The organism is Clostridium sp. ATCC BAA-442, from assembly GCF_964239415.1.
Lineage (GTDB): Bacteria > Bacillota > Clostridia > Oscillospirales > Oscillospiraceae > Flavonifractor > Flavonifractor plautii.
The window spans coordinates 19,554-61,497 of sequence record NZ_CAXSQB010000022.1 but is presented as its reverse complement, the minus strand read 5'-3'; the positions used below and the strand labels follow the sequence as shown (position 1 = coordinate 61,497).

Annotated in this window: 40 protein-coding genes, 1 pseudogene and 1 CRISPR repeat array; of the genes and pseudogenes, 34 read left to right on the top strand and 7 right to left on the bottom strand. The window is 62.4% G+C overall.

The annotated features are described in order from the left end of the window. Positions 1–30: 30 nt before the first annotated feature. The 3 genes from ACESY8_RS11015 to alr all read right to left on the bottom strand — a co-directional run bounded on the left by ACESY8_RS11015 (position 31) and on the right by alr (position 2,348). Entirely contained in the window at positions 31–588 is a 558-nt protein-coding gene (locus ACESY8_RS11015; RefSeq protein WP_044940413.1) for a hypothetical protein, read from the bottom strand. 60 nt (positions 589–648) lie between these two features. Then, positions 649–1,014: a type II toxin-antitoxin system PemK/MazF family toxin gene (locus ACESY8_RS11010; protein ID WP_007489832.1), complete on the bottom strand. Its 366-nt coding sequence runs from the start codon at positions 1,012–1,014 to the stop codon at positions 649–651. A gap of 206 nt (positions 1,015–1,220) precedes the next feature. Continuing rightward, on the bottom strand, positions 1,221–2,348 hold the full coding sequence (alr, locus tag ACESY8_RS11005; protein WP_009256987.1) for an alanine racemase: 1,128 nt from the start codon (positions 2,346–2,348) through the stop codon (positions 1,221–1,223). A gap of 210 nt (positions 2,349–2,558) precedes the next feature. On the opposite strand from alr, the gene ACESY8_RS11000 reads away from it, so the two are divergent. Beyond that, positions 2,559–2,954, top strand: a complete 396-nt coding sequence (locus ACESY8_RS11000) for a hypothetical protein (RefSeq protein WP_007489826.1) — start codon at positions 2,559–2,561, stop codon at positions 2,952–2,954. 41 nt (positions 2,955–2,995) lie between these two features. Here the strand turns inward: ACESY8_RS11000 and ACESY8_RS10995 are convergent, their stop codons facing one another. Together ACESY8_RS10995 and ACESY8_RS10990 are read right to left on the bottom strand one after the other, a co-directional pair. After that, a complete protein-coding gene (locus ACESY8_RS10995) occupies positions 2,996–3,613 on the bottom strand; it encodes a hypothetical protein (RefSeq protein WP_236940246.1) in 618 nt (205 codons plus the stop codon). An 11-nt stretch (positions 3,614–3,624) separates the two neighbouring features. Next, complete coding sequence (locus ACESY8_RS10990) at positions 3,625–5,154, bottom strand: NAD(P)H-hydrate dehydratase (protein ID WP_196058979.1); 1,530 nt, start codon at positions 5,152–5,154, stop codon at positions 3,625–3,627. Positions 5,155–5,528: 374 nt separating this feature from the next. On the opposite strand from ACESY8_RS10990, the gene ACESY8_RS10985 reads away from it, so the two are divergent. The 17 genes from ACESY8_RS10985 to ACESY8_RS10905 all read left to right on the top strand — a co-directional run bounded on the left by ACESY8_RS10985 (position 5,529) and on the right by ACESY8_RS10905 (position 21,829). After that, the gene (locus ACESY8_RS10985; RefSeq protein ID WP_039996669.1) at positions 5,529–5,927 is read left to right on the top strand and encodes a cytidine deaminase family protein; all 399 of its coding nucleotides are present in this window, start codon (positions 5,529–5,531) and stop codon (positions 5,925–5,927) included. A 38-nt stretch (positions 5,928–5,965) separates the two neighbouring features. Beyond that, positions 5,966–6,991: a phenylalanine--tRNA ligase subunit alpha gene (gene pheS / locus ACESY8_RS10980; protein WP_009256991.1), complete on the top strand. Its 1,026-nt coding sequence runs from the start codon at positions 5,966–5,968 to the stop codon at positions 6,989–6,991. A 138-nt stretch (positions 6,992–7,129) separates the two neighbouring features. Further along, on the top strand, positions 7,130–9,847 hold the full coding sequence (pheT, locus tag ACESY8_RS10975) for a phenylalanine--tRNA ligase subunit beta (RefSeq protein ID WP_195494609.1): 2,718 nt from the start codon (positions 7,130–7,132) through the stop codon (positions 9,845–9,847). A gap of 119 nt (positions 9,848–9,966) precedes the next feature. Further along, complete coding sequence (locus ACESY8_RS10970; RefSeq protein ID WP_007489300.1) at positions 9,967–10,215, top strand: IreB family regulatory phosphoprotein; 249 nt, start codon at positions 9,967–9,969, stop codon at positions 10,213–10,215. A 128-nt stretch (positions 10,216–10,343) separates the two neighbouring features. After that, positions 10,344–11,045: an ATP-binding protein gene (locus tag ACESY8_RS10965; RefSeq protein ID WP_498794740.1), complete on the top strand. Its 702-nt coding sequence runs from the start codon at positions 10,344–10,346 to the stop codon at positions 11,043–11,045. Positions 11,046–11,337: 292 nt separating this feature from the next. Next, the gene (gene purE, locus ACESY8_RS10960) at positions 11,338–11,832 is read left to right on the top strand and encodes a 5-(carboxyamino)imidazole ribonucleotide mutase (RefSeq protein WP_021631513.1); all 495 of its coding nucleotides are present in this window, start codon (positions 11,338–11,340) and stop codon (positions 11,830–11,832) included. A 1-nt stretch (position 11,833) separates the two neighbouring features. Continuing rightward, complete coding sequence (purC, locus tag ACESY8_RS10955; RefSeq protein WP_009256995.1) at positions 11,834–12,553, top strand: phosphoribosylaminoimidazolesuccinocarboxamide synthase; 720 nt, start codon at positions 11,834–11,836, stop codon at positions 12,551–12,553. 3 nt (positions 12,554–12,556) lie between these two features. Further along, a complete protein-coding gene (locus tag ACESY8_RS10950) occupies positions 12,557–13,978 on the top strand; it encodes an amidophosphoribosyltransferase (RefSeq protein WP_054338289.1) in 1,422 nt (473 codons plus the stop codon). A gap of 228 nt (positions 13,979–14,206) precedes the next feature. Continuing rightward, positions 14,207–15,247, top strand: a complete 1,041-nt coding sequence (purM, locus tag ACESY8_RS10945; protein WP_007489309.1) for a phosphoribosylformylglycinamidine cyclo-ligase — start codon at positions 14,207–14,209, stop codon at positions 15,245–15,247. 11 nt (positions 15,248–15,258) lie between these two features. After that, positions 15,259–15,882, top strand: coding sequence for a phosphoribosylglycinamide formyltransferase (gene purN, locus ACESY8_RS10940; RefSeq protein WP_044940427.1), 624 nt, complete (start codon positions 15,259–15,261; stop codon positions 15,880–15,882). A gap of 21 nt (positions 15,883–15,903) precedes the next feature. Then, entirely contained in the window at positions 15,904–16,095 is a 192-nt protein-coding gene (locus ACESY8_RS10935) for a hypothetical protein (RefSeq protein ID WP_009256998.1), read from the top strand. A gap of 22 nt (positions 16,096–16,117) precedes the next feature. Further along, positions 16,118–16,744: a hypothetical protein gene (locus ACESY8_RS10930; RefSeq protein ID WP_054338288.1), complete on the top strand. Its 627-nt coding sequence runs from the start codon at positions 16,118–16,120 to the stop codon at positions 16,742–16,744. Between the two features lie 154 nt (positions 16,745–16,898). Beyond that, entirely contained in the window at positions 16,899–17,612 is a 714-nt protein-coding gene (locus ACESY8_RS10925) for an IMP cyclohydrolase (RefSeq protein ID WP_288858877.1), read from the top strand. A gap of 81 nt (positions 17,613–17,693) precedes the next feature. Beyond that, positions 17,694–18,866 carry a phosphoribosylaminoimidazolecarboxamide formyltransferase gene (locus tag ACESY8_RS10920; protein WP_498794739.1) on the top strand — a complete coding sequence of 391 codons (1,173 nt, stop codon included), beginning with the start codon at positions 17,694–17,696 and terminating at the stop codon, positions 18,864–18,866. Next, positions 18,866–19,642 carry a TraX family protein gene (locus ACESY8_RS10915; RefSeq protein WP_009257002.1) on the top strand — a complete coding sequence of 259 codons (777 nt, stop codon included), beginning with the start codon at positions 18,866–18,868 and terminating at the stop codon, positions 19,640–19,642. The genes ACESY8_RS10920 and ACESY8_RS10915 overlap by 1 nt, the downstream gene beginning before the upstream one ends. A gap of 10 nt (positions 19,643–19,652) precedes the next feature. Continuing rightward, positions 19,653–20,909, top strand: a complete 1,257-nt coding sequence (purD, locus tag ACESY8_RS10910) for a phosphoribosylamine--glycine ligase (protein ID WP_021631523.1) — start codon at positions 19,653–19,655, stop codon at positions 20,907–20,909. Positions 20,910–21,025: 116 nt separating this feature from the next. After that, positions 21,026–21,829: a helix-turn-helix domain-containing protein gene (locus ACESY8_RS10905; protein ID WP_054338286.1), complete on the top strand. Its 804-nt coding sequence runs from the start codon at positions 21,026–21,028 to the stop codon at positions 21,827–21,829. A 92-nt stretch (positions 21,830–21,921) separates the two neighbouring features. Here the strand turns inward: ACESY8_RS10905 and ACESY8_RS10900 are convergent, their stop codons facing one another. Continuing rightward, positions 21,922–22,356 (bottom strand): GNAT family N-acetyltransferase, encoded by a 435-nt coding sequence (locus tag ACESY8_RS10900; protein ID WP_434307674.1) that lies wholly within the window; start codon positions 22,354–22,356, stop codon positions 21,922–21,924. Positions 22,357–22,446: 90 nt separating this feature from the next. Then, entirely contained in the window at positions 22,447–23,169 is a 723-nt protein-coding gene (locus ACESY8_RS10895; RefSeq protein ID WP_054338284.1) for a hypothetical protein, read from the bottom strand. 230 nt (positions 23,170–23,399) lie between these two features. On the opposite strand from ACESY8_RS10895, the gene ACESY8_RS10890 reads away from it, so the two are divergent. The 16 genes and pseudogenes from ACESY8_RS10890 (at position 23,400) to ACESY8_RS10815 (ending at position 41,917) form a co-directional block, all read left to right on the top strand. Further along, a complete protein-coding gene (locus ACESY8_RS10890; RefSeq protein WP_054338283.1) occupies positions 23,400–25,529 on the top strand; it encodes a CRISPR-associated helicase/endonuclease Cas3 in 2,130 nt (709 codons plus the stop codon). Between the two features lie 21 nt (positions 25,530–25,550). Beyond that, positions 25,551–26,213 (top strand): type I-C CRISPR-associated protein Cas5c, encoded by a 663-nt coding sequence (gene cas5c, locus ACESY8_RS10885; RefSeq protein WP_138306930.1) that lies wholly within the window; start codon positions 25,551–25,553, stop codon positions 26,211–26,213. Next, positions 26,099–27,994, top strand: coding sequence for a type I-C CRISPR-associated protein Cas8c/Csd1 (gene cas8c / locus ACESY8_RS10880; RefSeq protein ID WP_498794738.1), 1,896 nt, complete (start codon positions 26,099–26,101; stop codon positions 27,992–27,994). The genes cas5c and cas8c overlap by 115 nt, the downstream gene beginning before the upstream one ends. A 1-nt stretch (position 27,995) precedes the next feature. After that, entirely contained in the window at positions 27,996–28,892 is an 897-nt protein-coding gene (gene cas7c, locus ACESY8_RS10875; RefSeq protein ID WP_054338280.1) for a type I-C CRISPR-associated protein Cas7/Csd2, read from the top strand. Next, positions 28,889–29,551, top strand: a pseudogene (cas4, locus tag ACESY8_RS10870) (CRISPR-associated protein Cas4). The gene cas7c and the pseudogene cas4 overlap by 4 nt, the downstream one beginning before the upstream one ends. Further along, positions 29,548–30,579 (top strand): type I-C CRISPR-associated endonuclease Cas1c, encoded by a 1,032-nt coding sequence (gene cas1c / locus ACESY8_RS10865; protein ID WP_204681244.1) that lies wholly within the window; start codon positions 29,548–29,550, stop codon positions 30,577–30,579. Before cas4 ends, cas1c begins: the two are co-directional and overlap by 4 nt. A gap of 7 nt (positions 30,580–30,586) precedes the next feature. Next, a complete protein-coding gene (gene cas2, locus ACESY8_RS10860) occupies positions 30,587–30,877 on the top strand; it encodes a CRISPR-associated endonuclease Cas2 (protein WP_054338279.1) in 291 nt (96 codons plus the stop codon). 171 nt (positions 30,878–31,048) lie between these two features. Then, a CRISPR array of direct repeats spans positions 31,049–32,097; the repeat unit is 33 nt; unit sequence GTCGCACCCCTCGCGGGGTGCGTGGATTGAAAT. 238 nt (positions 32,098–32,335) lie between these two features. Beyond that, complete coding sequence (locus ACESY8_RS10855) at positions 32,336–33,199, top strand: class I SAM-dependent methyltransferase (protein ID WP_204681246.1); 864 nt, start codon at positions 32,336–32,338, stop codon at positions 33,197–33,199. Between the two features lie 11 nt (positions 33,200–33,210). Next, positions 33,211–34,065 carry an energy-coupling factor transporter ATPase gene (locus ACESY8_RS10850; RefSeq protein ID WP_054338278.1) on the top strand — a complete coding sequence of 285 codons (855 nt, stop codon included), beginning with the start codon at positions 33,211–33,213 and terminating at the stop codon, positions 34,063–34,065. A gap of 38 nt (positions 34,066–34,103) precedes the next feature. Further along, positions 34,104–35,003, top strand: a complete 900-nt coding sequence (locus tag ACESY8_RS10845) for an energy-coupling factor transporter ATPase (protein WP_080567995.1) — start codon at positions 34,104–34,106, stop codon at positions 35,001–35,003. Further along, entirely contained in the window at positions 35,004–35,816 is an 813-nt protein-coding gene (locus tag ACESY8_RS10840) for an energy-coupling factor transporter transmembrane component T family protein (protein WP_021631007.1), read from the top strand. A gap of 28 nt (positions 35,817–35,844) precedes the next feature. Further along, a complete protein-coding gene (gene truA / locus ACESY8_RS10835; RefSeq protein WP_054338277.1) occupies positions 35,845–36,594 on the top strand; it encodes a tRNA pseudouridine(38-40) synthase TruA in 750 nt (249 codons plus the stop codon). Positions 36,595–36,798: 204 nt separating this feature from the next. Continuing rightward, positions 36,799–37,998: a DUF5711 family protein gene (locus ACESY8_RS10830; protein ID WP_024724186.1), complete on the top strand. Its 1,200-nt coding sequence runs from the start codon at positions 36,799–36,801 to the stop codon at positions 37,996–37,998. A gap of 17 nt (positions 37,999–38,015) precedes the next feature. After that, a complete protein-coding gene (locus ACESY8_RS10825) occupies positions 38,016–38,717 on the top strand; it encodes a CvpA family protein (protein WP_007489339.1) in 702 nt (233 codons plus the stop codon). Between the two features lie 37 nt (positions 38,718–38,754). Beyond that, a complete protein-coding gene (pgsA, locus tag ACESY8_RS10820) occupies positions 38,755–39,294 on the top strand; it encodes a CDP-diacylglycerol--glycerol-3-phosphate 3-phosphatidyltransferase (RefSeq protein WP_007489340.1) in 540 nt (179 codons plus the stop codon). A 79-nt stretch (positions 39,295–39,373) separates the two neighbouring features. After that, positions 39,374–41,917 (top strand): ATP-dependent Clp protease ATP-binding subunit, encoded by a 2,544-nt coding sequence (locus ACESY8_RS10815; RefSeq protein ID WP_054338276.1) that lies wholly within the window; start codon positions 39,374–39,376, stop codon positions 41,915–41,917. Positions 41,918–41,944 lie beyond the last annotated feature (27 nt).

The window sequence follows — 41,944 nt, the reverse complement described above, 5'->3', positions numbered from 1 at the left end:
CGGCACAATCTGTGCCGCCCACTCTTCTGTTTATTGAATGCTGTAGGTCCCCCGGACCAGGAGGGTCACGGCGGTGGAAGCCTTGACGCCCCGGCCCTCAATGGTGGCCAGATACAGATGGTTGGCCGTCAGGGCCCCGCCGCCGGCCAGCGTCGTTCCGGCGGTCATGTCCACCAGGCCGGGGGAGGTGTCCGAAACGCAGGTAGCCGTGCCGCTGCGCAGGAGGAATTCACACGCCGCGCCGCCGGTGATGGTTTGCCCGGCGGAGAGGTTGACTACCTGATAGGATGCGCCGCCGGATGGCTGGACGGAGCTTCCCCCGCCTGAGGCTGCCAGCTTGTCCTCCACCTCCTTGACATAGCCTTCGACCACGGCGGAGAGCTGCTTCTTCAGCTCCGCCTCCCGGGCCGTGAGCTTGCTGTCCACCTGGGACAGAATGGATGGGGTGGCTTTCTGAGTCAGATAGCTCAGCGTCACCAGCGGGTCGCTCTGGCTCCCCTGCTGGCCTGCGGCAAAGGCAACGCCCACCAGGGTCAGGGTCACCAGGCACCCGGCTGCCAGACGGGCGGGCCAATGTGTTTTCTTCATATGTACGTCCTCCGTTTGGGAAGCGGGGCCGCCCGCCGGGGCGGTCCCGTGCTTCCATTTTTAAACCATGGTGTCCGTATGCAGGCCGAAGCTGACCGCGATGGCGTTGTCCACCCGCTGCATCTGCGCTTCGTCCAGCCGGCCCATATGCTCTCTCAGCCGCCTTTTGTCCAGCGTCCGGATCTGTTCCAGCAGCACCACCGACTCCTTGGGCAGTCCGTAGGTGTTGGCTGAGAGCTCAATGTGGGTGGGCAGACGGGCCTTTCCGGTCTGAGAGGTGATGGCGGCGGCGATCACGGTGGGGCTGTGGCGGTTGCCGGTGTCGTTCTGTACGATCAGCACCGGACGCACGCCCCCCTGCTCACTGCCCACCACCGGGCTCAGATCGGCATAAAAGATGTCTCCTCGTTTTACGCTGTTGTCCACAAAAGCTCACACTCCGCCGGAATATAGTCACCAGCGTCACCAAGCACAGGGCTTATGTAACGCGGTCACTATGATTCTCCCACGGGGCGGCGGAATTTATACACAGGGTTTCAAAAAACAGGAAGTCCCCGTCTCTCTCCGCCGCTGCGCCGGCATCCCTCCCCGAACCATTGTATGCCCGGCAGGGCCGCCGTGTGAGCGGACGCTCAATTCAAGTACTCCCGGGGCACCCGGGGGGACACGGCGCAGAGCAATTCGTATTGGATGGTGCCCGCCAGAGCAGCGGCGTCCTCCACCGGCAGGTGTTCGCCGAAGAGCTCCACCTCGTCGCCGGGGGCAGCCCCCAGCCCGGTGGCATCCGCCATGCACATGTCCATGCAGACACGGCCCACAATAGGCGCCCGCTGTCCGCGGATGAGTACCTCCAGCCGGTCGGAGCACAGCCGGGGCAGGCCGTCGGCATAGCCGACGGTCAGGGCGGCCAGCTCGGCGTCCCGCTCCAGCACATGGGTACAGCCATAGCTTACCGGCGTCCCGGCGGGGACGGCCTTGACCGAGGCCACCCGGGTCTTAAGCGCCATTACCGGCCGCAGGCCAACGCCGTCCAACCCCTCGCAGGAGGGGTCGGGATAGTGGCCGTACAGGGCCACCCCGGGGCGCACCATATCCAGATGAGTACAGGGATACTTTAACACAGCAGCGCTGGCGGCGCAATGGCGGATTGGGAACGTGATTCCCCGCCCCTCCAGCTCGGACAGCAGCTCCAGAAAGCGGGTGAACTGGCCCATGGTGTACGCCTCGTCCCCGTCGGCATTGGCGAAGTGGGTATAGATGCCCTCCGCCTCCAGGCCGGGCAGGGCGCACACCGCGGCAATGGCGTCGGCCGCCTCCGTCCGGTGTCCCTCATCACACAGCCAGCCCAGACGGGACATACCGGTGTCCGCCTTCACGTGGATGCGCAGCCGCCTCCCTGCCGCCTGGGCGGCGGCGGAAAAGGCCCTGGCACTCTCCAGATCGTAGACCGTCTGGGTCAACCCATAGCGCAGCAGCTCCTCCGCGCAGTCGGTTGGCGTGTAGCCCAAGAGCAGGATCGGGGTGAGCACCCCGGCCTCCCGCAGCTCCCTGGCCTCCGCCAGGCAGGCCACCGCCAGGTACTCCGCCCCCAGCTCCTCCAGCTTCCGGGCCACGGGGACCGCCCCGTGGCCGTAGGCGTCGGCCTTCACCACGCCCAGAAATCGGCACCCCTCGGGCAGCAGCGCCCGGAGTGCGCGGTAGTTGTGCTCCAAATTGGGCAGGGAGATCTCCGCCCAGGTTCGTCTCTCCTGTTGCTTCATGCTTTCGCCTCTCTGATATGGGATCATCCGCTCCATTATACTACGGGCCGGGCCGCGGCACAAGCCCCGTCCGCCCGGCGTTTTCATCCATTTTTAATGTACTGTTCATAGAAATCAAAAGACAAACAGGGAATTTTGGTCTATACTAAGGGCAGAAACCAGGGCCGGGACCGGCCCGCCTTCCAATTCAAATAAGGAGGATTCCGAATTATGTGGGAAGACTTTGGCAAAGCATTGACAAATGTGGCCTTCGCTGGTGTGGGACTGGCCGCGCTGGCCGCCGAACAGGTGGTCAAGGCCGGAAAGGTACTGGCGGAAAAGGGCGAAATCTACGTGGAGCAGGGCAAACGGTATGGCGAGGAGCTCCAGCAGAAGCTCCAGGAGGACGCCCAGCGCCGCCGGGAGGAGCAGTTGGAGCAGCGCATCTCCGCCATGGACGCTCAGGAGCGCGAGGCCCTGCGCCGCCGGCTGGCGGAGCTGGACGAGCTGGAGCGGCAGGCCCGTGAGGCCGCTGCCCAGGCGGAGGAGGCCGCGCCCGGCGAGGGCGGTGCCGAGATCACCGAGATCCACGGCGGCCCCCAGGAGCACGACAGCGAGGAATCATGAGGCAAACGGCCAGGCGGGGCAGCGCCCCGCCGGGCCGTTTGCTATGTGTTCTCTCCAACCGTGAACTGAAACTCCGTAAAGACACACTGGATCACGGTAAAGCCGTCCTGAGACAGCTCCCCCCGCAGAAGGGCGTGGGTGGACGGGTCAAACCAGAGGGAGCACTCCCGCCCCTCGCCCGCGGCGGACTCCGGCTCCCGGCAGACCACGCGCAGCACCTCGCTCTCCCCCTGGGCCTCCATACCACATTCGGCGATGAAGCCCTCCTGCACATAGTCCATCAGCACCGGAACCGCGTCCACCGGACTCATGCCGCTGTCATCCAGCGGCCCAGTCTCCACCCGCATGCCGTCGTACTCCAGAGCGGTCTCCCCCTCCAGAATACGGGCGGTGACCCCGGCGATATTCTCCGGCGCAGTGATGGTCAGGGTGGTCTCCCCCTCCCTGGCATAGTTCAGGCCGATTCCATAGGTATACACCCGCTGGCCGTAGTCGGCCGTCAGCTCCAGGGAGGCGGTACAGCCCCCCATCTCCAGATACTCTCCCCGTATGTCCAGGGCCAGTTGCTCAGCGCGGTTTCCGCCCTCTGCTCCGCCGCAGGCGGACAGGGACAGGCCGAGTATCATCATTAGTACGCACATCCCGGTCCGATGGCGCACAGCGCTCCCTCCTAGCTCACGTGTTCCTCAATGACGGCCGGCAGGGCGGCAATCACGTCGGTTGGGGTCATTCCATACTCTCCAATGGCGCGGGCACAGACCTCCCCCGCCTCTCCGTGGAGCCACACCGCCATGGGCACCGCCTGCCGGGCAGGCAGGCCCTGGCCCAGCAGAGAGAGGATCAGCCCTGCCAGCACGTCGCCGCTCCCCCCCTTGGCCATGCCCGGATTGCCGTTGGTGTTGATGTAGGCCGAGCCGTCGGGGAAGGCGGTGATGGTGCGGTGTCCCTTGAGCACCAGGCAGCAGGCGTGCTCCACGGCAAAGGCGCGCGCCGCCCCAAGGCGGTCGCCCGACGACAGCTCGCCCCCCAGCCGGACAAACTCCCCGTCGTGGGGAGTGAGCACCGTGTGCAGTCCCCGGCGGCTGTCCAAGACATCTATATGTCCCTCCAGCGCATTTATGCCGTCGGCGTCCAGCACCACGGGCAGGTGGATTTCCCCGAGCAGGTGGCGCACCACTGCGGCCACGCCGTTTCCGCGGCCCAGGCCGGGGCCGATCAGGCAGACGCCGCAGCCGGCCAGCCGGGTCATTGCGGCTTCCCCCGCCTCCAGGGAGAGCTGCCCCTCCTTGCCCGCAGGCAGGGGGTGGGGCATGGCCTCATCCAGCTTGGCCGCCGCGATGGGCCACACCGGGGCCGGCACTCCCACCGTCACCAGGCCCGCGCCGGAGCGCACCGCTGCCTGAGCCGCGAACACCGGCGCGCCGGTATAGCCCACGCTGCCGCCCAGGAGATAGACCTTTCCAAAGTCCCCCTTGTGGGCGTCCCGGGGCCGGACGGGCAGACGGACATCCGCCCCCTCCACCGTCTGTACCGGATAGTCCTCCCCGTCCACCAAGTCCCGGGGTATGCCGATGTCCGCCACGGTCAGCACGCCGGTGCACAGGCCGCCTTTGCCCACATAATGGCCCGCCTTGGGAAGCGTGAATGTGACCGTCCGCGCCGCGTGCACCGCCTCCCCCAGCACCCGGCCGGTGTCGGCCTCTACCCCACTGGGGATGTCGGCGGACACCACCGGGATGTCACAGGTGTTCATCATGTGAACGGCGGTGAGGGTGTCCCCCCGCACCTCGGTGTTCAGGCCGATACCGAAGATGGCGTCCACCATCACGTCCGCCTTCAGGCACCAGGCCGCGAAGTCCGGGTCGTCCGGGGTAAAGGGCTCCAGTACCCCGCCGGCCGCCGCCAGCCGGGCCTCCATGGCCCTGGTGTCGCAGGTCAGCTTCTCCCGCTGCCCCACCAGGATGCAGCGCACCTCGAAGCCCGCCTCCAGCAGCAGGCGGGCGCAGGCCACGCCGTCGCCGCCATTGTTGCCCGGCCCGCAGAAACAAACCGCCCGCCCCGGCGCGTTGGCCGCCGTGTCGATGGCGGCCTCCGCCAGCGCATTTGCCGCCCGCTCCATCAGCTCCAGCGAGGGGACGCCCCGCTCCTCTATGGCCCTCCGGTCCAATGTTCGCATCTGCTCCGCCGTTGCGATTCTCATGTGTTCCACGCTCCCATTTCTCTCTAAGTCGGTCTCATTATATGCCGTGCGGCAGGACTCGTCAATTTCCTTCTTGCGCTTTTCTCGATTTTGTGATATAAATAAGGGCACATGCGATGAAGGGAAAAAGAGCAGCCCCCGGCCCGGCAGAGAGCGTCCGTCACCGGCTGAAAGCGGATGTGGGGCTGGCCTGTTCGGTTCGTCCTGGAGCGGCCCTGGAGACAGGGACGGTTTTGCCCCACGTTACCGGGGCCAAAGTGCCTGCGCCGCCGGCGCGGGAATTGCGGGTGGTACCGCGGAAGGTTTGCCTTTCGTCCCAATTAGTTGGGAGGAAGGGCTTTTTTATTGCCCAAACCGGAAAGAGGAGCTGGACAATGAAGTCGTTGGAAGAGCGAGACCGCGCCTTGATTGAGGCCGCCGGTGCGGCGATTCGCCGGAACTATGACGGCGAAAACTTCCATCACACCGTAGGCGCGGCCGTGCGGTGCGGCAGCGGCGCAGTTTATACCGGCGTGAATGTGTACTCCATTCACGGCGCATGCGCAGAACAGGTGGCCATCGGCTCCGCCATCACCAATGGCGAGCGGGTTTTGGAAGCAATCGCCGCCGTCCGCGGCAAAGACGGCTCGGAACTGCTGCCCCCGTGCGGCAACTGTCGGCAGCTCCTGGCGGACTACGCGCCGGAGTGTGAAGTAATCCTCCCCGTGAACGGGGTTGCACAAAAGGTTCCGGCAAAGGATCTGCTGCCCTTCGCCTACCATGCGGAAGCCTAATCGTATCCACTACCATTCATCAAGAAGGAGTTTTCCATATGAAAGAACAGTTAGCAACCATCCGCTCGGAGGCTCTGGCCGCGTTTGCGCAGGCCGGATCTTCCGCAGAACTGGACGCCCTGCGGGTCAAGTACCTGGGCAAGAAGGGCGAGCTCACTGCCGTACTCAAGCAGATGGGCAAGCTCTCCGCCGAGGAGCGGCCCGCCATGGGCCAGCTGGCCAACGAAGTGCGCGCCGCTCTGGAGGCCGAGCTGGAGGCCAAGGGCAGGGAGCTGGAGGCCAAGGCGCTGGAGGCCCGGCTGGAGGCCGAGGCGCTGGATGTCACTGTCCCCGGCAAGCCCGTGACGATGGGCCACCAGCACCCCATGTATATCGCCCTGGATGAGCTCAAGGACATCTTCATCGGCATGGGCTTCACCGTGCTGGACGGCCCCGAGGTGGAGCTGGCCGAGCTGAACTTCGACCGGCTCAACGCCGGCGAGGGGCACCCCAGCCGCGACTGGTCGGACACCTTCTATTTTGACGAGGACAGCCGGGTGATGCTCCGCAGCCAGACCTCCCCCATGCAGGTGCGGGCCATGGACTCCATGCCCCTGCCCATCCGCATCATCGCCCCCGGCCGGGTCTACCGCAAGGACGAGGTGGACGCCACCCACTCCCCCATGTTCCACCAGGTGGAGGGCATGGTCATCGACAAGGGCGTCACCATGGCCGATCTGAAGGGCACCCTCAACACTGTGGTGGAACAGCTCTACGGCAAGGGCACCAAGACCCGCTTCCGCCCCCACCACTTCCCCTTTACCGAGCCGTCCTGCGAGATGGACGTGCAGTGCCACAAGTGCGGCGGTGTGGGCTGCCCCACCTGCAAGGGTGAGGGCTGGATCGAGCTGCTGGGCGCGGGCATGATCCACCCCCGGGTGCTGGAGATGGCGGGCATCGATCCCAGCGTCTACTCCGGCTGGGCCTTCGGCATCGGCCTGGAGCGCACCGCCATGCGTCGCTTCAAAATCGCCGATCTGCGGCTGATTTTTGAAAACGACGTCCGGTTCCTGGAGCAGTTCTGAGGCGCAGTCTCAGAACCGTAGGGGCGGCTATCAGCCGCCCGCCCGTTTCCAAATTTGAGCCTGGCGGGCGGATAATATCCGCCCCTACACCCGGAATCCGTCCGAGGTAAAACAAGAATAACAAGGGAGTTTTCATATATGAACTTATCTCGCAAATGGCTGGAGGAATTCGTCCATGTGGACGCCTCCGACAAGGAGTTCGCCGAGGCTATGACCCTGTCCGGCTCCAAGGTGGAGCTGACCCACGATCTGGGAGAGGAGATCTCCAACGTGGTGGTGGGCAAGGTGCTGTCTATGGAGCGTCACCCCGATTCCGACCACATGTGGATCTGCCAGGTGGACGCCGGCCGGGAGCAGCCGGTGCAGATCGTCACCGGTGCCTGGAACGTCCATGTGGGCGATCTGGTACCCGTAGCCCTGCACAAGTCCACCCTGCCCGGCGGCAAGAAGATCGAGAAGGGCAAGCTGCGCGGCGTGCTGTCCGACGGCATGCTGTGCGGTCTGGCCGAGCTGGGCCTGGACGAGCGGGACTTCCCCTATGCCGCCATCACCCCCGCCGCCATTCTGGGGGACTACAAGCCCCTGGACAAGGACAAGCCCTCCATCTCCGCCGACATTCAGCCCGGCGACAAGATCTACGGCCCCGTGGTGTGCGCCAAGGTGCTGGAGTGTGAGACCCAGCCGGACGGCTCCTTCCACACCTGCGCGGACATCGGAACCGGCACGGTCTGCCCGGACACCGCCTGCCCCAACCTGCACGCAGGCGACCTTGTGGCCTACAACACCAAGACCGGCAGCTACTGTACCCTGGACGACCTTCACGCCCAGCAGGCGGAATTCCCCCACTGCATCCCAGACGGCATCTTCATCCTCCGCGAGGACTGCAAGCCCGGCGACGATCTCAAGCCCGTCATCAACGCCGACGACCACGTAGTGGAGTTTGAGATCACCCCCAACCGGCCCGACTGCCTGTCCGTCATCGGCCTGGCCCGGGAGGTGGCCGCCACCTACGACGCCCCTCTCACCCTCCACGAGCCGGTGGTGAAGGGCGGCGGCCCCGGCGTGCTCACCGAGCTGCTGGACGTGGAGACCCCGGCGGCCGACCTGGTGCCCCGGTACACCGCCCGGATGGTGCGCAACGTGAAGATCGCCCCCTCCCCCAAGTGGATGCGGGAGCGGCTGCGCTCCATGGGCGTGCGCCCCATCAACAACATCGTGGATATCACCAACTACGTCATGCTGGAGTACGGCCAGCCCATGCACGCCTTCGACTACCGCTATGTGAAGGGCGGCAGGATCATCGTCCGCCGGGCGGAGGAGGGCGAGGAGCTGACCACCCTGGACGGCCAGGTGCGCAAGCTCAACGCCAACCACCTGGTCATCGCCGACGAGACCCGGGCCGTGGGCCTTGCGGGCATCATGGGCGGCGAGAACAGCGAGATCGTCTCCGACACCGCCGACGTGGTGTTCGAGTCCGCCTGCTTCGACGGCACCTGCATCCGCAAGGGCGCCCTGGCCCTGGGCATGCGCACCGAGGCCAGCGCCAAGTTCGAAAAGGGCCTGGATCCCATGAACACCCTTCCCGCCGTCCAGCGGGCCTGCGAGCTGGTGGAGCTGCTGGGGGCCGGCGAGGTGGTGGACGGCGTCATCGACATCCTCAACTATGTGCCCCAGCCCCGCACCATCTGCATGGATCCGGAGCGGGTGAACGCCCTGCTGGGCACCGACATCCCCGCCGCGGAGCAGTACAAATATCTGGAGCGGGTGGAGATCCACACCGAGCAGCATGACTTCCCCGACGGCCCCGCCAACGTGGTCATCCCCTCCTGGCGCGCCGACGTGGAGGGCATCGCCGATCTGGCCGAGGAGGTGGCCCGGTTCTACGGGTACAACAACATCCCCGTCACCCTTATGCGGGGCCAGACCACCCTGGGCGGCTACTCCGCCGAGCAGAAGCTGGAAAACCGGCTGGGCGCGCTCTGCCGCGCCTTCGGGTATGACGAGATCATCACCTACTCCTTCATCTCCCCCGCCTGCTACGACAAGATCCGCTGGCCCCGCGACTACTCCGCCCGCAAGAGCTTCCAGATCCTCAACCCTCTGGGGGAGGACACCTCCATCATGCGCACCACCACCCTACCCTCCATGCTGGATATCCTGACCCGCAACTACAACTACCGCAACAAGTCCGCCAGGCTCTATGAGCTGGCCCGGGTCTATCTGCCCGGCGGGGAGGACGGCCTGGCCAACGAGTCCAAGGTGCTCACCCTGGGCGCCTACGGCGGGGACATGGACTTCTACGCCATGAAGGGGGCCGTCGAGGCCATTCTCAAGGACATCCGGGCCACAGATATCCATTTTGAGGGTCCCACCGGCGCGCCCTCCGACGCCTCCTACCACCCCGGCCGCTGCGCCACCGTGTGGAGTGGCAGCGACTGCATCGGCATCTTCGGCCAGATCCACCCCCTGGCGGCCCAGAACTATGGCGTGGACGCCGAGCTCTACTGCGCCGAGCTCTCCTTTGACGAGCTTCTGAACGCCAAGGGCCCCGATCCTGAGTACGTCCCCCTGCCCAGGTTCCCCGCCGTCACCCGGGATATCGCCGTGGTGTGCGGGGAGAAAGTCACCGTGGGCGCTCTGGAGGACTGCATCCGGCGGGGAGCCAAGGGCCTGCTCAAGGAGGTTGCCCTGTTTGACATCTACCGGGGCAAGGGCGTGGATGAGGGCAAGAAGAGCGTCGCCTTCAACCTCACCCTCCGCGCCGACGACCGCTCCCTCACCAGCGAGGAGGCTGATGCCGACGTGAAGGCAGTTTTGGAGCTGCTGGAGCAGGAGCTGGGTGCTGTTTTGCGGTGAGCCCCTTCCGCGTCCGGTCGAAATCTTAAAGAATCATAAATTTTAAGTCATCCCCTTTACAGCGCGTCCTTTTTCCGCTACAATGGGGAACAGAATGATACACGGGGAGGTGTACCGATATGGAGATGGACTACACCCGCAAATTCAGCATCCAAAACGACAAGGACCCAGAGATCAAGAAGATCCTCTCTTCCGTCTACCAGTCCTTGCAGGAAAAGGGTTACAATCCCATCAACCAGATCGTGGGGTACATCCTCTCGGAGGACCCCACCTATATCACCAACTACAACAACGCCCGCGCCCTGATCCGCAAGCTGGACCGGGACGAGCTGCTACAGGAGCTGGTGAAGCAGTATCTGCGCGATTGATTGTGTTCCATCCAACGTGGGCTGTCGGTGACAGCGCACGTTTTTTCTTTTTTATTGCACCTGCAACATACAACGGCCCGTCCCTTTGTTAGAATAGGCCCAGAAACCGACGAAGGAGGCGTTTTCCCATGAAACGCAGAATCATTCATATCGAGGAATCCAGGTGCAACGGCTGCGGCCTGTGCGCCGCCGCCTGCCACGAGGGCGCCATTGAGATGGTCAACGGCAAGGCCCGTCTCACCCGGGAGGACTACTGCGACGGGCTGGGGGACTGCCTGCCCGCCTGCCCCACCGGGGCCATCACCTTTGAGGAGCGTGAGGCCCCCGCCTACGACCATGCGGCGGTCTTGGCCGCCACGGCGGCCAGGGCCGCGGACACGCCCCTGCCCTGCGGCTGTCCCGGCAGCCAGAGCCGGGCCATCCGCCGGCCGGAAGCCGCCCCCACCGCTGGAGATATCCCCAGTGAACTGCGCCAGTGGCCGGTTCAGATCAAGCTCGCTCCGGTCAACGCGCCCTACTTTGATGGCTGTGATCTTCTCATTGCTGCCGACTGCACCGCCTACGCCTACGGCGCCTTTCACCGGGACTTTATCCGGGGCCGGGTGACCCTTATCGGCTGCCCCAAGCTGGACGAAGGGGACTATAGTGAAAAGCTCACCGCTATTCTGGCTCAAAACGACATCCGCAGCGTCACCGTTGTACGGATGGCGGTCCCCTGCTGTGGGGGCATCCAGCGGGCCGCCGAGCGGGCCGTGTCCGCCAGCGGTAAACCGCTCTCCCTCCATACGGTCATTGTGGGCACCGACGGCACGCTGCTCCGCCAGGCTTGACACACACTTTACAATTGTGTCTTCTGTTTTTCCGGCGAAACTTGTATAAGCATACGAATTTCCGCCCCCTCCCTTGCAAAGCCCCCGGGAATTCGATATATTATACTCATTCTGGGACAGGGAGGTAGAGCCATGACGCCGGTGCACGAACTGCGCTCTGGGGTTTGGATCATCAATGGTTCCCGCCTGTCCAATTTTCGGCGGTAATTAAGTGCAGGGTATCTGTGTAAGCAGATACCCTGATTTATTTTATCGTTGCCTAAAAATTTATTTGGCGCTACAGGAGGGTTTTATGAGCAAAAAAGTTGCCGTCATTATGGGTTCCGACTCAGATCTGGACACCATGCGCCCCTGCATCCAGCGGCTCAAGTCCTTTGGCATCCCCACAGAGGTCCACATCATCTCCGCCCACCGTACCCCCGCCGCCGCCGAGCGCTTCGCCTCTCAGGCAAGGGAGAACGGCTTCGGTGCGATTATCGCCGCAGCGGGCAAAGCCGCCCATCTGGCCGGTGTGCTGGCCGCCTATACCACCCTGCCCGTCATCGGCGTGCCCATCAAGACCTCTATGATGGGCGGGCTGGACTCCCTTCTGTCCATGGTACAGATGCCCAAGGGAATTCCCGTGGCCTGCGTGGCGGTGGACGGCGCGGACAACGCCGCCATTCTGGCCGCCCAGATGCTGGCCCTTTCCGACGAGGCCCTGAGCGACCGGCTGGTGCAGTTCAAGGCCGGCATGGCCGCCGAGGTGGAAGCAAAGGATCATAAAATCCAAATGGAGGAGTTTTAATATGTCTTACGAGAAACTGGAGCAGCTCTACGAGGGCAAGGCCAAGAAGGTCTTCGCCACCAGCGACCCCAATGTTGTGATCGTGTCCTACAAGGACGACGCCACCGCCTTCAACGGCCTGAAGAAGGGCACCATCACCGGCAAGGGGGCCATCAACAACCGCATGACCAACAACCTGATGCGCCGCCTGGAGGAGAAGGGCGTGCCTACCCACTATGTGGAGGAGCTCAGCGACCGGGAGACCGCCGTGAAAAAGGTGTCCATCGTCCCCCTGGAGGTCATCATCCGCAACATCTCCGCCGGCTCCTTCGCCAAGCGCTTCGGCGTGGAGGAGGGCATCGTGTTCGACGCGCCCACCATCGAGTTCTCCTACAAGAATGACGACCTGGGCGATCCCCTCATGAACAGCTATCACGCCCTGGCCCTCAAGCTGGCCACCCAGGAGGAGATCGACCTGATCAAGAAGTACGCCTTTGCGGTCAACGACCTGCTGCGGGGCTTCATGAAGGAGATCGGCATTGATCTGGTGGACTTCAAGCTGGAGTTCGGCAAGACAGCCGACGGCACCATTGTGCTGGCCGACGAGATCTCCCCCGACACCTGCCGCCTGTGGGACGAACAGACCCACGAGAAGCTGGACAAGGACCGTTTCCGCCGGGACATGGGCGGGGCCGAGGAGGCCTACGAGGAGGTCATGCGCCGCCTGATGGGGGATCAGTAATCCATGGGCGGTTTCTTCGGCGCGATTACCAAGCAGGACTGCGTGCTGGACGTGTTCTTCGGTACCGACTACCACTCCCACCTGGGCACCAAGCGGGGCGGCATGGCGGTCTACGACCGGAAGGATGGCTTTCAGCGGCAGATCCACAACATTGAAAACACCCCCTTCCGCACCAAGTTCGACAAGGATCTGGCGGAATTTCACGGCTGCTCCGGCATCGGCTGTATCAGCGACACCGATCCCCAGCCCCTGCTGGTGCGCTCCCACCTGGGCCTGTACGCCATCACCACCGTGGGCATCATCAACAATGCCGACGCGCTGGTGGAGCGTTATTTCTCCGACCACGGCCACCAGTTCATGGCCATGAGCTCGGGTAAAGTCAACGCCACCGAGCTGGTGGCCGCCCTTATCAACCAGAAGGACGATCTGATCTCCGGCATCCGCTACGCCCAGGACGAGATCGACGGTTCAGCCACCATTCTCATTCTGGACGCCGACGGCATCCTCGCCGCCCGTGACAAGCTGGGCCGCCTGCCCGTGCTCATCGGCCAGGGCGAAAACGGCTGCTGCGTCTCCTTCGAGTCCTTCGCCTACCATAAGCTGGGCTACCATGACGCCTACGAGCTGGGCCCCCGGGAGATCGTACGGGTCACGGCCGGCGGCTGGAAGACCCTCTCCCCCGCCGGAGAGCAGATGAAGATCTGCGCCTTCCTTTGGACCTACTACGGTTACCCCAACTCCAACTACGAGGGGATGAATGTGGAGGTCATGCGCTACCGCAACGGGGAGATCATGGCCCGGGACGAGGTGCACCGGGGCCAACTGCCCAAGGTGGACTATGTGGCCGGCGTGCCCGACTCAGGCGTGCCCCATGCCATCGGCTTTGCCAACCGCAGCGGCAAGCCCTTTGCCCGCCCCTTCGTCAAATACACCCCTACCTGGCCCCGCTCCTTCATGCCCACCAGCCAGGAGGCCCGCAACCAGGTGGCCAAGATGAAGCAGATTCCCGTGCCCGAGCTCATTGAGGGCAAGAAGCTGCTCTTTGTGGACGACTCCATCGTCCGGGGCACCCAGCTCCGGGAGACCGTGGAATTCCTCTACGAGTCCGGCGCTGAGGAGGTCCACATGCGCTCGGCCTGTCCGCCCGTCATGTACGGCTGCAAGTACCTGAATTTCTCCCGCAGCAACTCCGACATGGAACTGCTGGCCCGGCGAACCATCCAGGAGCTGGAGGGGGACGAGGGGCAGCAGCATATCGAGGAATACGCCGACGCCTCCACGGAGCGCGGCAGATGCATGCTCCGCGCCATCTGCGAGAAGCTGGGCTTCGACTCTCTGGGCTACCAGTCCCTGGACGGCCTGCTGGAGGCCATCGGCATCGACCGGGACAAGATCTGCACTTACTGCTGGACGGGGAAGGAGTAAAAAAACCTCCAGGAGGGGACGCTGTGCCCCCTGGATACACCCCCTCACCCGCGCACGGCGCAGGTGGTTGCCCGCCGATGGCGGAGCAAGCAGCGGCGTCCCGCGGCGAACTGAATTCACCTGCGGACCTCTTTTGCAATTCTTTTACCCGCAAAGCGGGTAAAACTCTGCAAGGCTTTTTCCTCTATCCCAGTGCCCCATTTCCTCATTTTAAATGGAGGTTTTGACATGAAGAACTCCCATTCCGAATCCTACGCCGCCGCCGGCGTGGACGTTACCGCCGGCTACGAGGCGGTCAACCGCATCAAGCCCCTGGTGGAGTCCACCTACATTCCCGGTGTCATGGGCTCTCTGGGCGGCTTCGGCGGCCTGTTCGCCCCCAATGTGGCGGGCATGAAGAAGCCCGTCCTGGTCTCCGGTACCGACGGCGTGGGCACCAAGCTGAAAATCGCCTTTCTCATGGATAAGCACGACACCGTTGGCATTGACTGCGTGGCCATGTGTGTCAACGACATCATCTGCTCCGGGGCTTCTCCCCTGTTTTTCCTGGACTACGTGGCCGTGGGAAAGAATGTGCCCAGCCGCATCGAGGCCATTGTCTCCGGCGTCACCGAGGGCTGCCGTCAGGCCGGCTGCGCCCTCATCGGCGGGGAGACCGCCGAGATGCCCGGCTTCTATCCCGAGGACGAGTACGATCTGGCCGGCTTCTCCGTGGGTCTGGTGGACGAGTCCGACATGATCGACGGCTCCACCCTCTGCGAAGGGGATCTGCTCATCGGCCTGTGCTCCAACGGCGTCCACTCCAACGGCTTCTCCCTGGTGCGCAAGGTGCTGCTGGACAACCCCAAGGCTCTGGATATCTATGTCTCCGAGCTGGGCCGCACCATCGGCGAGGAGCTGCTGCGCCCCACCCACATCTATGTAAAGTCCATCCAATGCCTGCGCCAGCACGGCGTAACTGTCAAGGCCATCAGCCACATCACCGGCGGCGGCCTGTATGAGAATGTGCCCCGCATGATGAAGGAGGGCCTCACCGCCCGCATCCGCACCGCCTCCTACCCCGTGCCCGCCATCTTCGAGCTCATTCAGAAGTCGGGTGACATCCCCGTGCGGGACATGTATAACACCTTCAACATGGGCATCGGCCTGGTCATCGCCATCCCCAAGGATCAGGTCGGCCACGCGCTGGACGTGCTGGCCCGGGCGGGCGAGCAGTCCTACGTCATCGGCGACGTGATCAAGGGCGACGCCGGCGTGGAGCTGGTCTGAGGGCAGGGCGCATGGTACGAATTGCCGTCTTGGTTTCCGGCGGGGGCACCAACCTCCAGGCACTGATCGACGCCCAGAGCCGGGGTGAGCTGAAAAACGGCCGCATCGCCGCCGTGCTCTCCTCCCGGCCCGACGCCTACGCCCTGGAGCGGGCCGCCCGGGCCGGCATCCCCGGCTATGTGGTGGCCCGGAAAGACTTCGCATCCAACCGGGAGATGACCATAGCCCTGGTGGACAAGCTCCGTGAGCTGAATATCGGGCTGGTGGTACTGGCCGGCTTCCTGCACATCCTTACCGGGGAGATGGTGGCCGCCTTCCCCAACGCCATCCTCAACGTCCACCCCGCCCTGATCCCCTCCTTCTGCGGCGCTGGCTACTACGGCCTCCACGTCCACGAGGCCGCCCTGGCCTACGGCGTGAAGCTCACCGGCGCTACCGTCCACTTCGTCAATGAAGAGCCCGACGGCGGCCCCATCGTCCTTCAGAAGGCGGTGGAGATCCTGGAGGGGGACACCCCCGAGGTACTCCAGCGCCGGGTGATGGAGCAGGCAGAGTGGCATATCCTCCCCCAAGCCGTCTCCCTGTTCTGTGAGGGGCGGCTCCGGGTGGAGGGAAGGATCGTCCATATTTTATAATTTCATAGGAGGTATGGAGACATGAGCGATCTGCGTCTTCTGGCATTTGTCCTCAGCGGCGGTTTTCTGTTCCTAGGCGGGATCTGGCTTGGCGGAGACTACGGTCTTGCTCTGTTGCTGCTTGGCTTGGTCGTTCTGCTGGTTCCTGTTGTTCTGGCGTGTATTTCCCTGATCCGCTGGCTGGTACCTCCTAGCCAAAGCTCTCATGAGTAGTCCAGGTAGGAGATGTCTTCATATGAAACGAACCGCAGTCATTGTAATCCTATCTTTGCTTGCAGCATTCGTATTTTCTGCCTGCGCGCCCGCAGCCCCCAGCGGTCAAACGCCTGAATTTTTGAATGACATCGGGAAAACACTCATCGAATTAAAAAATGAGCATCCAGAAGGCGAAATAATTGAAAGCTTAGATTCATCCCCAGATTGTGCCGCTATATGCTTTGGGGAGCCGGAGGCGGAATATGCTTATTACTTTTTCGGAACGCAGAGCGGCGATTCTGAAAAGGCCATGAGCGAATGTGAGGAACAGCTGAAATGTGCGGGCTTTGTCACCACCGCAAACATACTTTTCCCAGACATGGAAGATGACATGTCCTTTGAAGATTTTTTCTCCTTGATCGGTGTGGACGATTATGAGTATTTCGGGGAAGATACACTTGCAGCAGGTTGGTTAAGATTCACGTATCAAGATATGGAAGTAATGGTGAATACAAACGAAATGACTCCTAGCCGCGGGTTACATTTTAATTTTACAGGAGAAGAAATCGTGAAGCGTGATGCTCCGGTGTCGATTGCAGACCCAGAAATATTAAATAGCAATAGTGACCTAGCGGGTGCAGTTATGTTCGATGAAACTATTTTGTGAGAACATATTGCTGCAACTGGTGTGTGTGCATTTCTTTCTCAAGGGGTTGTCGAAATAATACATCCCCCTGTCTGTACACTTATTTCAAGAATTCCTCACAAATGTTACATTCAACAAGGCAATAACAGTATGATATCGTAGAATGGAGATTATCATGAAAAACCTGGATCTTACCACGCTGCTGCGCGGCAACCCCTATCCCGGACGCGGCATCGTGCTGGGCAGCTCCCCCGATGGGGAGAAGTCCGTCATTGCCTATTTTATCATGGGACGCAGCGAGAACTCCCGCAACCGGGTCTTCGTCGAGACCCCCGACGGTATCCGCACCCAGGCCTTTGACCCCTCCAAAATGACCGACCCCTCCCTCATCATCTACGCCCCCGTGCGGGTGTTCGGCACCTCCACCATTGTCACCAACGGCGACCAGACCGACACCATCCGCGAGGGGCTGGCTGCGGGCAAGACCTTTGCCCAGGCCCTCCACACTCGGACCTTTGAGCCCGACGCCCCCAACTACACCCCCCGTATCTCCGGGCTGGTGAAAAAGAACGGCGACTACACCCTGTCCATCCTCAAGAGCGCGGACGGCGCTCCCGCCTCCTGCCGCCGGTATTTCTTCGCCTATGAGGCCCCCCGTGCCGGGCAGGGCCATTTCATCCACACCTACATGGGCGACGGCACCCCCCTGCCCTCCTTTGTGGGGGAACCGGAGCAGGTGGAAATCCCCTGCGGCACCCCCGCGGAGCTTGCCGACCTGTTGTGGGACAGCCTCAACGCGGAGAACAAGGTCTCTCTCTTTGTGCGCTACATCGACCGGAAAACCGGAGATTGGGAGACTGTGATCAAAAACAAGCATGCATCAGCCTGACGGACGGCCGCAGGCCGCCTCAGATACACACAGTCCGAGGGCGGCCCGCGGCCGCCGCTCACTTGACGGAGGTTTATCGCAATGACAGAACTGGAACTGAAATACGGCTGCAACCCCAACCAGAAGCCGGCCCGCATCTTTATGGAGGAGGGCGAGCTGCCTATCCAGGTGCTCAACGGAAAGCCGGGCTACATCAACTTTCTGGACGCCTTCAACTCCTGGCAGTTGGTGAAGGAGCTGAAGGAGGCCACCGGCCTGCCCGCCGCCGCATCCTTCAAGCACGTCTCCCCCGCTGGCGCCGCCGTGGGTACCCCCCTCACCGACGTGGAGCGGAAAATCTACTTTGCCGAGGATATGGAGCTCTCCCCCATCGCCTGCGCCTATGTCCGCGCCCGGGGTGCCGACCGGCTGTGCTCCTACGGCGACTGGGCCGCCCTCTCCGATGTGTGCGACGCCGACACCGCCCGCTACCTGGCCCTGGAGGTATCCGACGGCGTGATCGCCCCTGGCTACACCGACGAGGCCCTGGCCATCCTCAAAACCAAGCGCAAGGGCGGCTATAATGTGGTGCAGATCGACCCGGACTATGCCCCCAAGGCCGTGGAGCACAAGGACGTCTTCGGTATCACCTTCGAGCAGGGCCGCAACAGCTTCGCCATCAGCGAGGCCCTGCTGGACAACATCGTCACTGACAACAAGGAGCTGCCCGAGTCCGCCAAGCGGGACATGCTCATCGCCCTCATCACCCTGAAGTACACCCAGTCCAACTCCGTCTGCTATGTGAAGGACGGCCAGGCCATCGGCGTGGGCGCGGGCCAGCAGAGCCGCATCCACTGTACCCGTCTGGCGGGGAACAAAGCGGACAACTGGCTCCTGCGGCAGCATCCCAAGGTGCTGGGCCTCTCCTTCGTGGGCGGCATCCGCCGCCCCGACCGGGACAACGCCATCGACGTCTACCTCTCCGACGAGTACGAGGACGTGCTGGCCGACGGCGTGTGGCAGAACACCTTTAAAATCCGGCCCGAGGTGCTCACGGCGGAGGAGAAAAAGGAGTGGATCGCCCGCCAGTCGGGCGTGACCGTGGGCTCCGACGCCTTCTTCCCCTTCGGCGACAATGTGGAGCGTGCCCGCAAGAGCGGCGTACAGTACATCGTCCAGCCCGGCGGCTCCATCCGGGACGACCATGTCATCGCCACCTGCAACAAGTACGGCATCGTCATGGCCTTTACCGGTATGCGGCTGTTCCACCACTAATGGAGGCACACCGCTACGGTCTGAGCGCCGCCGCTCTCAAATATCTGGCCGCGCTGTTTATGCTGGTGGATCATATCGGGATGGTCTTCCCCACCATGCTGACCGAGCTGGGCCTGCCCACCTGGGCGGATGGGCTGCCCCGGCTCATCGGGCGGCTGGCCTTTCCCATTTTCGCCTACTTCGTGGCCGAGGGCTGCCGCCGCACCCGCTTCTTCCACCGCTATCTCATCCGGCTGGGAGCGTGTGCCCTTCTCTCCCAGGCGCCCTTCACCCTGGCCACCGGCGTCTGGGGCGGAAGTGTGCTCCTCACCTTCTTCCTCAGCGCCGGAGCCATCTATGGCTATGAGCGTCTGTCCAAAGCAGAGCACGGCCCAGCCGTGTCGGCCATTCCCCTGTTCGCGGCCTGTGCGCTGGCACTCCTGCTCAACGTGGACTACGGCTTCCCCGCCGTGCTCCTGATCTTCGCCCTTTACCTCTGCGGTGATAATCGCCGCCGAAAGCTGCTCTGTCTGGGAGCCGGTCTGGCTCTCCTCTATCTGCTCTACCAGCCCCTGATAGGGCTGCTCTCCCTCCCACTGTTCCGGCCGGACTGGATGGCGGGCTATCTGCTCCATGCCCTCCCTGTGTTTGCTCTCTACGCATTGTGCGCCGAGGCATCCCTCCTTCTGTTGGCCTGGTACCGTGGGCAATTGGGTGTGCAGAGCAAGTGGTTCTTTTATGTGTTCTATCCCGCGCACCTGCTGGGCCTATGGGCCCTGGGGCTGGCGCTGAATTGAGGTGTAAGCAATGAATGTTTTGATTGTCGGCGGCGGCGGGCGGGAGCACGCCATCGCCTGGGCACTGTCTAAAAGTGAGCAAGTGGAACAACTTTACTGCGCCCCCGGCAACGGCGGTATCGCCGCCCTGGCCCAGTGCGTCCCCCTCTCCGCCACCGACGTGGATGGAGTGGTCGCCTGGGCCCAGACCCATTCCATTGATTTTGTGGTGGTGGCGCCGGACGATCCCCTCGCCCTGGGCATGGTGGATGCCCTGGAGGATGCGGGCATTCCCGCCTTCGGCCCCCGGGCGGACGCCGCCATCATCGAGGCCAGCAAAATCTTTTCCAAGAATCTGATGGCCAAGTACCACATTCCAACCGCAAAGTATCAAACCTTTACAGAGCTCGCCCCTGCTCTGGCCTACATTGAGGCCGAGGGCGCGCCCATCGTGGTGAAGGCTGACGGCCTGGCCCTGGGCAAGGGCGTTATCGTGGCCCAGACGGTAGCCGAAGCCCAGGAGGCCGCCCGTTCCATGATGGACGGCCGCAAGTTCGGCCAGGCCGGCGCCAGGGTAGTCATCGAGGAGTGTATGACCGGCCCGGAGGTCACCGTGCTGGCCTTCTGCGACGGGGAGCATCTGGTTCCCATGCCCTCCTCCCAGGATCACAAGCGGGCCTTTGACGGCAACCAGGGCCCCAACACCGGCGGCATGGGCGCCATCTCCCCCTCTCCCAACTACACGCCTGAGGTGGCCCGCCGCTGTATGGAGGAGATCTTCCTGCCCACGGTGGCCGCCCTCAAGGCGGAGGGCCGCCCCTTCCAGGGAGTGCTCTACTTTGGCCTGATGCTCACCCCCGACGGCCCCAAGGTGGTGGAGTACAATGCCCGCTTCGGCGATCCCGAATGCCAGGCGGTGCTCTCCCTGCTGGAGACCGATCTGCTGGACATCTTCCTGGCCTGCCGTAACGGCACTTTGGACCATCTGAACATCCGGTGGAAGGACGGGGCGGCCTGCTGCCTTGTGCTGGCCTCCGGCGGCTACCCCGGCTCCTACGCCAAGGGTCTGCCCATCACCGGCCTGGAGGATGCCGGACAGCAGGCCGTGGTTTTCCATGCGGGTACCAAACTGGGAGACGACGGCACGGTGTTCACCAACGGCGGCCGGGTGCTGGGCGTCACCGCCACCGGGCCGGATCTGAACGCCGCGATCGACAGCGCCTACGCCGCCGCGGGGCACATCCACTTCCAGGACATGCACTTCCGCACCGACATTGGCCGGGTTTGAAGCCCTTGCGCCCCAAGGGGTGCTACTGCTGGTTGTCAAATTGGATGCTCCGGTTGGTTGCGTCTATCCGGGCCGTTCTGCTAAGATGAGCCCAAGAAAAAAGGAGGTTCATCACCATGGAATTTCGTGAACGGCTCTACCAGCTCCGCAAAGGGCGGGGCATTTCCCAGGAGGAGCTGGCCCACACCGTAGGGGTCTCCCGGCAGGCGGTACAGAAGTGGGAGGCGGGGGCCGCCACCCCGGATCTCAACAACCTGTCCGCCTTGGCCGACTATTTTGCCGTCAGTTTGGACTATCTGGTACGGGGAATCGAGCCCGAAAAGCCCGCAGCCCCTTCCCCTCAGCAGGCTGTCATCCAAAACTACTATACAGGCTGGAGCTATGAGTTCCGCAGCCGCCGCACCCTCCTCGGCCTGCCGCTGGTGCATATCAACCTGCGGGATCGTGGGCTCTGCCGGGCCAAGGGAATTATTGCCATCGGCAACGTGGCCACCGGTTTTCTGGCCATTGGCGGTTTTTCCGCCGGCCTGCTGTCCATCGGCGGCCTGGGTGTCGGACTGCTGACCCTGGGCGGACTGGCCGTGGGGATCGCCGCCGCGGGCGGACTGGCCGCCGGTCTCCTGCTTGCCCTGGGCGGCGGTGCGTTCAGCCTGGGGCTGGCACTGGGCGGCTGCGCCGTCAGCCAGTCTGTCGCCGTCGGCGGGGCGGCGGTGGGGCAGTACGCCGCCGGAGGCGCCGCGCTCGGCTCCACCCTTGCCATCGGCCAGGACGCCCAATCCTCCTCCGGCGGGCTGGCCCTCACCCTGGACCAGCTCCGCGCCTATGGTGGGAATACCGAGGCCCTGTTCCAGATGATCCACGCCCAGCTCCCCGAGGCCCCTGAGTGGGTCGTCCGCCTGCTTCTCTGCGTTTGTCCCTGAAAAAGAGCCCTTGCGCGGCCGCGCAAGGCCTCTTCCCTTATCTGTCTTCTCTGTAAGCTGAACTGTGTCCACCCGTCCCGGTGCCCCTATCATCACCGTTGAGAAATCTCCATGTATAGAAGGGGATACGGCGCTCCCTGTTCATCGCAGTCTGTCCTTTTATATACACAGAATCCCATGTGCTCATAAAAACCCTTTGCCTCTGGGTTCTGTTCATTGACCGTCACGCTCTTAACCCCACAATGCTTCATCCCATATTCAACGAGCAGCCTTCCCAAGCCGTTTCCCCGTTTGTCCGGAACGAGAAACAGCATTTCAAGGCGGCCGCCATCTACTCCCATAAATCCGACCGGAGCTCCGCTTTCCTCTCTGGCGATGACAAGCCTTGGAACCAAATTCAGCGCCCCGGGAACGTATTCCTTGATCTGTTCTATTTCACGGCTGGATAAAAAGTGGTGCGTTGCCCTCACGGACTGCTCCCAAATTTTCAGAAGCTGCTGGAGCAATACAGGCTGCCGTTCCTTCACTTCCGCTATTTCCGTATCCTCACCCCATTTGATTGCATTTCCAACATCAGCCTGCCACACAAATGCTGCGGCTTCGGTCAGCCGGCTTGCTTATTTCTCATCCAGTGGGAGTGGGTCCGGTGCACGGTGGGGCAGCTCGGCACAGCAGGACTTGGTCAGCTTGTCCAGTCCCTCATCCTGGCGGGCCAGCTCCCCGGAGATCTGCTCCAGCGTCTGCCGCACCTGGTCCAGCTCTCCACAGGCCCTGGAAACCGCCGCGTCCATATCAGCGCGCAGGCGGCCGTAATTCCCCTGTACCCGGTTCAGCCACTGCTCCACCTCGGCCCGTGTCTTGCGGATGCGCTCCTCCGCCTCCGCCTGAACCGCCTGGGCGCGGCAGTGGGCCTCCAGCTCGATACCGGCGGTGCGGTCCTTCACCTTCTCATAGGCCGCCGCTGCGGGCCCCGCCTTGGCCAGCTTTTCCTCGCTCTCCTTCAGCTGGGCCTCGGTATCGGCCAACCGCTGCTTCGCCTTCTCCAGCTCTTCCTCCAGCAGGGAGATCTCCAGCTTGCGCTCCTCCGCCTCCTTGTGGGCGGCGGCCAGCTCCTCCCGCAGGGCCTGGAGCTCCTTCTCCTTGGCCTCCGTCTGGGCCTGGGCCGCGGCGGTCTCCTCCGCCTGGGCCGCCTTGGCCGCCTCGGCTTCCGCCAGCTCCCGCCGGACGGCCTCCAGCTTCTCCCGGTGCTCCTGGTTCGACGTCTCAATATAATTCAGCACATCCTGCTTCTGAAACCCGCCAAAGGTGGACGTGCGGAACTGAAGTTCGGTGTCGCTCATACGGCACACCCCTTTTCTACAGAATCAGAGCTATTTTATCACAATTCCCGCTATAACACAAGCGCCACCCAGACCATAGCTATCTGCACAATTCTTTCTTCTCTCTACTTGCGGTTTTGCGCAAAATCAACTATAGTTATAGTTGGCATTACGGCAAAATGTCCGGTCTATCGGGCTTATCCGGCGGTATTCTACGTTCAGAAACATTTGAGAACGGAGGTAGTTTTCCCATGACCTATCTGGCCCACATTGCCGGCGACGGCCGGAAACAGACGGCGGCGGAGCACCTCAACGGGACGGCGGAGCGTTGCGCCCTCTTTGCCGCTCCCTTTGGCGCGGAGGAGCTGGGTCGGCTGGCCGGCCTGAGCCACGACCTCGGAAAATACTCCATGGAATTTCAGCGCCGCCTTGCCGGCGGCCCCAAGGTGGATCACGCCACCGCCGGCGCCTTTGCCTGCTGGCGTATGGGGCAGCCTCTGGCTGCCTTTGCGGCGGCGGGACACCACGGCGGCCTCCCGGACGGAGGCACTCAGGGGGACTCCCCGGATGCCGGAACCTTTTTGGGACGGATGAAGCGCGCGGAACGGGGCATGCTGCCCGACTGCTCCCCCTGGACGGAAGAGATCGCCCTCCCCTCCCCCGCTCCTCCCCCCTGCGGCGCGGAGCCGCTGTCCCTGATGTTCTTTACCCGGATGCTGTTTTCCTGTCTGACGGACGCGGATTTCCTGGACACGGAGGCCTTTATGGACGGCTCCCCCCGGCCGGAGCACCCCGCCCCTCTGGATGACCTTTGGGAGCGGCTCCAGCGCCATATCTCCGGCTGGTTTCCCCCTCAGGGAGAGCTGAACTCCCGCCGCTGCGCCGTTCTGGAGCAGTGTATCCGGATGGGCAAAACCCAGCCCCCCGGCCTGTTTACCCTCACCGTCCCCACCGGGGGCGGAAAGACGGTGGCCTCTCTGGCCTTCGCCCTGGCCCAGGCTAGGGCCAGGGGACTGAGGCGGATCATCTATGTGATCCCCTACACCTCCATCATCGAGCAGACCGCCCAGGAGTTCCGAACCATCCTGGGGGCGGAGAACGTGCTGGAGCACCACTCCAACGCCGCCTATGAAATCGACGCCGAGGCCACTCCAAAAACGGTCCGCCTGGCCCAGGCCGCGGAGAACTGGGACATGCCCGTGGTGGTGACCACGGCGGTGCAGTTCTTCGAATCCCTTTATGCCAACCGCCCCTCCCAGTGCCGCAAGCTTCACAACCTGGCCGGAAGCGTCATTCTCTTCGACGAGGCCCAGCTGCTCCCCCTTCCCTGCCTGCGGCCATGCGTCCACGCCATCGCCCAGCTGGTTCAGCATTATGGCGCATCCGCCGTCCTCTGTACCGCCACCCAGCCCGCACTGGGGCCGCTCTTTGCGGAGTTTCTGCCCGGCCGTCCGGCAGTGGAGCTCTGTCCGCCGGAGCTGTGTCCCCCGGAATCCTTCCGCCGGGTGTGCTTCCGCCAGGCGGGCCGGCTGGACTGGGATACACTGTCCGGACAGCTCCAGCAGCACGAGCAGGTGCTCTGCGTTGTCAACAGCCGCAAGAGCGCCCAGGAGATCTTTACGCGGCTCTCCGGCGAGGGGAACTTTCACCTCTCTACCCTCATGTATCCCGCCCACCGGCGCGCCAAGCTGGAGGAGATCCGCCGCCGGCTCAAGGGGGGCCTCCCCTGCCGGGTGATCTCCACCTCCCTGATCGAGGCCGGGGTGGATGTGGACTTTCCCGCGGTGTTCCGGGAAAAGGCGGGCCTGGACTCCCTCCTCCAGGCCGCCGGCCGGTGCAACCGGGAGGGCAAGCGCCCCGTCTTGGAGAGCATCGTCACCCTTTTCCGGGGGGAGGCCGCCCCGCCGCCTCTGTTTCAGACCGCTATCGGCGCGGGCCGCATGGTGCTGGAGCAGTATGACGACATCGCCTCCCGGGAGGCGATCCAGGCCTACTTCCATATGTTCCTGGAACTGAATGGGGCGGAAGCGCAGGACAAATATGGTATTTTATCTAAAATTGACGAGAATTGGTTCCCCTTCCAGTCCGCGGCGGAGCGCTTCCACATGATCGACAGCCCCACCCGGACGGTCTACATCCCATTGGGCGCAGGCGCGGAGCTGGTCGGACGGCTTCGGGCCGGAGAGCGGAGCCGGACGCTGTTCCGCCAGCTCGGCCAATACGGCGTATCTATCTACGAAGAGCACTTCGCCGCCCTGGATCAGGCCGGGGATCTGGAGCGGCTGGAGGATGGCTCCGCTATCCTTGCCACCCCGTCCCTCTATTCGGAAGAAACCGGGCTGTCCCTGGAGGCGGACTGTGGAAAGGGACTGTTTATCTGAGAAGAAAAGGAGTGAACGCCTATGTCCATTCAGCTGGAGGTTCGGGGGGATTATGCCCTCTTTACCCGCCCGGAGATGAAAGTAGAACGGGTGAGCTACGATGTCATGACCCCCTCCGCCGCCAGGGGGTTGGTGGAGGCTATCTACTGGCATCCTGGGCTGAGGTGGATCATCGACCGCATCCATGTGTGCGCTCCCATCCGCTTCACCAACCTGCGGCGCAACGAGGTCAAGTCCACTCTCTCCGCCCGCTCGGCCCGGACGGTGATGGAGCGGGGCAAGGGGGAGCTGTATCTGTGCACATCCGACGACATACAGCAGCGGGCCGCCCTGCTGCTGCGGGATGTGCGGTATGTCATTGAGGCCCATTTCGACATAACCAGTCAGGCCTCCCCTGGAGACAATCCGGGCAAGTTTCAGGACATTGTCAAGCGCCGCATCAAAAAGGGGCAGTTCTATCACCAGCCCTGCTTCGGCTGCCGGGAGTTTCCAGCCCATTTCCGCTGGTGCGAGGAGCTGCCCCCCTGCCCGAATGAACTGGTGGGAGAGCGCGATCTGGGCTGGATGCTATGGGACATGGACTATACAAATCCGGAGGATATCCGCCCCCTGTTCTTCCGCGGCACCCTGCGGGACGGAGTGCTGGAGGTGCCCGCCCGGGAAAGTGGGGAGGTGCGGGGATGATTTTGCAGGCACTGACTGACTACTATGAGACACTCTTAGAACTTCCACCCAACAAGTCAAAACCACCGCGTTTCGGATGGAGCCAAACAAATGTGCGGTTCGCTGTTTTTATCAATTCCGCAGGGACATTAAAAAACATCACCCTATTAGAAAGTGATACAAATAAAAACGGTCGCCCCACAGCAGTCCCAATGCAATTAAAACGCTCTGGAACAAAGCCGCCACCCTATTTTTTGTGCGACACCGCCACATATGTTCTCGGTATTGATAAGGAAGGAGAAATAACAGCACGCTCCAAAGCCTATTTTGCTGCGTTTTCCAGCTATAACAAGGACATATTATCCCACATCGATTGCCTGGAGGCCCGCGCTGTCATTAACTTTTTGGACAACTGGGACATCGAGTCTGCACTTAGCAATCCAATCGTTCAAGACGCCCTTCCATACGACTTAGGAAAAGGAAACCTCGCTTTTTATATTACAGACACAAATACATGGGTGTTGGACAGTCCAAAAATTCAAACTGGTTGGGATATGTACTATCAGGAAAGTAGTACGCAAGGATGCCTTGGAGTCTGCTTGGTCACTGGGAAGGATGCTCCAATCGCCCGCATCCATAACAGCATAAAGAAACTCCGTACGTCTTCACGCTCTCCTAATGGCTGGACCCTTGTGGGGTTTGACAAAGGAAGTCCCGCCTTTTCATCCTACGGGAAAGAACAAGGATATAATGCCCCTACCAGCGAATATGTCGCTTTCGCCTACACCACCGCCCTCAACCACCTGCTGGACGACCGGGAGCACGTCTACCAGCTCGGGGACGCCACCGTCGTCTGCTGGGCCAGAGGTGGCGGCGACGCCTACCAGGCCTTTTTCGGCGGGGCTCTGCTGGGGGCGCCGACGCCGTACAGCGCCGCGGATCTCCGCGGCATGACCGCACAGCTGTGCCAGGGAATCCCCGTGGACTTTCAGGAGGACAAGCTCGATCCCAACATGGATTTCTATATCCTAGGCCTCTCCCCCAACGCCGCCCGGCTGTCAGTGCGCTTTTTCCTCCACAATACCTTCCGGGGATTCCTGGAACACATCCAGTCCCACTACCGGCGGCTGGAGATCATTCGCCCCTCCTATGACAAGTTTGAGACCCTGCCCATCTGGAAGCTGCTGGACGAAACGGTAAACCAGAACGCCCGGGACAAGTCCCCCGCCCCCGATCTGGCCGGCGAGGTTCTGCGGGCGGTGCTGAACGACACCCGATATCCGGCCACGCTGCTCAACGGCGTCGCCCTCCGCATCCGGGCGGAACGGGAGGTCACCCGGGGCCGGGCCGCCATTCTGAAAGCCTATTACACAAAGCTGGCCGAGAGTACCGGCCGCGAACATCCTGATATACCGGAGGAGGTCTTACAAGTGTCTCTCAATCCTGACGCCACCAATGTCTCCTATCTCCTGGGGCGGCTGTTCTCCGTGCTGGAGGCCGTCCAGGCCGCTGCCAACCCCGGCATCAACGCCACCATCCGCGACAAGTATTTCAGCGGAGCGTCGGCTACCCCTGCCGCGGTATTCCCCGTCCTGGTCAATCTGGCTCAGAAGCATCTGAAAAAGCTGAACGCCGCCAACCGCGGTCTCTCCATCGCCTATGAGAAGCAGATGACCGAGCTACTCTCCAAGCTGGGTACGGAATACCCCGCCCACCTGAATCTCCCCCAGCAGGGTTCGTTCCAGCTGGGTTACTATTTCCAGACTCAGGCCCGCTATCAGAAGAAGAAGGAGGAGAAGTAATATGTCCGAGCCTATCAAAAACCGCTATGAATTTGTCATCCTGTTCGACGTGGAGAACGGCAATCCCAACGGGGATCCGGACGCGGGCAATATGCCCCGGGTGGATCCGGAGACCGGCCTGGGCATTGTCACCGACGTGTGCCTGAAGCGGAAGATCCGCAACTATGTGGAGACGGTGAAGGAGGACGCCACCGGCTACCGCATCTATGTCAAGGACGGCGTGCCTCTCAACCGCAGCGACGCCGAGGCCTACGCCGCCCTGGACGTGGACGAAAAAACCGTCAAGGAAAAGAAAAAGGCCGATCCCGACCTGGATCGGAAAGTCCGGGACTGGATGTGCGCCAACTTCTACGATGTGCGCACCTTCGGCGCGGTGATGACCACCTTTGTGAAGGCCGCTCTCAACTGCGGCCAGGTGCGGGGGCCGGTGCAGCTGGGCTTTGCCCGCAGCGTGGAACCCGTCATTCCTCAGGAGGTCACCATCACCCGCGTGGCCATCACCACCGAGGCCGACGCGGAGAAAAAGGGCACTGAGATGGGGAGAAAGTATGTCATCCCCTATGGTCTCTATCGCTGCGAGGGCTACGTCTCCGCCAACCTGGCCCGCAAGACCACCGGCTTCTCCGAGGAGGATCTGTCCCTGCTGTGGGAGGCAATCCTCAATATGTTCGAGCACGACCACTCCGCCGCACGGGGCAAGATGGCCGTGCGGGAGCTGATTGTCTTCCAGCACGACAACGAGCTGGGCTGCGCCCCGGCCTGGAAGCTCTTTGAAGCGGTACATGTCACCCGGAGGGATCCCGGTGATCCCGCCCCTGCCCGCTCCTATCAGGATTACTCCGTCACGGTGGACGAGGCCGCCCTCCCCGCCGGAATCACCTGCCGGCGGATGGGGTGAACTTCCGTGAGGAGGAGTTCCTCCCCCTCTCCGGCCTTCAGCACTTTGCCTTCTGCCGCCGCCAGTGGGCGCTGATCCATCTGGAACAGCAGTGGCAGGAAAATCTGCGCACCATAGAGGGCCAGCTCTTCCATGAGCGTGCCCACGACGCCTCCCTTCGGGAGCGGCGGGGCGATACTCTGGTTCTCCGCAGTCTGGCGGTGGCCTCCCCTACCCTGGGACTGTCCGGCCAGTGCGACGTGGTCGAATTTCGCGCCGCGCCGGAGGGCGTCCCCCTCGCGGGCTAGGAGGGCCGCTGGCTGCCCTTTCCCGTGGAGTACAAGCGCGGCCGGCCAAAGCCTCACCAGGCGGACGAGCTTCAACTGTGCGCCCAGGCCATGTGTCTGGAGGAAATGCTGTGCTGCTCCGTCCCGGAGGGCGCGCTCTACTATGGCGAAACCCGCCGGCGCACTCCGGTGCGCTTCTCTCCGGAGCTGCGCCGTCAGGTTCAGTCCGCCGCAGAGGAGATGCATCAGCCCTTCCGGCGGGGCCACACCCCCAAAGCCAGGCCGGGCAAGTTCTGCGGCGCCTGTTCTCTGAAGGAGCTGTGCCTGCCGCAGCTGATCCGGCGGGAGTCCGTATCCGATTATCTGAACCGGGCCATGGAGGAAACGCCATGAGACAACTGTTGAACACCCTCTTCGTGACCTCGGAGGACATCTATCTGTCCCTGGACGGCGAAAATGTGGTCGCCAGCCGGGAACATCAGGAGGCCGCCCGCTACCCGCTCCATACCTTGAGCGGCATTGTCTCCTTCTCCTACCCCGGGGCCTCTCCCGCCCTGATGGGCGCCTGCGCCGAGCGCGGTATCTCTCTGGCCTTCTGCACGCCGCGCGGGCGGTTTCTGGCCCGGATCGCTGGGAGTACCTCGGGAAACGTCCTGCTCCGGCGTGCCCAGTACCGCACGGCGGACGAACCCTCCGCCAGTTGCCGCATTGCCCGCAGTATGATCTTCGGCAAGGTCTATAACGCCCGCTGGAGCATCGAGCGCACCCGAAGAGATCACGGGCTCCGGCTGGACGCCGCCAGCCTGACAGCCTCCGCGTCTCATCTGAAAGAGCTTCTCCCCCAAATCGCCGCGGCCGCCTCTCTCGAGCATCTGCGCGGCCTGGAGGGCGCCGGAGCAACCCTCTATTTCGGGCAGTTCGACCAGCTGATCTTGGGTGAAAAGCCCCTCTTTTCCTACCAAAGCCGCAGCCGCCGTCCGCCGCGGGATCCTGTCAACGCCCTGCTCTCCTTTGTCTACAGTCTGCTCTCGCACGACTGCGCCTCTGCACTGGAGAGCGTGGGGCTGGATTCCTACGTGGGCTTTCTCCACCGGGATCGCCCTGGCCGGGCCTCTCTGGCCCTGGATCTGATGGAGGAGCTGCGCCCCTGTATGGCCGACCGGTTCGTTTTAACCCTGATAAACAACCGAATGGTGGGGCGGCAGGACTTTGATTTTCTGGAGAATGGGGCGGTCTTTTTGAGCGACTCTGGCCGCAGAGCCGTTCTGAAGCGTTGGCAGGAGCGGAAAAAGGAGCCTCTGACCCACCCCTATCTCCAGGAAAAGATCTCTTGGGGACTGGTTCCCTATCTCCAGGCGCTGCTTCTGGCCCGCTGCCTCCGCGGCGACCTAGATGCCTATCCGCCCTTTTTGTGGAAGTGAGGCCATTATGCTGGTTTTGATTACCTACGACGTCAATACGGCGGATGCCGCCGGGCGCAAGCGCCTGCGGCAGATCGCCAAGCAGTGCGTCAACTACGGCCAGCGGGTTCAGAATTCCGTCTTTGAGTGCAAGCTGGACCCGGCCCAGTACAAACTCCTTCAGGCCAAGCTGTGCGCAATCATGGACCCCGAACGGGACAGTCTCCGCTTTTATTCCTTGGGAAATCGCTATGAGCAGAAGATCGAACACTTTGGCTGTAAGCAGACCTACCTTCCAGACGAACCTTTGATTTTGTAGCGTGCGAAGTCCAAGATGACACGCCTTCTCCGGCCGGTTCGCACCCAAAAAGCATAAAGGAAAGCTTAATGGAGCATAGGCGCGTTTGTTTTTGTATGCTCAGCCTTCTTCCCCTTGTGCAAATAAGCGAATTGAGCCAAGCAAACTCTCTGCTCTTTGGTAAAGTTTGCTGTCGCACCCCTCGCGGGGTGCGTGGATTGAAATAGATTGAGCTGCCCGACGGCGTGGAGCCGGGAGGTCGCACCCCTCGCGGGGTGCGTGGATTGAAATACACCGGAACAGGTTAGCGCCTCCAGGTGGTCACCGTCGCACCCCTCGCGGGGTGCGTGGATTGAAATTGTCTCCGGTAACAAGGTATCAGATGAAGCTGGAGTCGCACCCCTCGCGGGGTGCGTGGATTGAAATAGTGAGGATACTATTTTGAAGTTGGCTGGGCAAGTCGCACCCCTCGCGGGGTGCGTGGATTGAAATTGGCGTATGACAATGTCCCGGTGGACGTTGCGGCGTCGCACCCCTCGCGGGGTGCGTGGATTGAAATGGACTATTTGACCGCCGCCGCTGTCGGCATTGTGAGCGTCGCACCCCTCGCGGGGTGCGTGGATTGAAATTGGTAAAATAAAGGGGTGATATGGCACCCAAACCGTCGCACCCCTCGCGGGGTGCGTGGATTGAAATAGAGAAGGGGATTATGGCCGGCCGGGATGCCGATGGTCGCACCCCTCGCGGGGTGCGTGGATTGAAATCTTTGGGGTATCCCCAAATACACACCCGTTGTCCGTCGCACCCCTCGCGGGGTGCGTGGATTGAAATTTGCGTTGGCAATAAAAGCATCCATAATAAGCGGTCGCACCCCTCGCGGGGTGCGTGGATTGAAATGTTTGGCGTCATCTTGCGCCCTCCTCCCAATTTGCACGTCGCACCCCTCGCGGGGTGCGTGGATTGAAATGGCCCCGTGCCGATTTTGAACCATGCGGCGGGGCGTCGCACCCCTCGCGGGGTGCGTGGATTGAAATTGTTATACGTCCCGAATAGTGCCATTAAATAGAGCCGGTCGCACCCCTCGCGGGGTGCGTGGATTGAAATCGGGCGGACTGCATCGTTGTCGCTATCATCATCCCGTCGCACCCCTCGCGGGGTGCGTGGATTGAAATATCAACTCCGACTTGTTTCCCTCCCTCCGCCCCGGCGTCGCACCCCTCGCGGGGTGCGTGGGTTGAAATAATCTGCCGGAGCTGATGTCCATGTTCAAAGAGATGTCGCACTCCTCGCGGGTGCGTGGATTGAACTGTCTTACAGGGGCGCCTGGTCAGTTTGCAGGAGACGCCGCATAGGGGCGCGGGTCGATTCATATTTTTCACCCCGCGCCCCTGCTGTTTGCGCTTCTTTTCGTTGACTGGTATAGTAGGGAATGATATAATAGGATGATTATGACAAAAACTATGGTGGGAAGATCATATTATGTGGATTTCAAGTGACTGGAAGGACTATGAGCTGCTGGACTGCGGCGGCGGCGAGCGTCTGGAGCGCTGGGGCAAGTATCTGCTGGTGCGGCCGGATCCCCAGGCCATTTGGCGCCCGGAGGGCCGCCACCCCGGCTGGCGGAAATACGACGCCCGGTACCAGCGCGCCTCCACCGGAGGGGGCCAGTGGGTCAAGAAGGAACTGCCCCAGCGCTGGACATTGGGTTACAAGGGGCTGACCCTCAACATCAAGCCTATGAACTTCAAGCATACCGGCGTCTTCCCGGAGCAGGCGGCCAACTGGGATTTCGCCATGGAGCGCATCCGCTCCGCCGGGCGGCCCATCCGGGTGCTCAACCTCTTTGCCTACACCGGCGCGGCCTCGGTGGCCTGCGCGGCGGCGGGAGCCGCCGTGTGCCACGTGGACGCGGCCAAGGGCATGGTGAGCTGGGCGCGGGAGAACGCGGCCTCCTCCGGCCTGTCTGACGCGCCCATCCGCTGGATCGTGGACGACTGCGCCAAGTTCGTGGAGCGGGAGATCCGCCGGGGCCGCCGGTACGATGCAGTCATCATGGACCCCCCCTCCTACGGCCGGGGCCCCTCCGGCGAGGTCTGGAAGCTGGAGGAGAACCTCTTCCCTTTTGTGGAGCTGGTAGCCGGGGTGCTCTCGGACGAACCCCTGTTTTTCCTCATTAACTCCTATACTACGGGGCTAGCCCCCTCGGTACTGACCTACCTGCTGGAGACTCTGGTAGCCCGCCGGTACGGCGGCCGCACCGAGAGCCAGGAGCTGGGTCTGCCCGTAACCGCCACTGGCCTGGCCCTCCCCTGCGGGGCCACGGGCCGCTGGACTGCCGAATGAGGAGCTGCGCTATGAACGATGTGATCATCAAAACAGAAGAGCTGCGCTTCGCCTACGCGGAGGAGGGCGCGGTCAACCCCTTTGTGCTGGACGGGGTAAGCCTGGACATCGAGGAGGGCTCCTTTGTGGCTGTGTTGGGTCACAACGGCTCCGGCAAGTCCACCCTGGCCAAGCACCTGAACGCCATCCTGCTGCCCTCCGGCGGCAAAGTCTACGTGGACGGCATCGACACCGCCGACGAGGATAAACTGCTGGACATCCGCCGCACCGTGGGCATGGTATTCCAGAACCCGGACAACCAGATCGTTGCCAACGTGGTGGAGGAGGACGTGGCCTTCGCCCCTGAGAATCTGGGGGTGCCCCCGGCGGAGATCCGCCGGAGGGTGGACGACGCCCTCAAGGCCGTGGGCATGTACGAGTACCGGGAGCACGCCCCCCACCTGCTCTCCGGCGGACAGAAACAGCGGGTGGCCATTGCCGGTGTCATCGCTATGGCGCCCCGCTGCATTGTGCTGGACGAGCCCACCGCCATGCTGGACCCCATCGGCCGGGCGGAGGTCATGAAGACCATCCGTGAGCTCAACCGCTCCTCCGGCGTGACGGTAGTGCTCATCACCCACCATATGGACGAGGCCGCCCAGGCCGACCGGCTGGTGGTCATGGCCAAGGGCCGGGTGGTGGCCGACGGCCCCCCCCGGGAGGTCTTTCAGCGGGTGGAGGAGTTGAAGGCCGTGGGCCTCACTGTCCCCGAGACCACCGAGCTGCTGTGGCAGCTCCGGCAGGCGGGGGTGGACGTTCCTCTGGACGCACTGAGCGACGAGGAATGTGCCCAGGCGCTCTTTGATCTGCTGCAAACACGGGCGTGACCTGCGGGCATGCACCAAATGATAAAGGAATGAAGCCATTGGAACCGATCATTCAGACGGAGCGCCTGAGCCACATCTATTCCGCCGGTACCCCCTTTGAACACGGGGCCCTGGTGGACGTGGACTTTACCGCCTACCGCGGGGAGTACCTGGGCATCATCGGCCACACCGGCTCGGGCAAATCCACCCTCATCCAGCACCTCAACGGGCTGCTCAAGCCCACCTCCGGCCGCGTCCTCTTCGAGGGCCGGGATATCTGGGAGAGCAAGGAGCGCACCCGCCAGACCCGCTTCCAGGTGGGACTGGTGTTTCAGTACCCGGAGTACCAGCTCTTTGAGGAGACCATCTATAAGGATATCGCCTTCGGCCCCAAAAACATGGGGCTGGACGAGGGGGAGGTCGACCGCCGGGTGCGCGAGGCCGCCCAGTTTGTTGGGTTACGGGAGGACATGCTGGAAAAATCCCCCTTTGAGCTGTCCGGCGGACAAAAGCGCCGGGTCGCCATCGCCGGCGTTATTGCCATGGAGCCCTCCGTGCTCATACTGGACGAGCCCACCGCCGGCCTGGACCCAGTTGGCGTGGCGTCTATTCTGGGCAACATCCACGACTATCACACGGCCAAAAACGCCACTATCATCATCGTTTCCCACTCCATGGAGGAAGTGGCCCGGACGGTGGACCGGCTGGTGGTGATCAACGACGGACGGATTCCCTTCTCCGGCGCGCCCCGGGAGGTCTTTGCCCACGGGGACGAGCTGGAGGCTATGGGCTTGGGCGTGCCCGCCATGACCCGGGTGTTCCACCGCCTGCGGGCCATGGGCGTGGACATCGACCCGTCGGTCTACACCACGGAGCAGGCCAGAGACGCCGTCCTGGCCAAACTGGGCCATGCCGGTCAGCAGAAGCAGTCTGCTTCCGGCGAAAGGGGGGCGGTGTAAGTGGCATTGAAGGACATTACCCTGGGCCAGTACTTCCCAGGCAACACCCTGCTCCACCGGCTGGATCCCCGCACCAAGCTGCTGTTCACGGTGGCCTATATTGTGGCTCTGTTTCTGGCCAAGCAGGTGGTATCCTACGCTATCCTGTTCGTCCTGCTGGCGGTGCTGATCGCTGTGTCCAAGGTGGGCATCAGGAGTATCCTGCGTGGCATGAAGCCCATCCTCATCATCGTCATTATCACCGGCCTGCTCAACCTGTTCTACACCCGGGGGAAAGGGGCCCCGCTGGTATCCTTCTGGATTTTCACCATCTACCCGGAGGGCATCTGGGCGGCGGTGTTTATGGTACTACGCATCGCCATGCTCATCACCTGCACCTTCCTGCTGACCTACACCACCTCCCCCATCCTGCTCACCGACGGTCTGGAAAAGCTGATGGGACCGCTGAAAACCCTCCATGTGCCGGTGCATGAGCTGTCCATGATGATGTCCATCGCCCTGCGCTTCATCCCCACCCTCATCGAGGAGACGGACAAGATCATGTCCGCTCAGAAGGCCCGCGGCGCCGACTTCGATACCGGCAACCTGCTCCAGAAGGCCAAAGCCCTGGTGCCCCTGCTGGTACCCCTGTTCATTTCTGCCTTCCGCCGGGCCGACGAACTTGCCATTGCTATGGAGTGCCGCTGCTACCACGGCGGAGAGGGCCGCACCCGCCTGCGCCAGCTCAAGCTAAAGGGCATCGACATCGCCGCTCTGGTCTTCGCGGTGCTTCTGTGTGTCGGCATCGGCGTGCTGCGGCACTTTGGACTTTAAGAAAAAAATAATGGGATTTTAAAGCTTTATGAGAAATATTGCGCTACGCTTGATGTATGTGGGGACGGCCTATCACGGCTGGCAGGTTCAAAAGAACGCCGTCACCGTGGCGGAGACGCTGGAACACTCCCTGGCCTCGGTGGTGGGCCACCCGGTCAAATGTACCGGCGCGGGCCGCACTGACGCCGGCGTGCACGCGGAGACCTATATCGCCAATTTCCGCACCTCCTCCCGTATCCCCTGCGACCGGATTCCCCTGGCGGTGAACACCCGGCTGCCCGATGACATCGTGGTGGTAAAGGCTACCGAGGTGCCCGACGGCTTCAACGCCATCGGCTCCTGCCTGAAAAAGGAGTACACTTACCGCATCTACAATTCCCACATACGGAACGCATTTTACGTCAACCGCGCCTGGTTCTATCCCAAACACCTGGACGAGACTGTGATGCAGCGTGCGGCCTCCCACTTTGTGGGTACCCACGACTTCGCGGCTGTTCGGAGCGTCGGCACCGAAACCCGCACCACCGTGCGCACGGTTCACTACTTTAATATCTCCCGCAGCGGAGAACTGATCGAGTGCCGGGTGTGCGCCGACGGCTTTCTCTACAACATGGTGCGCGCCATGGTGGGCACTTGTGTCTACGCCGCCGACGGCAAATTCTCCCCCGATGACGTGCCCGCCATTCTGGAAGGCCGCAACCGCACCGCCGCCGGGCCTACTGTACCCGCCGGGGGGCTCTATATGACCAAACTGTGGTATCAGGAGGACGTCCTATAGCTCACTCTCCTGCCCTTATGTGAACTCTGGAGGTATTTCTATGCCTGCTGCACTGTGGTTCGCCATCGGCGCCGCCATCCTCTGCGCCATAACGTCAGTCTATTTGGGAACGAAAAAATAATTCTATTGCAGGGCCTGCACAAGCGCCCCTTTTATCTGTGCCGCTTATGCCTCTGCCGCATGAAATCCATGAAGGAGCATAGAATGGAAGATATCAACGGCAGCCGTCCCAACGCCGCCCCCAAACCCAAAAAGCGCCCCAACCGTTTTGTCCGGTTCCTGGCCTTTCTGGTGACACTGGCCCTGATGGTGGGCGCGGTCGCCCTGGTGGCCAACTATGACAAGCTGAATTTTGACTTCATCAAGCGCTGGTTCTCCTACCGCACCTTGGCGCGCAACGACAGCGGACAGGCGGAGTCCTTTCATTTTGTTGGGGACTCCTCCAACGCCTTTGCCGTCGTGGACGGAGATCTTCTGGTCTGCTCCCCCAACACCATCCGGCTGTATTCGGGCAGCGGTCAGGCCTTTGTGGATCAGGCCGTTTCCATGACAAATCCTGTGGTCAGCACCGCAGGCGGCACCGCTCTGGTCTATGATGCCGGCGGCCGGGAGCTCTTTGTCTACTCCGGTCGGGAGGAGGTCTTTTCCCTCACCCAAGAGGACGGCCAGGCCCTCCTGTCCGCCGATGTGAACCAGAACGGCTGGCTGGCCGTCACCAGCCAGGAGAGCGGGCACAAGGGCTCAGTGACGGTCTACGACAACAGCTACAGTCCTCTGGTGCGCTTCAGCCTGTCCAACCGTTTTGTGATGGACGCCGCCGTTGCCCCGGACAACAAATCGGTGGCTCTGCTCACCATCGGCCTTACGGACGGTAATTTTGAGAGCCGGGTGGACCTCTATCGCCTGGACCGCACGGAGGAGGAAACGGAGCCGGACTGGACCTGCCCGGTGGGCAACAACGCGATTCTTGATCTGCGCTGGACCAGCAGCGGCATTTGGGCCCTGGGTGAGTCCGGGCTCTATATTGTCTCCGGGGACGGCGTGCTCTCCGGCTCCTACGACTACGGGGGGCGCTACCTAAAGGCCTTTTCCCTGGACGGGGACGGCACCGCCTCCCTCCTGCTGGGGAAATACCGGGCGGGCAGTACGGCGGAGCTGCTCACCATAAACGCTTCAGGTGAGCTGGCCGCTGCCCTCCCCGTAGAGGAGCAGGTACTCTCTCTCTCCGCTGCCGGGCGGTATGTCGGCGTACTCACCGCCGACCGGCTGGATATCTACAGCCAGGATCTGGAGCTCTATAACACCCTGAACGGCACACAGAACGCACAAAAGGTTTTACAGCGCTCCGACGGCAGCGCCATGCTCATTGACAGCACCACCGCCCGCCTCTATGTCCCTCAATAAATTCGGAGGAAAACCCTATGGCTTATCTGATTGCTGACGGCCTGATTCTGGCCGTGCTGCTGCTCTTCGCCCTGGTGGGCGCCCACCGGGGGTTCATCCTGTCCCTGTGCGGTCTGCTGGCCGTGCTGGTGGCTTTTGTGGGCGCCAGCTTCGCCGCCCGCACTCTCTCTCCTATGGTGGCGGATGCCTTAGAGCCCAAATTCGCCTCGGCCATCGAGGAACAGCTCAACGCCTCCATCCAGCAGCAAGTGGCGGAGGAGGGCTCCGCTGCCCTGTCCCCCGACGACGTGCCTCTGGACGGGGTACTGAACGCCCTGCGGGAGATGGGCTTTTATGAAACCCTGATCAACACCGTGGACAAGGCCGTGGAGAACGGAATGACCTCCGTGGCCGCGAGCGCGGCCGCCGCAGTTGCGGCTGCCATCGCCCAGTCCGCCGCCTACCTGATCCTCTTTCTGCTGGGCTTCGCCCTCATTCTCATTGCCTGGAAGCTGATCAGCCATGCCCTGGATCTGGTGGCGCGGCTGCCCGGACTACATTTCCTGAACAAGACCTGCGGCGCGCTGTTTGGCCTGGTGCAGGCCTGCGTCCTTCTGTTTGTGGCGGCCTGGCTGCTGCAATTCTTCGGGCACGTACTGCCTGAGTCCCTGGTAAACCAAACCCACCTGCTGAAATTCTTCATGACTACCAATCCCCTCTCCCTGCTCAGCGGCCTGTAATCCCGCCCTAAACCAAAGAAAATCAGGTGAAGCTCCTATGTCCATCCCAAACCTTCTCTCCCTCCTCCGGCTAGTACTGGTGCCGGTCTTTGCCGTCGTCTTCTTTCAGCCCGCTCCAGACGCTCATCGCTGGGCGGTGCTGATCTATTTAACCGCCTTCCTCACCGATGTAGCTGACGGCTGGATCGCCCGGCACTTCAACCAGATCACCAAGCTGGGGCGGATTCTGGACCCTCTGGCGGACAAGCTGATGACCTTTACGGTCATTATCTGCATCACCGCCGACGGCATCATCCCTCTGTGGGCGGTCGTCGTCTTTTTCCTAAAGGAGCTGACCATGGCCATCGGCGGCTATCTCATGTACCAGAAACTGGGTGATGTGATCTCCTCCAACTGGCTGGGCAAGACCTCTACCGGCGTCTTTTTCGTGGTCTGCGCCGCGCTGGTGCTCTTCCCTGCCATCCCACGCCCCTGGGCCACCGGACTAATCTCCTTCGCCCTGGCCCTCACTCTGGCCGCCCTGTGCAGTTATATCTTCCAGTACCGGAAGGCTTTAAAGAAAAGAAAACAGGCGTGATTCATACGCAGTTCATAATTTCGAATTAGAATCATTTCTCTGAGGGGACTATTCTCCCCTCCAAAGGAGCTGAATACAAATGCAACCCACACTTTGTTCCAGATGCCATAAAAATGTGGCCGTGATCTTTATCCAGAAGATGGAGGGCGGGACCACCAAAAGCGAGGGCCTCTGCCTCAAGTGCGCGAAGGAAATGGGCATCAAGCCCGTGGAAGATATGATGCAGAAGATGGGCATCAGTGACGAGGATCTGGAGGGCCTGACCAATGAGATGATGTCCGCCTTCGGCGGCGCCGAGGGCATGGAGGGCCTGATGTCCGCGGAGGAGGCCGACGAAGACGAGGAGGACGAGGGCAAAACCGCCACCTTCCCCTTCCTCAACAAGCTCTTTGGCTCGGCTCAAAGCCCCCAGGCCCAGCCCCCTGAGCGGGAGCAGCCCCGCGCCGAGCGCGGAGACAAGGACAAGAAGGGCGAAAAGCAGCCCAAGCGCAAGTTTTTGGAGAATTACTGCATCTCCCTGACTCAGAAGGCCGCTGACGGCAAGCTGGACCGCATCATCGGCCGGGACGAGGAGATCCAGCGCACCATCCAGATCCTCAACCGCCGCCAGAAGAACAACCCCTGTCTGATCGGTGAGCCCGGCGTGGGCAAAACCGCCATTGCCGAGGGGCTGGCCCAGAAGATCTACCAGCGGGACGTGCCCTACAAGCTGCTGGACAAGGAGGTCTACCTGCTGGATCTCACCGCCCTGGTGGCGGGCACCCAGTTCCGCGGCCAGTTTGAGAGCCGCATGAAGGGCCTCATCGAGGAGATCAAGAAGCTGGGCAACATCATCCTGGTCATCGACGAGGTGCACAACATCGTGGGCGCCGGCGACGCCGAGGGCTCCATGAACGCCGCCAACATTCTCAAGCCCGCCCTGAGCCGGGGCGAGATTCAGGTCATTGGCGCCACCACTCTCACCGAGTACCGCAAGTACATTGAGAAGGACTCCGCCCTGGAGCGGCGTTTCCAGCCTGTCATGGTGGAGGAGCCCTCCATCGACGACTCCATCAGGATCATCCAGGGTATCGCCCCTTACTACGAGAAGTACCACTTTGTCTCCATCTCCCCCGAGATGTGCCGCCTGGCCGTGACCATGAGCGAGCGGTACATCACCGACCGTTTCCTGCCCGACAAGGCCATCGACCTCATTGACGAGGCCTGCTCCGACGTCAACCTCCACAACAAGACCTTGGCCCGGGAGGTGGAGGTGAAAAAGGAGCTGGATGCCCTGGAAAAAGAGCGTGAAAACCTGATGGTGGAGGCCAACGACCGGGACTACAAGCGGCAGACCACCCTCAAGAACAATGAGCAGCGGCAGACCGAGATCCGCCGGGAGCTGAACAAGCTGACCGCCGAGCACGACTCCCTCATGGGCAACCCCGCCACCACCGAAGCCCTGGCGGCCAACGAGCAGCGGCAGTCCAACTTCCGCAGGGAGCTGGAAAACCTGGCCGGAGAGCGGGAGAAGCTCCTCTCCGACGAGGGCAGCAGCCGTGACTATGAGCGGCTGGCCTCCATCAAGAGCCGGGAGATCCAGCTTCAGGACGAGCTGAACAAGCTGGAGGCCCAGAGCGCCCCCCCTCTGACGGTAGAGCATCTGGCCCGTGTGATCGAGCTTTGGACCAAGATCCCCGCCAGCCAGATCCAGGAGGCCGAGTATGAGCGCCTGGCCAAGCTGGAAGACCGGCTGAAGGAGCACCTCATCGGTCAGGACGAGGCGGTTCACGCCGTGGCCGCCGCTGTCCGCCGTGGCCGGGTGGGCATCGCCTCCAAGCGCAAGCCCGTGTCCTTCATCTTTGTGGGCTCCACCGGCGTGGGCAAGACCGAGCTGGTCAAGCGGCTGGCCATGGACATGTTCCACTCCCCCGAATCCCTTATCCGACTGGACATGAGCGAGTTCATGGAGAAGTTCGCCGTCAGCCGCATCATTGGCTCTCCCCCAGGCTATGTGGGCTACGACGAGGCGGGCCAGCTCACCGAAAAGGTGCGCCGCAAGCCCTACTGCGTCATTCTGTTTGACGAGATTGAGAAGGCCCACCCCGACGTGCTCAACATCCTGCTTCAGATTCTGGATGACGGCCACATCACCGATGCCCAGGGCCGCAACGTGAACTTCGAAAACACGGTTATTGTCATGACCTCCAATGCAGGCAGCGACGCACGCACTTCCGCCGGCTCCGTAGGTTTCGGCCGCACCGCCGACCAGCAGGGCAGGGAGCGGGCCATGAAGGCCCTGGAATCCTTCCTGCGGCCCGAGTTCATCAACCGCGTGGACGAGATCGTCTACTTCAACAAGCTCACCGAGGACAACTTCAAGGCCATTGCCGCCATTATGCTCCGTGAGCTCCAGGACGCGCTGAAGGAGAAGGGCATCACCTTCACCTGGGACGACGCGCTGCTGGACTACCTGGTGAAGAAGTCCTACTCCATGACCTACGGCGCCCGCAATCTGCGCCGCCAGATTCAGAAGGATCTGGAGGACGACATCGCCACCAAGCTCATCGACAGCTACCTCCATCCCATCCAGAGCATCCATGCCTCCGCCGACGGAGAGCACCCGGTGCTCACCGCCGAATAAATCCAAAAAAGCGCCCCCGCCCCCCCC

What these genes read in the sequence shown, in the direction of transcription:
- ACESY8_RS11015 (WP_044940413.1), bottom strand. Translation starts at nt 588, where the DNA reads ATGAAGAAAACACATTGGCCCGCCCGTCTGGCAGCCGGGTGCCTGGTG.
- alr (WP_009256987.1), bottom strand. Translation starts at nt 2,348, where the DNA reads ATGAAGCAACAGGAGAGACGAACCTGGGCGGAGATCTCCCTGCCCAAT.
- ACESY8_RS11000 (WP_007489826.1), top strand. Translation starts at nt 2,559, where the DNA reads ATGTGGGAAGACTTTGGCAAAGCATTGACAAATGTGGCCTTCGCTGGT.
- ACESY8_RS10990 (WP_196058979.1), bottom strand. Translation starts at nt 5,154, where the DNA reads ATGAGAATCGCAACGGCGGAGCAGATGCGAACATTGGACCGGAGGGCC.
- ACESY8_RS10985 (WP_039996669.1), top strand. Translation starts at nt 5,529, where the DNA reads ATGAAGTCGTTGGAAGAGCGAGACCGCGCCTTGATTGAGGCCGCCGGT.
- pheS (WP_009256991.1), top strand. Translation starts at nt 5,966, where the DNA reads ATGAAAGAACAGTTAGCAACCATCCGCTCGGAGGCTCTGGCCGCGTTT.
- pheT (WP_195494609.1), top strand. Translation starts at nt 7,130, where the DNA reads ATGAACTTATCTCGCAAATGGCTGGAGGAATTCGTCCATGTGGACGCC.
- ACESY8_RS10970 (WP_007489300.1), top strand. Translation starts at nt 9,967, where the DNA reads ATGGAGATGGACTACACCCGCAAATTCAGCATCCAAAACGACAAGGAC.
- ACESY8_RS10965 (WP_498794740.1), top strand. Translation starts at nt 10,344, where the DNA reads ATGAAACGCAGAATCATTCATATCGAGGAATCCAGGTGCAACGGCTGC.
- purE (WP_021631513.1), top strand. Translation starts at nt 11,338, where the DNA reads ATGAGCAAAAAAGTTGCCGTCATTATGGGTTCCGACTCAGATCTGGAC.
- purC (WP_009256995.1), top strand. Translation starts at nt 11,834, where the DNA reads ATGTCTTACGAGAAACTGGAGCAGCTCTACGAGGGCAAGGCCAAGAAG.
- ACESY8_RS10950 (WP_054338289.1), top strand. Translation starts at nt 12,557, where the DNA reads ATGGGCGGTTTCTTCGGCGCGATTACCAAGCAGGACTGCGTGCTGGAC.
- purM (WP_007489309.1), top strand. Translation starts at nt 14,207, where the DNA reads ATGAAGAACTCCCATTCCGAATCCTACGCCGCCGCCGGCGTGGACGTT.
- purN (WP_044940427.1), top strand. Translation starts at nt 15,259, where the DNA reads ATGGTACGAATTGCCGTCTTGGTTTCCGGCGGGGGCACCAACCTCCAG.
- ACESY8_RS10935 (WP_009256998.1), top strand. Translation starts at nt 15,904, where the DNA reads ATGAGCGATCTGCGTCTTCTGGCATTTGTCCTCAGCGGCGGTTTTCTG.
- ACESY8_RS10930 (WP_054338288.1), top strand. Translation starts at nt 16,118, where the DNA reads ATGAAACGAACCGCAGTCATTGTAATCCTATCTTTGCTTGCAGCATTC.
- ACESY8_RS10925 (WP_288858877.1), top strand. Translation starts at nt 16,899, where the DNA reads ATGAAAAACCTGGATCTTACCACGCTGCTGCGCGGCAACCCCTATCCC.
- ACESY8_RS10920 (WP_498794739.1), top strand. Translation starts at nt 17,694, where the DNA reads ATGACAGAACTGGAACTGAAATACGGCTGCAACCCCAACCAGAAGCCG.
- ACESY8_RS10915 (WP_009257002.1), top strand. Translation starts at nt 18,866, where the DNA reads ATGGAGGCACACCGCTACGGTCTGAGCGCCGCCGCTCTCAAATATCTG.
- purD (WP_021631523.1), top strand. Translation starts at nt 19,653, where the DNA reads ATGAATGTTTTGATTGTCGGCGGCGGCGGGCGGGAGCACGCCATCGCC.
- ACESY8_RS10905 (WP_054338286.1), top strand. Translation starts at nt 21,026, where the DNA reads ATGGAATTTCGTGAACGGCTCTACCAGCTCCGCAAAGGGCGGGGCATT.
- ACESY8_RS10895 (WP_054338284.1), bottom strand. Translation starts at nt 23,169, where the DNA reads ATGAGCGACACCGAACTTCAGTTCCGCACGTCCACCTTTGGCGGGTTT.
- ACESY8_RS10890 (WP_054338283.1), top strand. Translation starts at nt 23,400, where the DNA reads ATGACCTATCTGGCCCACATTGCCGGCGACGGCCGGAAACAGACGGCG.
- cas5c (WP_138306930.1), top strand. Translation starts at nt 25,551, where the DNA reads ATGTCCATTCAGCTGGAGGTTCGGGGGGATTATGCCCTCTTTACCCGC.
- cas8c (WP_498794738.1), top strand. Translation starts at nt 26,099, where the DNA reads ATGGGACATGGACTATACAAATCCGGAGGATATCCGCCCCCTGTTCTT.
- cas7c (WP_054338280.1), top strand. Translation starts at nt 27,996, where the DNA reads ATGTCCGAGCCTATCAAAAACCGCTATGAATTTGTCATCCTGTTCGAC.
- cas1c (WP_204681244.1), top strand. Translation starts at nt 29,548, where the DNA reads ATGAGACAACTGTTGAACACCCTCTTCGTGACCTCGGAGGACATCTAT.
- cas2 (WP_054338279.1), top strand. Translation starts at nt 30,587, where the DNA reads ATGCTGGTTTTGATTACCTACGACGTCAATACGGCGGATGCCGCCGGG.
- ACESY8_RS10855 (WP_204681246.1), top strand. Translation starts at nt 32,336, where the DNA reads ATGTGGATTTCAAGTGACTGGAAGGACTATGAGCTGCTGGACTGCGGC.
- ACESY8_RS10850 (WP_054338278.1), top strand. Translation starts at nt 33,211, where the DNA reads ATGAACGATGTGATCATCAAAACAGAAGAGCTGCGCTTCGCCTACGCG.
- truA (WP_054338277.1), top strand. Translation starts at nt 35,845, where the DNA reads ATGAGAAATATTGCGCTACGCTTGATGTATGTGGGGACGGCCTATCAC.
- ACESY8_RS10830 (WP_024724186.1), top strand. Translation starts at nt 36,799, where the DNA reads ATGGAAGATATCAACGGCAGCCGTCCCAACGCCGCCCCCAAACCCAAA.
- ACESY8_RS10825 (WP_007489339.1), top strand. Translation starts at nt 38,016, where the DNA reads ATGGCTTATCTGATTGCTGACGGCCTGATTCTGGCCGTGCTGCTGCTC.
- pgsA (WP_007489340.1), top strand. Translation starts at nt 38,755, where the DNA reads ATGTCCATCCCAAACCTTCTCTCCCTCCTCCGGCTAGTACTGGTGCCG.
- ACESY8_RS10815 (WP_054338276.1), top strand. Translation starts at nt 39,374, where the DNA reads ATGCAACCCACACTTTGTTCCAGATGCCATAAAAATGTGGCCGTGATC.